The sequence below is a fragment of the Actinoplanes sp. NPDC051470 genome (assembly GCF_040682035.1).
Classification (GTDB): domain Bacteria; phylum Actinomycetota; class Actinomycetes; order Mycobacteriales; family Micromonosporaceae; genus Actinoplanes.
Window position 1 is genome coordinate 1 of record NZ_JBFBAA010000022.1, and the last position, 50,688, is coordinate 50,688.

The 50,688-nt window shown below is 72.4% G+C and carries 44 protein-coding genes and 1 riboswitch; of the genes, 21 read left to right on the forward strand and 23 right to left on the reverse strand.

Features of this window, described 5'->3' with window-relative positions; translation table 11 throughout:
• Positions 1–90: 90 nt before the first annotated feature.
• From paaK to paaI, 3 genes are read right to left on the reverse strand one after another with little or no spacing between them, the layout of a single operon-like run.
• Positions 91–1,389: a phenylacetate--CoA ligase PaaK gene (paaK, locus tag AB0M54_RS31605; protein ID WP_364475337.1), complete on the reverse strand. Its 1,299-nt coding sequence runs from the start codon at positions 1,387–1,389 to the stop codon at positions 91–93.
• Between the two features lie 2 nt (positions 1,390–1,391).
• Positions 1,392–1,994 (reverse strand): TetR/AcrR family transcriptional regulator, encoded by a 603-nt coding sequence (locus tag AB0M54_RS31610; protein WP_364475339.1) that lies wholly within the window; start codon positions 1,992–1,994, stop codon positions 1,392–1,394.
• Entirely contained in the window at positions 1,991–2,359 is a 369-nt protein-coding gene (gene paaI, locus AB0M54_RS31615) for a hydroxyphenylacetyl-CoA thioesterase PaaI (protein ID WP_364323261.1), read from the reverse strand. The genes AB0M54_RS31610 and paaI overlap by 4 nt, the downstream gene beginning before the upstream one ends.
• Before the next feature lie 97 nt (positions 2,360–2,456).
• Between paaI and paaN the strand changes: the two genes are divergently transcribed.
• The 9 genes from paaN (at position 2,457) to AB0M54_RS31660 (ending at position 10,632) form a co-directional block, all read left to right on the forward strand.
• Positions 2,457–4,127 (forward strand): phenylacetic acid degradation protein PaaN, encoded by a 1,671-nt coding sequence (gene paaN / locus AB0M54_RS31620; RefSeq protein ID WP_364475341.1) that lies wholly within the window; start codon positions 2,457–2,459, stop codon positions 4,125–4,127.
• Positions 4,120–5,292, forward strand: coding sequence for a thiolase family protein (locus AB0M54_RS31625; protein ID WP_364475343.1), 1,173 nt, complete (start codon positions 4,120–4,122; stop codon positions 5,290–5,292). Before paaN ends, AB0M54_RS31625 begins: the two co-directional genes overlap by 8 nt.
• Positions 5,289–6,125 carry a 3-hydroxyacyl-CoA dehydrogenase family protein gene (locus AB0M54_RS31630; RefSeq protein ID WP_364475344.1) on the forward strand — a complete coding sequence of 279 codons (837 nt, stop codon included), beginning with the start codon at positions 5,289–5,291 and terminating at the stop codon, positions 6,123–6,125. Before AB0M54_RS31625 ends, AB0M54_RS31630 begins: the two co-directional genes overlap by 4 nt.
• Positions 6,119–7,033 (forward strand): 1,2-phenylacetyl-CoA epoxidase subunit PaaA, encoded by a 915-nt coding sequence (gene paaA / locus AB0M54_RS31635; protein ID WP_364322880.1) that lies wholly within the window; start codon positions 6,119–6,121, stop codon positions 7,031–7,033. Before AB0M54_RS31630 ends, paaA begins: the two co-directional genes overlap by 7 nt.
• A complete protein-coding gene (gene paaB / locus AB0M54_RS31640; RefSeq protein ID WP_364475345.1) occupies positions 7,030–7,314 on the forward strand; it encodes a 1,2-phenylacetyl-CoA epoxidase subunit PaaB in 285 nt (94 codons plus the stop codon). The genes paaA and paaB overlap by 4 nt, the downstream gene beginning before the upstream one ends.
• The gene (gene paaC / locus AB0M54_RS31645) at positions 7,314–8,261 is read left to right on the forward strand and encodes a 1,2-phenylacetyl-CoA epoxidase subunit PaaC (protein WP_364475346.1); all 948 of its coding nucleotides are present in this window, start codon (positions 7,314–7,316) and stop codon (positions 8,259–8,261) included. Before paaB ends, paaC begins: the two co-directional genes overlap by 1 nt.
• On the forward strand, positions 8,258–8,752 hold the full coding sequence (gene paaD / locus AB0M54_RS31650) for a 1,2-phenylacetyl-CoA epoxidase subunit PaaD (RefSeq protein WP_364475347.1): 495 nt from the start codon (positions 8,258–8,260) through the stop codon (positions 8,750–8,752). Before paaC ends, paaD begins: the two co-directional genes overlap by 4 nt.
• Position 8,753: 1 nt before the next feature.
• Positions 8,754–9,812: a 1,2-phenylacetyl-CoA epoxidase subunit PaaE gene (gene paaE / locus AB0M54_RS31655; RefSeq protein WP_364475348.1), complete on the forward strand. Its 1,059-nt coding sequence runs from the start codon at positions 8,754–8,756 to the stop codon at positions 9,810–9,812.
• A gap of 133 nt (positions 9,813–9,945) precedes the next feature.
• Entirely contained in the window at positions 9,946–10,632 is a 687-nt protein-coding gene (locus AB0M54_RS31660; RefSeq protein ID WP_364475349.1) for a cutinase family protein, read from the forward strand.
• 2 nt (positions 10,633–10,634) lie between these two features.
• On the opposite strand, the gene AB0M54_RS31665 is transcribed toward AB0M54_RS31660, so the two are convergent.
• Positions 10,635–10,913: a peptidoglycan-binding domain-containing protein gene (locus tag AB0M54_RS31665; protein ID WP_364322892.1), complete on the reverse strand. Its 279-nt coding sequence runs from the start codon at positions 10,911–10,913 to the stop codon at positions 10,635–10,637.
• A 192-nt stretch (positions 10,914–11,105) separates the two neighbouring features.
• Here AB0M54_RS31665 and AB0M54_RS31670 point away from each other — a divergent pair, with 192 nt between their 5' ends.
• The gene (locus tag AB0M54_RS31670; protein WP_364475350.1) at positions 11,106–11,933 is read left to right on the forward strand and encodes a trypsin-like peptidase domain-containing protein; all 828 of its coding nucleotides are present in this window, start codon (positions 11,106–11,108) and stop codon (positions 11,931–11,933) included.
• Here AB0M54_RS31670 and AB0M54_RS31675 read toward each other — a convergent pair.
• From AB0M54_RS31675 to AB0M54_RS31685, 3 genes are all read right to left on the reverse strand, one after another.
• Positions 11,908–13,332: an FAD-dependent oxidoreductase gene (locus AB0M54_RS31675; RefSeq protein WP_364475351.1), complete on the reverse strand. Its 1,425-nt coding sequence runs from the start codon at positions 13,330–13,332 to the stop codon at positions 11,908–11,910. The two genes, AB0M54_RS31670 and AB0M54_RS31675, sit on opposite strands and share 26 nt — an antisense overlap.
• A gap of 395 nt (positions 13,333–13,727) precedes the next feature.
• Positions 13,728–14,615 (reverse strand): TetR family transcriptional regulator, encoded by an 888-nt coding sequence (locus AB0M54_RS31680; RefSeq protein ID WP_364475352.1) that lies wholly within the window; start codon positions 14,613–14,615, stop codon positions 13,728–13,730.
• Positions 14,616–14,672: 57 nt separating this feature from the next.
• A complete protein-coding gene (locus tag AB0M54_RS31685; RefSeq protein ID WP_364475353.1) occupies positions 14,673–18,152 on the reverse strand; it encodes an ABC transporter ATP-binding protein/permease in 3,480 nt (1,159 codons plus the stop codon).
• Positions 18,153–18,379: 227 nt separating this feature from the next.
• On the opposite strand from AB0M54_RS31685, the gene AB0M54_RS31690 reads away from it, so the two are divergent.
• Complete coding sequence (locus tag AB0M54_RS31690) at positions 18,380–19,297, forward strand: aminoglycoside phosphotransferase family protein (RefSeq protein WP_364475354.1); 918 nt, start codon at positions 18,380–18,382, stop codon at positions 19,295–19,297.
• Between the two features lie 62 nt (positions 19,298–19,359).
• On the opposite strand, the gene AB0M54_RS31695 is transcribed toward AB0M54_RS31690, so the two are convergent.
• From AB0M54_RS31695 to AB0M54_RS31720, 6 genes are all read right to left on the reverse strand, one after another.
• Positions 19,360–20,562: a metallophosphoesterase gene (locus tag AB0M54_RS31695; RefSeq protein WP_364475355.1), complete on the reverse strand. Its 1,203-nt coding sequence runs from the start codon at positions 20,560–20,562 to the stop codon at positions 19,360–19,362.
• Positions 20,546–21,538, reverse strand: a complete 993-nt coding sequence (locus AB0M54_RS31700; protein WP_364322910.1) for a phosphotransferase — start codon at positions 21,536–21,538, stop codon at positions 20,546–20,548. Before AB0M54_RS31700 ends, AB0M54_RS31695 begins: the two co-directional genes overlap by 17 nt.
• 10 nt (positions 21,539–21,548) lie before the next feature.
• Entirely contained in the window at positions 21,549–22,196 is a 648-nt protein-coding gene (locus AB0M54_RS31705) for a nucleoside/nucleotide kinase family protein (RefSeq protein ID WP_364475357.1), read from the reverse strand.
• Positions 22,197–22,205: 9 nt separating this feature from the next.
• Positions 22,206–22,706, reverse strand: coding sequence for a pyridoxamine 5'-phosphate oxidase family protein (locus AB0M54_RS31710; RefSeq protein ID WP_364475359.1), 501 nt, complete (start codon positions 22,704–22,706; stop codon positions 22,206–22,208).
• Positions 22,707–22,843: 137 nt separating this feature from the next.
• Positions 22,844–23,494: a hypothetical protein gene (locus AB0M54_RS31715; RefSeq protein WP_364322915.1), complete on the reverse strand. Its 651-nt coding sequence runs from the start codon at positions 23,492–23,494 to the stop codon at positions 22,844–22,846.
• 66 nt (positions 23,495–23,560) lie between these two features.
• Positions 23,561–23,812 (reverse strand): hypothetical protein, encoded by a 252-nt coding sequence (locus tag AB0M54_RS31720; RefSeq protein ID WP_364322918.1) that lies wholly within the window; start codon positions 23,810–23,812, stop codon positions 23,561–23,563.
• A 258-nt stretch (positions 23,813–24,070) separates the two neighbouring features.
• On the opposite strand from AB0M54_RS31720, the gene AB0M54_RS31725 reads away from it, so the two are divergent.
• Positions 24,071–24,886: a polysaccharide deacetylase family protein gene (locus AB0M54_RS31725; RefSeq protein ID WP_364322920.1), complete on the forward strand. Its 816-nt coding sequence runs from the start codon at positions 24,071–24,073 to the stop codon at positions 24,884–24,886.
• Positions 24,883–25,953, forward strand: coding sequence for a glycosyl hydrolase (locus tag AB0M54_RS31730; RefSeq protein ID WP_364475361.1), 1,071 nt, complete (start codon positions 24,883–24,885; stop codon positions 25,951–25,953). Before AB0M54_RS31725 ends, AB0M54_RS31730 begins: the two co-directional genes overlap by 4 nt.
• On the opposite strand, the gene AB0M54_RS31735 is transcribed toward AB0M54_RS31730, so the two are convergent.
• Positions 25,869–29,018 (reverse strand): BTAD domain-containing putative transcriptional regulator, encoded by a 3,150-nt coding sequence (locus AB0M54_RS31735; protein WP_364475363.1) that lies wholly within the window; start codon positions 29,016–29,018, stop codon positions 25,869–25,871. The two genes, AB0M54_RS31730 and AB0M54_RS31735, sit on opposite strands and share 85 nt — an antisense overlap.
• Positions 29,019–29,090: 72 nt before the next feature.
• Here AB0M54_RS31735 and AB0M54_RS31740 point away from each other — a divergent pair, with 72 nt between their 5' ends.
• The gene (locus AB0M54_RS31740) at positions 29,091–30,212 is read left to right on the forward strand and encodes an SGNH/GDSL hydrolase family protein (RefSeq protein WP_364322928.1); all 1,122 of its coding nucleotides are present in this window, start codon (positions 29,091–29,093) and stop codon (positions 30,210–30,212) included.
• Positions 30,205–31,647 (forward strand): FAD-dependent oxidoreductase, encoded by a 1,443-nt coding sequence (locus AB0M54_RS31745; RefSeq protein WP_364475365.1) that lies wholly within the window; start codon positions 30,205–30,207, stop codon positions 31,645–31,647. Before AB0M54_RS31740 ends, AB0M54_RS31745 begins: the two co-directional genes overlap by 8 nt.
• Here AB0M54_RS31745 and AB0M54_RS31750 read toward each other — a convergent pair.
• From AB0M54_RS31750 to AB0M54_RS31775, 6 genes are all read right to left on the reverse strand, one after another.
• Positions 31,644–32,507, reverse strand: coding sequence for a tetrahydrofolate dehydrogenase/cyclohydrolase catalytic domain-containing protein (locus tag AB0M54_RS31750; protein WP_364322933.1), 864 nt, complete (start codon positions 32,505–32,507; stop codon positions 31,644–31,646). The genes AB0M54_RS31745 and AB0M54_RS31750 overlap by 4 nt on opposite strands.
• An 11-nt stretch (positions 32,508–32,518) precedes the next feature.
• Positions 32,519–32,603: riboswitch (ZMP/ZTP riboswitch) on the reverse strand.
• Between the two features lie 7 nt (positions 32,604–32,610).
• Positions 32,611–33,492: a DUF1616 domain-containing protein gene (locus AB0M54_RS31755; protein ID WP_364475367.1), complete on the reverse strand. Its 882-nt coding sequence runs from the start codon at positions 33,490–33,492 to the stop codon at positions 32,611–32,613.
• Positions 33,492–36,218 (reverse strand): hypothetical protein, encoded by a 2,727-nt coding sequence (locus AB0M54_RS31760; protein WP_364475369.1) that lies wholly within the window; start codon positions 36,216–36,218, stop codon positions 33,492–33,494. The genes AB0M54_RS31755 and AB0M54_RS31760 overlap by 1 nt, the downstream gene beginning before the upstream one ends.
• A gap of 210 nt (positions 36,219–36,428) precedes the next feature.
• A complete protein-coding gene (locus AB0M54_RS31765; RefSeq protein ID WP_364475370.1) occupies positions 36,429–37,805 on the reverse strand; it encodes a glycosyltransferase family 2 protein in 1,377 nt (458 codons plus the stop codon).
• Positions 37,802–38,767 (reverse strand): glycosyltransferase family 2 protein, encoded by a 966-nt coding sequence (locus tag AB0M54_RS31770; RefSeq protein WP_364322943.1) that lies wholly within the window; start codon positions 38,765–38,767, stop codon positions 37,802–37,804. Before AB0M54_RS31770 ends, AB0M54_RS31765 begins: the two co-directional genes overlap by 4 nt.
• Before the next feature lie 71 nt (positions 38,768–38,838).
• Positions 38,839–39,762, reverse strand: coding sequence for a glycosyltransferase family 2 protein (locus AB0M54_RS31775; RefSeq protein WP_364322946.1), 924 nt, complete (start codon positions 39,760–39,762; stop codon positions 38,839–38,841).
• Between the two features lie 901 nt (positions 39,763–40,663).
• On the opposite strand from AB0M54_RS31775, the gene AB0M54_RS31780 reads away from it, so the two are divergent.
• The 3 genes from AB0M54_RS31780 (at position 40,664) to AB0M54_RS31790 (ending at position 43,779) form a co-directional block, all read left to right on the forward strand.
• Complete coding sequence (locus tag AB0M54_RS31780) at positions 40,664–41,617, forward strand: sulfotransferase (RefSeq protein WP_364475372.1); 954 nt, start codon at positions 40,664–40,666, stop codon at positions 41,615–41,617.
• 54 nt (positions 41,618–41,671) lie between these two features.
• Positions 41,672–42,583: a hypothetical protein gene (locus AB0M54_RS31785; protein ID WP_364475374.1), complete on the forward strand. Its 912-nt coding sequence runs from the start codon at positions 41,672–41,674 to the stop codon at positions 42,581–42,583.
• Positions 42,584–42,828: 245 nt separating this feature from the next.
• Complete coding sequence (locus AB0M54_RS31790) at positions 42,829–43,779, forward strand: serine/threonine-protein kinase (RefSeq protein ID WP_364322956.1); 951 nt, start codon at positions 42,829–42,831, stop codon at positions 43,777–43,779.
• A gap of 15 nt (positions 43,780–43,794) precedes the next feature.
• Here AB0M54_RS31790 and AB0M54_RS31795 read toward each other — a convergent pair whose 3' ends face one another.
• Together AB0M54_RS31795 and AB0M54_RS31800 are read right to left on the reverse strand one after the other, a co-directional pair.
• The gene (locus AB0M54_RS31795; RefSeq protein WP_364475376.1) at positions 43,795–44,664 is read right to left on the reverse strand and encodes a universal stress protein; all 870 of its coding nucleotides are present in this window, start codon (positions 44,662–44,664) and stop codon (positions 43,795–43,797) included.
• Positions 44,661–46,076, reverse strand: coding sequence for an amino acid permease (locus AB0M54_RS31800; RefSeq protein ID WP_364475378.1), 1,416 nt, complete (start codon positions 46,074–46,076; stop codon positions 44,661–44,663). Before AB0M54_RS31800 ends, AB0M54_RS31795 begins: the two co-directional genes overlap by 4 nt.
• A 308-nt stretch (positions 46,077–46,384) precedes the next feature.
• On the opposite strand from AB0M54_RS31800, the gene AB0M54_RS31805 reads away from it, so the two are divergent.
• From AB0M54_RS31805 to AB0M54_RS31815, 3 genes are read left to right on the forward strand one after another with little or no spacing between them, the layout of a single operon-like run.
• Complete coding sequence (locus AB0M54_RS31805) at positions 46,385–46,735, forward strand: STAS domain-containing protein (RefSeq protein ID WP_364475380.1); 351 nt, start codon at positions 46,385–46,387, stop codon at positions 46,733–46,735.
• Between the two features lie 40 nt (positions 46,736–46,775).
• A complete protein-coding gene (locus AB0M54_RS31810; RefSeq protein WP_364475381.1) occupies positions 46,776–47,819 on the forward strand; it encodes an alpha/beta hydrolase-fold protein in 1,044 nt (347 codons plus the stop codon).
• 19 nt (positions 47,820–47,838) lie between these two features.
• Positions 47,839–49,074 carry a hypothetical protein gene (locus AB0M54_RS31815; RefSeq protein WP_364322968.1) on the forward strand — a complete coding sequence of 412 codons (1,236 nt, stop codon included), beginning with the start codon at positions 47,839–47,841 and terminating at the stop codon, positions 49,072–49,074.
• Positions 49,075–49,078: 4 nt separating this feature from the next.
• Here the strand turns inward: AB0M54_RS31815 and AB0M54_RS31820 are convergent, their stop codons facing one another.
• On the reverse strand, positions 49,079–50,578 hold the full coding sequence (locus AB0M54_RS31820) for a carboxylesterase family protein (RefSeq protein WP_364475383.1): 1,500 nt from the start codon (positions 50,576–50,578) through the stop codon (positions 49,079–49,081).
• Positions 50,579–50,688 lie beyond the last annotated feature (110 nt).

The window sequence follows — 50,688 nt, forward strand, 5'->3', positions numbered from 1 at the left end:
ACCCACACCCCTGCAACTCGAAATCCTCGACCTGCTCGACGTCAATCCGCTGGAATGGTGCTGACGATCGCCGACCTGCGGAATACGGGCCTAGCGCTGGTCGACGATGCGCTTCATCTTGCCCATCGAGCGCTCCACGCCGTCGGGCTCGATGACCTCGATCGTGACGCTGACGCCGATGGTGTTCTTGATCGAGGTGGCCAGGTCGTGACCGGCCGAAGCGGCATCCGTGGCCGACACGGACGGGCGGCGTTCGACCTTGACCGTGAGCGCGTCCAGGCGCCCGGCTCGGGTCAGGACGCACTGGAAGTGGGGCGCCAGGGCCGGCGTCCGCAGGATCAGTTCCTCGATCTGGGTGGGGAAGAGGTTCACGCCCCGGAGGATGATCATGTCGTCGGTGCGGCCGGTGATCTTCTCCATGCGGCGCATGGGGCGTGCGGTGCCGGGGAGCAGCCGGGTCAGGTCGCGGGTGCGGTAGCGGACGACCGGCATGGCCTCCTTGGTCAGCGACGTGAAGACCAGTTCGCCGTACGAGCCGTCGGGCAGCACCTGGCCCGTGACCGGGTCGACGATCTCGGGGTAGAAGTGGTCCTCCCAGATGTGCGGGCCGTCCTTGGTCTCGACGCACTCGTTGGCCACGCCGGGGCCCATCACCTCGGACAGCCCGTAGACGTCGACCGCGTGCATGTCGAGGGTCTCCTCGATCTCCTGCCGCAGGTCCTGCGTCCACGGCTCGGCCCCGAAGATGCCCACCCGCAGCGACGTGGTCCGCGGGTCGACGCCCTGCCGGCGCATCTCGTCGACGATCGCCAGCATGTACGACGGCGTGACCATGATGATGTCGGGCTGGAAGTCCTGGATCAGCATCACCTGCCGCGGTGTCATGCCGCCGGACACCGGGATCACCGTGCAGCCGAGCTCCTCCGCCCCGTAGTGCGCGCCCAGACCCCCGGTGAAGAGCCCATATCCGTACGCGATGTGCACCCGATCGCCGGGCCGCCCGCCGGACGCCCGGATCGACCGGGCCATCAGGCGAGCCCAGGTGCGTACGTCGGCAAGGGTGTACCCGACGACCGTGGGCCGGCCGGTGGTGCCCGACGAGGCGTGGATCCGGGCGATGGACGTGCGCGGCACCGCGAACATGTCGAACGGGTAGTTCTCCCGCAGCGTCGCCTTGTGCGTGAACGGAAAACGCGCCAGATCCGATAGAGAGCGCAGATCAGAGGGGTGTACGCCGGCCGAGGCGAAGAGAGCGCGGTAGGCCGGCACGTTCTCGTACGCGTGCTGGAGCGACCATCGCAGCCGCGTGAGCTGGAGCGCGCGCAGTTCGTCGACCGACGCGCGTTCGATCGGTTCCAGATCTTCCTTGCGGGGAGTGCGATCTTCCACGGCTAGTCCCTCCTGACGCGCAGTCCTTCGAACGCCATCGTGACCACGGTGTCGGCAAGCGCCGTGGCCCCGCCACGCTTCGGCCGGTACCACTCGGTCAGCGAGTTGACCATGCCGAACAGCAGCTTCGCGGCCGTCGCGGGATCGACGTCGGCCCGCAGGTCACCGTCGGCCTGTGCCTGCTTGACCAGGTCGGTGGCCAGCGCGTCCAGCACCCGGCGGCGGTTCAGCGCTTCCTTCTCGACCCCGTTGTTCCCGCGTACGCGCAGCAGCAGCGTCACGAACTCGAGCCGGTCGGCCAGCACCAGCACACTGCGGCGGATCAACGTCTCGAGCCGCTCGACCGCGGGCGCCTCCATGTCGAGAACGAAGGATGCCGCCTCCTGCAGCCCGTCCAGCGCGTGATCGACGGCCATCCTGAGCAGGTCCTGCTTGCCGGTCACGTGGTGGTAGATGCTCGACTTGGTGATGCCGAGCGCCTCGGCCAGGTCGCCCATGCTGGTGGCTTCGTACCCACGCTCGTTGAACAGCCGCATCGCCGCGGTCAGCACCGCGCCTTGGTCGTGACCGGGGCGTCCGCGGCGGCGGGCCGGCGAATCGGTCATGACGCGATCACCCGGCTGCGGCCCCGGAACTCGGCGATCACATCGTCCCCACGGGTCACCGTGACGTCGTAGAGGCCGCTCCGCCCGCTGACGGCGCGTTCCGTTGCGACGGCGACCAGGACGTCGCCGACCCGCGCCGGCCGCAGGAAGCTGATGTCGGCCCCGGCCGCCACGGTCACCGGCCCATGGCTGTTGCAGGCGCAGGCGAAGGCCGTGTCGGCCAGCAGGAACACGTACCCGCCGTGGGCCAGCCCGTGGCCGTTGACCATGTTCTCCCCGACGGTCATACGAACCGAGGCCTGCCCATTTTCTGAAGAGAGCAGTTCCATGCCCAGCCCCTGCGAAGCCCGGTCGCGGGAGAACATGAGATGGGCCGCAGTCTGTGCCACCAACGCTCCCAGGGGTTGATAACCGAACGAACGGACGGTAGATAATGAGACAGCCAACCGCACAGGAGCGCAGATGACAACCCCCGCCGAGTGGTACGAGACCCATCGCGAATTGCTCGACCGGGCGGTCGCGGCGACGCGGACCCGTGACTACTGGTCCGCCTACCCGGAATCGCCCAGCAAGTCGGTGTACGGCGAGGAGGCCGCCCCGGCGGGGGAGAAGGCGTTCAAGGCCCGGCTCAACGCCGACTTCCCGCTCGGCGGGCCGGCGGCCGAGCGGGTCGCCACCGAGCGCTCGCCGTGGGGCTTCGACCTGGGCATCCGCTATCCGAAGGCGGACGCCGCGGCGCTGATCGCCGCGGCCCGGGCCGCCACACCGGCCTGGCGTGCCGTCGGGCCTCAGGGCCGGGCCGGCGTGGCGGCCGAGATCCTCCGGCGGATCAACGCCCGGTCGTTCGAGTTCGCCCAGGCCGTGCAACACACCACCGGCCAGGCGTTCGTGATGGCGTTCCAGGCCGGCGGCCCGCATGCTCAGGACCGCGGCCTCGAGGCGGTGGCGGCCGCGCTCGACGCGACCACGCGCGGGCCGGCCGAGGCGAGCTGGAGCAAGCCCCAGCGTGGCGGCGAGCCGCTGCGCATGACCAAGACCGCCACCGTGTCCGGCCGGGGCGTGGCCCTGGTGATCGGCTGCAACACGTTCCCCACCTGGAACTCGTACCCCGGCCTCTTCGCCTCTCTGGTCACCGGGAACCCGGTCATCGTCAAGCCCCACCCGGGCGCGGTCCTGCCGCTGGCGCTGACCGTGCTGATCGCCCGTGAGGTGCTGGCCGAGGCGGGTCAGAGCCCCGACCTGGTGTCGCTGGCCGCCGAGGCGCCCGGCGACGGCATCGCGGCCACCCTGGCCACCCACCCCGACGTGCGGATCGTCGACTTCACCGGCTCCAGCGACTTCGGCAACTGGCTCGAGGCGAACGCTCGCCAGGCCGTCGTCTACACCGAGAAGGCCGGGCTGAACACGGTCGTCGTCGACTCCACCGACGACTACAAGGCGCTGCTGCGCAACCTGTCGTTCTCGCTGTCGCTCTACAGCGGCCAGATGTGCACGACGCCGCAGAACATCCTGGTCCCGGCGGCCGGCGTGCGCACCGACGCGGGTGTGAAGTCGCCGGACGAGTTCGCGGCCGACCTGAGCACGGCGATCGACAAGCTGCTCGGCGACCCGGCGCGGGCGGCCGGCACGCTCGGCGCGATCGTCAACGACGGCGTGCTGTCCCGGCTGACCGAGGCCAGTGGCGCGGCCGGCGTGGTGCGGACGACCGGCGAGGTGGCCGACCCGCAGTGGCCGGAGGCGACGATCCGCACGCCGGTCGTGGTCAAGCTGGACGCGGCCGACGACAAGGTCTACACCCGGGAGTGGTTCGGCCCGGTGTCCTTCGTGATCACCACCGAGTCGACCGCGGCCGCCCTCGAGCTGTTCGTCGAGACCGTGCGCCACCACGGCGCCCTGACCGCCTCGGTCTACTCGACGTCGCCCGAGGTGATCGAGGCCGCCCGCGATGCCGCGCTCGACGCCGGCGTGCATCTGTCGGAGAACCTGCTGGGTGGCGTGTTCGTCAACCAGACCGCCGCCTTCAGCGATCTGCACGGCACCGGCGCCAACCCGGCGGCCACCGCCGCCTTGACGGACGATTGGTTCGTCAGTGGCCGGTTCTTCGTCCTCCAGTCAAGGCGGCATGATGCCTGAAGCATTTCTTGTTGGTGGGGTACGCACACCGCAGGGCAAGTACGGCGGGTCGCTCGCCGGCGTCCGCCCCGACGACCTCGCGGCGCTGGTGGTCGGCGAGGCGGTGCGGCGGGCGGGCGTACCCGAGGATGTGATCGACGAGGTGATCCTCGGGGCCGCGAACCAGGCGGGCGAGGACAACCGCAACGTCGCCCGGATGGCCGCGCTGCTGGCCGGGCTGCCCGACACGACGCCCGGCTTCACGGTCAACCGGCTCTGCGCGAGCGGCCTGACCGCGATCCAGGCCGCGGCCAACGCGGTGCGGGTGGGTGACGCCGACATCGTGGTGGCCGGCGGCGTCGAGTCGATGACCCGCGCGCCGTGGGTGATGGCCAAGCCCGGCACCCCGTGGGCGCGGCCGGGCGAGGTGGTCGACTCGGCGCTGGGCTGGCGGTTCACCAACCCGGTGTTCAAGCAGCGGGACAAGACCACGATCAGCATGGGCGAGACGGCTGAGGAGGTGGCCGCGCTCGACGGCATCACCCGGGCCGACAGCGACGCGTTCGCGCTGCGCAGCCACAACCGGGCCATCGCCGCGATCGACGCCGGAAAGTTCGAGTCGGAGATCGTCGCGGTCGGCGAGGTGAGCACCGACGAGATCCCGCGGCGGGGCTCGACCTTGGCGAAGCTGGGCACGCTCAAGCCGGTGTTCCGCAAGGAGGGCATCGTCACGGCCGCCTCGTCATCGCCGCTGTCCGACGGCGCGGCCGCGCTGATCGTGGCCAGCGAGGCCGCGGTCGAGCGGTACGGGCTGACGCCCCGGGCGCGCGTGGTGACCGCCGCCGCGGCCGGCGTTCCGCCGCACATCATGGGCATCGGCCCGGTCCCGGCCACCGAGAAGACCCTGGCCCGGGCCGGCTGGACCACCGGCGACCTCGACGCGATCGAGCTGAACGAGGCGTTCGCGGCCCAGTCGCTGGCCGTGATCCGGCGGCTCAAGCTGGACGACGAGCGGGTCAACGCGGACGGCGGGGCGATCGCGCTCGGCCACCCGCTGGGCTGCTCCGGCGCCCGCATCACGGTCACCCTGCTCGGCCGGATGGAACGCGAGGACGCCCGGCGCGGCCTGGCCACCCTGTGCGTCGGCGTCGGCCAGGGGCTGGCCATGCTGGTGGAGCGGGTATGACGGACCTGCCCGGGACGGTCGGGGTGATCGGTGGCGGCCGGATGGGCGCCGGGATCGCCCAGGTCTTCGCGGCCGGCGGCTCGGTCGTGACCATCGTCGAGCGCGATCCGGCGGCGGCCGCGGCGGCCCGCGACCGGGTGGCGATGGGCCTGCACCGGGCGGCGGCCAAGGAGACGCTCCCCACCACCCCCGGTGAGGTGCTGTCCCGGGTGTCCGTCGTCGACTCGGTGGGCGAGCTCGCACCGTGCGAACTCGTCGTGGAGGCCGTACCCGAGGATCTCGATCTGAAGCGGCAGGTGCTGGCGGCCGTGGGCGAGGCGGCGGTGCTGGCCACCAACACCAGCTCGCTGTCGATCGGCCGGCTGGCCTCGGCGGTGGGCGACCCGTCGCGCGTGATCGGCATGCACTTCTTCAACCCGGTGCCGGTCAGCGACCTGGTCGAGCTCGTGGTCGGCCCGGCGACGGCTCCGGCGGTGGTGGAGGCGGCGACGTCGTGGGTGGGCGCGCTCGGCAAGACCGCGATCTGCGTACGCGACACGCCCGGCTTCGCCACCAGCCGCCTCGGTGTGCTCCTCGGCCTGGAGGCGATCCGCATGGTGTCGGAGGGCGTCGCTTCACCGGCCGACATCGACAAGGCCCTCGAGCTGGGGTACGGGCACCCGATGGGCCCGCTGCGCACCACCGACCTGGTCGGGCTGGACGTGCGGCTCGCCATCGCATCACATCTGCACGCCGAGCTCGGCGATCGTTTCGCCCCGCCGCAGCTGCTGCGGGACAAAGTGGCGCGCGGCGAACTGGGCCGCAAGACCGGACAGGGGTTCTTCACGTGGTGAGCGCTTTCGAGGACACGATCGCTCGTGACCAGCGGATCGAGCCGCGGGACGAGATGCCCGACGCCTACCGGAAGACGATGATCCGGCAGATCGCCCAGCACGCGCACTCCGAGATCATCGGCATGCAGCCCGAGGGCGACTGGATCACCCGGGCGCCCACGCTGCGGCGCAAGGCGATCCTGCTGGCCAAGGTGCAGGACGAGGCCGGGCACGGGCTCTACCTCTACTCCGCCGCCGAGACGCTGGGCGCCGACCGCGGCGACCTGACGACCCGGCTGATCGAGGGCCGGCAGAAGTACTCGTCGATCTTCAACTACCCGACGCTGAGCTTCGCCGACGTCGGCGTGATCGGCTGGCTGGTCGACGGCGCCGCCATCTGCAACCAGGTGCCGTTGTGCCGCAGCTCGTTCGGGCCGTACGGCCGCGCCATGATCCGCATCTGCAAGGAGGAGAGCTTCCATCAGAGGCAGGGGTACGAGCTGCTGATGACCATGATGACGCGCGGCACCGACCGGCAGCGCGAGATGGTGCAGGACGCCACGAACCGCTGGTGGTGGCCGTCGCTGATGATGTTCGGCCCGCCCGACGGCGACTCGCCCAACACCGCGCAGTCGATGGCCTGGAAGATCAAGCGCCACACCAACGACGAGCTGCGCCAGCGCTTCGTCGACATGTCCGTGCCCCAGGCTCTTGCTCTGGGGGTCACGTTGCCCGACCCCGCTCTGAAGTGGAACGAGGAACGCGGCCACCACGACTTCGGTACGCCCGACTGGGACGAGCTGAAGCGCGTCATCTCCGGCGACGGCCCGATGAACGCCACCCGCGTTGCCCGGCGGCGCGCGGCCCACGAGGACGGCGCCTGGGTTCGCGAGGCGGCCGCGGCACACGCACGGAAGAAGGCGTCATGAACCACGAGTGGCCCCTGTACGAGGTGTTCGTACGCGCGAAGCGAGGGTTGAATCATGTGCACGTCGGCTCGCTGCGGGCGGCCGACCACACGATGGCGCTGCACCACGCGCGCGACCTCTACACGCGGCGCAACGAGGGCGTGAGCATCTGGGTGGTGCGTTCCGACGACGTGGCCGCCTCGGGCCCCGACGACAAGGAGCCGTACTTCGCGCCCAGCGGCGACAAGGCGTACCGGCACCCGACCTACTACGCCATCCCCGACTCCGTCCCGCATATCTGATGTCCTTCGACGACGCGTACGGTGCGCTCACCGACCACGACGACGACGCCCGCTGGGCGTACGGCACGGGTTTCGCCGACCCCCTGGCCGGCGTGCCCACTGCCTTCTCCCCGGCCGCCGACCGTCCCGCGCTGGCCTCGTACTGCCTGATGCTCGGCGACGACGCGCTGATCATGTCGCACCGGCTCCAGGAGTGGGTGACCCGCGCGCCCGAGCTCGAGGACGAGGTGGCGATCGCCAACATCGCGCTGGACCTGCTCGGCCAGGCCCGCCTGCTCCTGACCCGGGCCGGCGAGGCCCTGGGCGATGGCAATGAGGACGCGCTGGCCTACGGTCGCGGGCCGGCCGAGTTCCGGAACGTGCAGCTGGCCGAGCGGGCCGATCCCGATTTCGCCCACCTGGTCGCCCGGCTGCTGGCCTTCTCGACGTGGCGGCTGGCCGTGCTCGACCGCCTGCGTGACGCCGACGACCCGGTCCTGGCCGCGGTGGCCGCCAAGGCGGTCAAGGAGCTGACCTACCACCGCGAGTACGCCGCCCAGTGGGTCATCCGCCTCGGCGACGGCACCGACCTGTCCCGCGAACGCATGCAGTCGGCCGTGGACGCGTTGTGGCCGCTGCTCGCCGAGCTCGACCACGAACCGTCCCCGCTGGCCCCGAAGGACTGGCGCCCGGAGTTCGACGCCGTGATGGCTCACGTGTTGTCCACAGCCACCCTGACGGCGCCCGTGCCTGTGGACAACGTGGCCGAACCGTCAGACCCGAGCGCTACATTCTCGCCCACCCAGAGGGGTGGGGGCGGTGGCGGTGCGCGCGAAACCGAACTTGATCTTGAAGCGCCGGCTTCGAGCGCGCCGACCGGGCGGGACGGTGTGCACACGCCCGCGCTGGCCGAGGTGCTCGACGAGATGCAGAGCCTCGCGCGGTCGGTGCCGGGCGGTGTGTGGTGAGCCGGAACGCCGCCGAGGTGGCCGCCACGGTCACCGATCCGGAGATGCCGATGTTGACGCTCGCCGATCTCGGGGTGATCCGGGAGGTGCGCGAGGACGGTGACGGCGTGGTTGTCACGATCACGCCGACCTATTCGGGATGCCCGGCGATGGACGAGATCCGGGCCGATCTGCGGCGGGCGCTGGCGGGGGCGGGCTACCGCGAGGTCGAGGTCCGCACGGTGCTGGCGCCCGCGTGGACCACCGACTGGATCTCCGCGGAAGGCCGGGCCAAGCTCGCCGCCGCCGGGATCTCGCCGCCCGGCCAGGCGCCGCGCCGGCCGGCCGGGCCGGTTCCGCTGATGTTGGGTACGCCACGGCCGGCGATCGCCTGCCCGCAATGCGGGCACCCGGAGTCGGAGCAGATCGCCGCGTTCAGCGCCACCGCCTGCCGTGAGCTGCGGCGCTGCCCGGTGTGCCGGGAGCCGTTCGAGCACGTGAAGGAGATCTGACGTGGTGGTCCGCGAGTTCCACCCGCTGCGGGTCGCCGCGGTCGAGCGGCTCTGTGACGACGCCGTCGCGGTCACCTTCGACGTTCCGGCGGAGCTGGCCGGGCGCTATGCCTTCCGGGCCGGTCAGTCGCTGACCGTGCGCCGCCCGGATGACCCGTCCGACGAGCGCCGCACCTACTCGATCTGCGCCCCGGCCGGCGCCGCGCCCCGGATCGGGGTGCGTGAGGTGCCGGGTGGCATCGTGTCGACGTGGCTGGTGCAGGGCGTGCGCCCGGGTGATCTGGTCGACGTCGCGCCGCCGACCGGCAGCTTCACGCCAGACCTCGGCCGGTCCGGCCGGCACGTGCTGATCGGCGCCGGGTCCGGGATCACCCCGCTGCTCTCCATCGCCTCGTCCCTGCTGGGACAGCAGGCGCCGGAGACGCAGGTGTCGGTGATCTACGGGAACCGGCGGGCCGACACCGTGATGTTCGCCGAGGAACTGGCCGACCTGAAGGACCGCTATCCGTCCCGGCTCGAGCTCGTTCACCTGCTGTCGCGCGAGGCGCGGGAGGTCGACCTCCTCAGTGGGCGACTGGACGCGGCGAAGCTGCGTACCCTGCTGCCGCTCCTGATCGATGTCGAGGCCGTGGATCACTGGTGGCTGTGCGGGCCGTTCGGGATGGTGGTGGACGCCACCGAGGTGCTCGGCGCGGCGGGGGTGCCGGCCGAGCGGATCCACCGGGAGCTGTTCTGGGTCGACGAGATGCCGCCCGATGTGGTCCGGGTGGAGGAGGCCGGCGTCGGCAGCGAGGTGACCGTGCTGCTGGACGGGCGGTCGACGACGGTGACCGTGGGCGACGGCGACACCGTGCTGGAGGGGGCGCAGCGGGCCCGGCCCGACCTGCCGTTCGCGTGCAAGGGCGGGGTGTGCGGGACGTGCCGGGCGCGGGTCGTCGAGGGCGACGTGAAGATGCGGCGGAACTTCGCGCTCGAACCGCACGAGATCACAGCCGGTTACGTCCTCACCTGTCAGGCCACCCCATTGACGGAGGTCGTTGTCGTCGACTACGACGCCTGACGAGGAATACGCACGGCCGATGCAAGTGGTTCATCATGGGCCTGAGCTGTGGTTAAGTCCATAGCGGCCATCTGGCGGCACGGGATCCTGCGTACTCGGTGCAAGAAGTGTGCAACCGAGGAAGGAGTTCCGAATGCGACTACGCAAGGCAATCATGATCGCCGCGGCCGGCGTCGTGGTGGCTGGCGGTCTCGCGGTGGCGCCGTTGACGTTCGCGGCTGAGGCGCCCGGCAACGCATGCGCGGACGTGGAGATCATCGGCGCGCGGGCGTCGACCGAACGTCCCGGCTTCGGGGTGCTGCTCGGGCCGCTGGCCCGCACCCTCACCCAGGACCTGGACGTGACCGTACGGTCGACCGCGGTCGACTATCCGGCCACGCTGGGCAACTACAAAAACAGCGTGCGGCAGGGCGTCGCCGACATGGCGGCCAAGCTGGAGGCCACCGCGGCCCGGTGCGCCGACACCCGGTTCGTCCTGATGGGCTATTCACAAGGGGCGCAGGTCACCGGCGACGTGCTGGCCGGGGCGCGGGGCGGCCGGCCGGCCGTACCCGCCGCGGTCAGTGACCGGGTGGCGGCGGTCGTGCTGTTCGGCGACCCGACGTTCACCGCCGGGGAGTCGTTCAACGTCGCGCAGGGCAACAGGTCCGGCGTCTTCGCCCGGGGACGGGGCGAACTCGACGCGTTCGCGGACCGCACCCAGTCGTTCTGCAACCGGAACGACCGGTTCTGCCAGAGCGGGAACAGCCTCGCCGCGCACCTGAACTACAACGGGTCGCTCGACGAGGCCGCCGGCTTCGTGGCCTCGAAGGTCGGCTAGATCTAGCTGTTCGGGGCGGCCGCCAACGCCCCACCCCAGATACGGAGGTCACGGGCCTCCTCGGCGTAGCGGGCCAGAGCGTGCACGGTCTGCGGGCCGGCCACGCCGTCGGCGGCCAGGCCGACATGAGCCTGGAACGTGCGTACCTCGGCTTCCAGAGCCGCCGCACCCGGCGCGACCGGCACACCCAGGTCGTCGAACAGCGCGCGCAGCGAGGCGGGGTCGGCGCTCGGCGCCGGATCCGCGGTCCAGCCGATCAGGCCGCCGACCGCGTTGCCCATGACTCTCAGAACTCCTCGACCAGTCATGACTCAAGGATTGCCAGGCCGACCTGTGTACCGCCTCGGTCTGCGGTCTGCCGGAACCCGTAAGCACTGCGACTTTCGGCCTAGGGGACCAGCGGGAGAGCGGATTCAGCGGACTCACAGACGGCTCACAACGTGGTGACAACGCCCGGAGCGACTGTTGGTCTCATGACCGAGATGCTCACCCAGCCGCCGCGTTCCCACCGTCGTGACTCGTTGTGGCCGCGCCGGGTAGCCGGGGGCGCCGCCCTCCTCGCCCTGATCGGAGGCGGGGGAGTGGCCGGCGGCGTGATCGCCGACCGCTACACCGCCACCGAAGCCGCGGCCGCCACCCCGACCGCCGCCGGCGGCGCCGCCACCCCGATCGTCAACTCCGGCACCACGTCCAACCTGGCCGCCGTGGCCGCCAAGGTGTCACCGAGCATCGTCACCGTCCTGGTCGACGGCGCCCGCTCGTCGTCCCTGGGCTCGGGCGTGATCCTGAACGCGGACGGCCTGGTGCTCACCAACAACCACGTGATCGCCTCGTCGGCCGGCTCGACGGTCAGCGTCCGGCTCGCCGACGGGCGCACCGTACCCGCGAAGGTCGTCGCCGCCGACGCCACCCACGACCTCGCCCTGGTCCGGGCCACCGACGTGTCCGGCCTGACCCCGGCGACGTTCGCCACCGGCGACCCGGTCGCGGTCGGCGACACCGTGCTGGCCTTCGGCGCCCCGCTCGGCCTGGAGGGCACCGTGACCTCCGGGATCGTGTCGGCCCTGGACCGCAAGGTGGACACCGGCGAGGAGGCCCTGACCGGCCTGATCCAGACCGACGCCGCCATCAACGAGGGCAACAGCGGCGGCGCGCTGGTCGACACCTCCGGCCACGTGATCGGCATCAACGTGGCCATCGCGACCGCCGGCGACGGCTCCACCGGCAGCGTCGGAGTCGGCTTCGCGATCCCCTCGGGCACCGTCACCGAGGTGGTCAAGCGGCTGCAAGCCAGCGTTTGAGAGCCGTCCGCAGCTCGCCGACCGGCCGGGCCGAGCTCCACGCCACCTGACCGTCGGGCCGCAGCAGCACCGACTCGCCCGGGCCGTCATCCGTGACGACCCGGACGTGGTCCCCGGGCACGTCCCCGCCGAAGCCGCCACGGTCGATGAGCAGGAAGCCGCCGTCCCGGGTCAGCGTCGCGAGGCGCCGGCCGTCGGCGAGGGTGGTGTCGTAGGCCTGCGGCCCACCGGCGATCAGCTCGGCGATCCGGCGCAGGGCCGGCTCGTCCTCGAGCAGCTCGCCGAACAGCCGCCGCAGCGCGGTGATCTGCGGCCCCGGCCCGACGAGCACCGACTGCGCCATGGTGTGCATGACGACCCGCTCGGCGTACGGGCGGCGCTCCGCTTCGTACGTGTCGAGCAGTCCTTCCGGAGCCCGGCCCCCCACCTCGGCCGCCAGCTTCCACCCCAGATCGACCGCGTCCTGAAGCCCCAGGTTCAGGCCGGGCCCGCCGATCGCCGCATGCACATGCGCCGCGTCGCCCACCAGCAGCACCCGCCCCCGGCGATAGGTCTCGGCCAGCCGCGTGTTGCCGCCCACCGTGCGGCGCAGCAGATGCGGCCCGTCACCCGGCGGCTCCTCGATCTCGAGCGGCACCCCCAGCACCCGCTCGGCCGCCGCCACGATCTCGGCGATGGTCATCGGCTCGTCCCCCGCCGGCTCCCGATCGGTGACGCTGACCAGCCGCCGCCCGTCCGGGAACGGCGCGTACACGATCAGCCCCCGCTCGGTCCGGGTATGCCGGAACGGCGGCAGCACCCCGTACCCCGGCACCTCCAGCCCACCCTCGCGATGCAGCAGCCGCTCCGGAACGCCGACATGCGCCGCCCGCGACACCGTGTCATCACGCGTCACCCCCGGAAACCCGATCCCCGCCGCCTTCCGCACCACACTGCGCCCGCCGTCCGCCCCCACCAGCCAACGCGCGGCTATGTCTCCGTGGTCGGTCGTCACGACAACGTGATCGCCGTGCTGCACGAACCCCGTGACCCCTTCGCCGCGCCGGATCTCCACACCGAGCTCCCCGGCCCGGGCGGCGAGCATCTCCTCGATCCGCCGCTGCGGCGCCAGAATCGTGTAGACCGGATTGTCGCCGCCGAGCCGATGCAGCGGCAGCGGAAACGCCGCGAACATGTACTGCGGCAACGGTTCGGGCGGCTCGGCACTACCGGTGAGCCGCTCCAGCAGCCCGCGCCGGTCCAGCATCCGCACCACCTGCCCGGCCAGCCCGTTGGCCCGCTGCTCGGTCGTCGGCTCCGCGTTGCGTTCCAACACGAGCACGTTCGCGCCGTGAAGCGCCAGCTCACAGGCGGTCATCAGGCCGTTGGGCCCGGCGCCCGCCACCAGGACGTCGATCATGTTTCTTCCCCCTAGATCAAGGTCGATTTCGATGTACGTGCACAGCGGAGTTCCGTCATCACGGCCCCGGGCCGTAGGTGGTCCGGGCCATACCCGCCGCCGGGTTCTCCCGGTGGGTCACCCCGGTGGCCGCCGACCGTCCATAGGCGACCGCCGCCGGCTGTCCACAGGCAGCCGCCATCGGCTGACCACAAGCGGTCGTCGCCTGTCCACAGGCAGCTCGAATCGGCCGCTGCCTGTGGACAGCGCTCCATTTCGTCGTACTCATCGGCTACGTTCTGACCCACCCAGTGCCGGGGTGGGGGAGGTGGCGGTGCGCGCGCCGCCGCGTTTTTGATCTTGGGACGCCGCCGGTCAGCGCCGGGGCGGGCGGTGCGGGCGCTTGGTGCGCCGGTTCATGGCTGAGGCGTCTGCTCGGGTCGGCGGCCCGGCGGCGGCAGCCCCTCCGACAACAGGGTCAGGGCCGCCACCACCTGGTCGGTGATCGTGGTGGCGGCGTCGGCCCGCGGGTCGGTGGCCTGCGGACCGGCCATCCAGCGGTTCGTGGACGTGTTGATCGTGGCCATGACCGCCGCCGCGGTCAGATGCGGATAGAGGTCCCGGCCGAGTTCGGTCCCGGTGCGTTCGGCGATCACCTCGGCCAGCTTGGCTTCGGCCCGGATGCCGGCGCGCGAGAACTCGGCCTGATGGGCCGGATGTTCGACCATCACCCGCACACCGGCCAGCCAGCGTTCCCGATCCAGTGCGACATCCGGCCCGCGACGGCCGAGCCCGTCGGGCGCGGAAGGCGAGGCGGCTGCGGAAGGCGACCCCGCCGCGGAAGATGAGTCGGGCCCGGAAAGCGAGCCTGCGGCGGAAGTTGAGTCAGGCCCGGAAAGCGACCCGGCGGCGGAAGGTGCCTCAGGCCCGGAAGGCGACCCAAGCCCGGAAGATGAATCAGGCCCGGAAGTTGAGCCAGGCCCGGAAGGCGACCCGTCAACCGGCAGTTCCGGCGCCGGCTGCATGATGCCGACGACGGCCGCCCGCAGCGCGTCCCACAGGGGCTCGGCGGGTGGGCGGTGGCGCAGGTTGTCGGCCAGGAGCAGGTAGCGGTCGAGATGCCGGGCCGCGATCGCCTCGCCCTTGCTGGAGAAGTAGTTGTTGAACGTCCGCGGCGACACCCCGGCGGCGGCCGCGATGTCGTCGACCAGGACGTTGTCCCAGCCGCGCTCGACCGTCAGCCGCACCGCGGCCCAGCTGAGCGCGGCCCGCGTCGCCTGCTTCTTGTCCTCACGCAATCCCACGCGAACCAGGCTAGCAAAAAATGCGTGCCACGCAAAGATGCGTGGCACGCACAATTGCTAGCCGGCCAGATGACCCCAGCGGTCCTCGAGTTCGCGCCACGGGCCCTGCGCCTCGACGCGACCGCCGATCAGGACCACCACATGGTCGGCCTGGACCAGGGCCGCCCGCTTCGACGTCGAGCCGACCACGGTCACCCCGTGTTCGCGGAGCGCCCGCCACAGCTCCAGCTCGGTGGTGACATCCAGGGCGGACGACACGTCGTCGGCGATCAGCAGCTCGGTGCGGGGCGCCAGGGCGCGCGCCAGGGCCAGCCTCTGCAGCTGGCCGCCGGAGAGGCGCGTCCCCTTGTGCCCGATCAGCAGCTGCAGGCCACCGCCGGCGGCGGCCAGGTCGTGTTCGAGCTGGGCCGTGCTCACCGCGTCTTCGGCGTTCACCGAGTGGCCGAGCTGGATGTTGTCGGCCACCGTGCCGGAGAGCACCCGGGGCAGCTGGGCGACGTACCCGACCTGGTTCGGCCGCAGGAACACCTCGGGCTGGTCGACCGGCTGGTCGTTCCAGGCGAGCCGGCCGGTGTGGTGGACGATGCCGGCCAGCGCCCGCAGCAGCGAGGACTTGCCGCTGCCGACCGGGCCGACGACCAGCACCAGCTGTCCGCGGGACACGGTCAGGTCGACGTCCTGCACGCCGACCGTGCCGTTCTCGTGCACCGCGCTGAAGCCGGTGAGGGTCAGCCGGTCGAGCGGGTTGCGGTCGGCCGACGGCGGCGCGGGCGCCGTACCCGTCGCGATGTCGACGCCGGGCACCGCCGATGAGTAGGCCGACTCCCCGGACATCGCCACCGTGCGGCGGGTCCAGACGCGGGCCGACGGGAAGTGGGACACCAGCGACGCCGCGACCCAGGCGAACCAGCGCGCGCTGCCGAGCGTGGCCACCGCGATCAGCGTGGCCGGCGCGGACAGGTCGCCGGCCAGGTAGAGCGCCCACGCCGCGACCGGCAGCAGCCCGCTGAGCACCGACGGCGTCGACCGCGCCCACACCTGGATGGAGATCTCCTTGCGCTGCTTGAGGCTGCGGTCGGCGTCCAGGTCGGCGAGGTGGTCGAGCACCGGTCCGGTGGCGCCGGCCAGTTTGACCGTACGGGCGGCCGACAGCGAACTGACCAGCGAGGTCGCGAACGCCGCGCGGGCCGCCACCGTACGCCGGGCGGCCGACTCGAGCCGGGGACCGAACAGCGTGGCGGTGAGACCGGAGACGAGCAGCGTGCCGATGAAGAACAGCGCCGGCACGTAGCTCCCGGACGCCCAGGTCATCGCCACGATGACCAGCACGCTCATGGTCAGGTCGATGGTGTTGTCGGCCAGCATGACCACGCGTTCGGTGTCGCCGCCGTGCGCGACCACCTCGGCCGGCGTGTACTTGCTGACCCGTCGCGGCCCGATCTGCCCGTGTACCAGGCGCATGCTGATCCGCAGCATCTGCCGCACCCACCACTCGGGGAACCAGGCGCCGGTGTAGAACAGCGTCGGGATCGCCACGATCAGCCCCACCGCGATGCCGATGGCGGGGTAGAGCGGGTCACCGACGCCGTCGACGACGTTGGCCCAGAGCAGCGGCAGGATCGCGCCGTCCAGGCCGAGCAGCACCAGGACGGCGAAGAAGGCCACGGCGGCCAGCCCGTACCGCGGGTCGTTGGTGGCCAGCCGGATGATCTCGCGCAGCGTATGGGCCTGGGGTGGTTCCGGCAGCGGCGGCGGCTCGGCCTTGGGCAGGGTGTTGACCAGCGCGTCGGCGCCCACCTCGGACTCGAGGTCGGCGTCCCAGTCGCGTTCGGCCAGCATCACGCCGCCGCCCGGACCGCCGGCCGGCACGGCCGCGTTGCTGGTGGCGAGCAGGTCGGCGAAGCGGCGGGAGGTTCGCAGCGGCCCGGCCTCGAGCACCTCGCCGTCGGCCAGCACGACGACCTCGTCGCAGCGCTGCACCGAGGACAGCCGGTGTGCCACGATCACGCCGATGCGGCCCTCGAGGAGCCGGTCGGTGGCCCGTTGCACCCACGACTCGGTGACCGGGTCCATCCGGGCGGTCGCCTCGTCGAGGATCACCACGTGTGGATCGCGCACCAGGATCCGCGCGAACGCGACCAGCTGCTCCTGCCCGGCCGACAGCTTGTAGCCGCCCTCGCCGAGCCGGGTCTCGATGCCGTCCGGAAGGCTCGCCACCCACGGGGTGAGCCCGAGCTCGGCCACCGCCGCGCCGGAGCGGTGTTCCAGCTCGCGGTCGAACAGCGCGATGTTCTCGGCCAGCGTCCCGGCCAGGATGTCGGTGCGTTGCGGCACGATCGCGGTGAACCGGCGCAGGCCCTCGATGTCGAGGTCGTTGATGTCGGCGCCGGCCAGGAAGACGGTGCCGCGCGGCACGTCCACGGCCCGGGTCAGAATCTTGGCCAGGGTCGATTTGCCCGATCCGGTGCGGCCGATCAGCGCGTACGAGCGGCCGCGCGCGAAGGTCAGCGAGACGTCGCGGAGCGCCGGCGGGCGACCGGAGTCGGACTCCCCGTACCGGAAGGTCAGGCCTCGCACCTCGATGTCGCCGTCCGGGGGCTGCAGGCCGCCGGTCGGCTCCTGCGGCACCTGGCGCAGCAGCTGCACCCGGCTCCAGGCGCCGAGCGCGTTCTGCAGCTCGGGCACCATCCGGGTGACGTGTTCCAGGGTGCCGCCGAAGCCCAGCGCCAGCAGCCACACGGCGGTCAGCCGGGCCCCGTCGATCAGGCCTGCGACCAGGGCCATCGCACCCCCGACAACGAGGACCGCGATGAGCGTACGGGTGATCGCGCCGGCGCCCATCGTGATGCGCGACGACCGCCGCCACACCCGGCGTCCCCGGGTCAGCACCTCACGGGCCCGCAGCGCGTAGAGCTTGCGGACGTACGGCGCGGCCAGGCTCGTACGCACATCGTCCTGGCCGTGGATCGCCTCCTCCATCACCGCGGCCAGGTCGGACCAGGCCTCCTCCTCGGCGATCCGGGCCGGTCCGATGCGCGCGATGGGCTTGCGCATGGTCCACACGAGCAGCAGCGAGACCAGGACCATGCCGAGGCCGGCCGGCCACCAGACGATGAACGCGGTGACGATCGACATGGTCGCCACCGCGAGGGACTGGATGATCCGGACGCCGCTGCCGCGCATCTCGGAGCCGACCTGGTAGACGTCGCTGTCGATGCGGTCGAGCAGCTCGCCGACCGGGGTGTTGTCGAGCGTCGGCAGGTCTTGGCCGAAGGCGACCCGGTTGAGGCCGCGGCGGGCCCGGGCCGCCCAGTCGGCGGTGAGCCCGGCCGCGATCAGCCCGACCGCGACATCGCCCAGCACGGACACCACGAGAGCGCCGGCGAGCAGCGCGAACATGGTTGTCGACCGAGCGACGAGCACGCCGCCGGCGAGCGCCAGGGCGCCGGCCTGACCGATGGCGCCGAGCAGGACCAGGACCCCGATCATGAGGGTCCGGAGCGCGGACGTGTCCCAGAGGTCACGAAGCAGGCGCATGCGGAGCTCCTCACGAAGAACGGGCGGTGTGTCCATCCTGCGGGGGCGGGGAGAGCGCTTCAACGGAATTACGGGGCGGGCGACTGTCACGCGTGTCACGATCGTCCGTTCGAAGTTGATCTTTTCTCGCGCGCGTCGCCGCCCCCACCCCCACCCCTTTGGGTGGGCGTGGAAGGTATCGCGCGGGTACGACAGTTTCGTGGTGTCATCCACAGGAGGCGCCGGCTGTGGATGACGGGGTGGTGGGTGCGGTGATCGACGTTCCGGCGGCGGTGGTGGCCAAGGCGCGGCTCGCGGACGCGCAGGGCTGGCTCGACGGGCTGCCGGCGCTGGTCGACGAGCTTTCGGCGCGCTGGGGGCTGACGACCGGCCGGGTCTTCGGGGACGGCACCGAGGCGTATGTCGTCGAGGCGACACGGGCGGACGGCACGCCCGCGGTGCTCAAGCTGGTCGTGCCCCGGCTCGGGAACGACGCGCGGGACGAGATCACGGTGCTGCGGCTGGCCGCGGGTGAGGGCTGCGCGAGGTTGCTGGCGGCCGACGAGGGGTGCGGCGCGCTGCTCCTGGAGCGTCTGGGGAGATCGCTGTACGAGCTGGAGCGCCCGCTTCCGGAACGGTTGGTGATCCTGGCCGGCGCCGCCCGGAAGGTGTGGCGGCCGGCCACCGGGCTGCGTTCGGGGGCGGAGAAGGGGCGGTGGCTGATCGAGTTCGTCCGGCGGCGCTGGGTGGAGCTGGACCGGCCGTGTGCCGAACGTACGGTTGAGCACGCGATCGCCGCCGCCGGGAGCCGCGTCCGGGCGCATGACCCCGAGCGGGCCGTGCTGGTTCACGGCGACGTGCACCAGTGGAACGCCCTCGAGGCGGGCGACGGCTTCAAGCTGGTCGACCCGGACGGGCTGATCGCCGAGCCGGAGTACGACCTGGGCGTGCTGATGCGCGAGGACCCGGTCGAGCTGATGTCCGGTGACCCGTGGGACCGCGCGCATCGGCTGGCCGAGCACACCGGCACCGACGCCACGGCGATCTGGGAGTGGGGTGTCGTCGAACGCGTCTCGACGGGGCTGGTCCTCGCCGGTATCGGCCTGCAGCCCCTGGCGAGCGAGATGCTGGGGGCGGCCGACGAGATCAGCCGCCGGGCCGGCTGAGTCTGGGCCGGCCGTCGACCTGGCTACGGCCGCGGGGCCGGTTCGTCTTGCGCGCGGGCGGCCTAGGTGGGGAGCGAGCCCTCCGACCGCAGGGTGAGGACGGTGATCTCGCTGGGGGCGAAGACGCGGAACGGCGGGCCCCAGAAGCCGGTGCCACGGCTGGTGTAGAGCTGGGTGCGCTCGCCGTGCCGGGTCAGGCCCTGCAGGGACGGCTGGTCGGTGCGGACCAGGTAGTGGAACGGCCAGATCTGGCCGCCGTGGGTGTGGCCGGAGATCTGCAGGTCGACGCCGTGCTCGACGGCGCCGCCGATCATCTGGGGCTGGTGTGCCAGCAGCAGGATCGGCAGGGCGGGGTCGGCGCCGGCCAAGGCGGCCGTGTGGTCGGCCTGGTGGCCGGGCAGGCCGGAGCCGCCGGCGGTGCGGTCGTCGACACCGGCGACGATCAGCTGGTCGCCGCCGCGGGACACCACGATGTGCCGGTTGTGCAGCGTCTCCCAGCCGAGGGCCTCCATGTGCTCGACCCAGCCGAGGGCGCCGGAGAAGTACTCGTGGTTGCCGGTGACGTAGACCCGGGCCAGCGAGGCCCGCGCGTCGGCCAGCGGCGCCGCCTGGGAGAGCCGCTGCTGCACGGAACCGTCGGCGATGTCGCCGGTGTGCGCGACAACATCCGCGTCCAGCGTGTTCACCACGTCGATCACGCCGCGGGACCAGCGGGTGCGGTTGATCGGGCCGTAGTGGGTGTCGGTCAGCAGCACCACACGCAGCCCGTCCAGGCCGGGCCCGAGCCGCGGCACCACCACGTCGACCGATCGGACGCGCGAGACGCGTATCGCTTCGGCGTACCCCCAGAGGAGCAGGACCAGCGCGATCACCGCGACCACCACGGTGACGACGCGGGAGCGGACCGGGTCGGCGACGCCGCCGATCGCGAGCGCGGCGCGGAGCAGCAGGCTCAGCACCGACCAGGTGAACAGCACCCAGACCACGCCCAGGCTGGTGTCGGCGGCGATCGCCGCGCCGTCGCGGTGGCCGCCGCCGTGACCGCGCACCATCAGGATCGGGAAGCTCACCGCCCACAGCGCCCACACCACGGTCAGCACCACGAAGACCGGCGCCGGCCAGTCGTTGCCGGCGGCCACCAGCGTCCACCACGAGGTGCCGAACAGCAGCAGGGCCGCCGCCGTGATGATCAGCGAGAAGATCACCGCACGGGAGGACCGGCGCGGGCGCGGCGGTGTCTCGACCGCTTCACTGGGGGTGGTCACCCGCCGAAGCGTACGCGGGATAGACGGCCTGCGAGGCGGGGAGCCCGGGCCAGCGCTCGCGCAGGTCCCGCTCGGTGCGCGCGAAGCGGGCGGCCAGCCGGGGGAGCACCCCGTCGGTCGCGGTCACTCCCAGCCGCAGCGTGTCGAGCAGCTGGCCGCGCCGGGAGTAGCCCATCGGGTGCGGGGCATCGGCGGCGATCAGCTTCGGCAGGCGCCGCAGCCGGATGATCGTCCAGGCGCCGACCGCCGCGGCCACGCCCTCGGCCCACGCGCGGTCGGCCACCCGGCCGGTCACGCGACGATAGGCCGACTCGGCGCGATCGCTGACGAACGCCGGCACCCGCGCCCAGCACGCCCCGCCGTAGAACGGCAGCCGGAAATGCACCACGTCCAGCAGCGGATGATGGGCGGCGGCGTCCTCGAAGTCGAGCAGCCGCGCGCGGCCGCCGGTGATCCGGCAGTTCTGCGGGCCGAGGTCGCCGTTGGACAGCACCATCGGTCCGGACCGCAGGATCTCGCGCACCTCGTCGAGGCCCGGCGTGTCCAGGTACCTCCACGCCGGGAGGGCGCCGGCCTGGTCGAGCGTCGCGACGTGCATCCGGCCGACCGCCTCGGCCAGCGCCACGAAGCCGGCCGTGGCCGCAGCGGCCGAGGAGCCGACCAGCAGGTCCTCCAGCGCCGGTCCGTCGCCGAGATCCTCCAGCACGAGCAGGCCGGCGCTGTCGTCGGTGGCCAGCAGCCGCGGCCCGGCGTCGCAGCCCAGCTCGGCCAGCAGCAGCAGGGCGGTCAGCTCACGGTGGAAACCGTCGCGGCGGCGGGCGTCGCCGGGCGGGCGGCGCATCTTCACGATCACCGTGCGGCCGTCGTCGGCCGTGCAGCGCAGCACCCGGGGGTTGACCGCGATCGCGTTCGACCAGCCCTCGGTCACCGGCCGCGCCGACGCCATGGTGACGCTGGCGCCGCCCGGCAGGTCCATGCCGGTGAGCCTATGCGGGTGGTGTGCCCAGATCGCGGAGCAACGCGGCCGGGACGATCAGGTCGGCGCGCTCGCGGGTGGCCAGGATGATCTGGGCGTTGCGCTCGTCGGTGCCGGTGGCCCACTCGACCGCGTCGGCCTCGTCCTTGCCGAACCGCCGGTGCCGGTCGATCAGCCGGGTGATGCGTTCCTCCTGGTCGAGGTCGGCGTACCAGACCTCGGTGAGCAGCGGCGCCACCTTCGGCCACGGCCCGTCCCCGACCAGCAGGTAGTTGCCCTCGGAGACGATCAGGCGGGCGCTGCGGAAGACCGGGATGGCGCCGGCGATGGGCTGCTCGATGACCCGCTCGAAGCCCGGCGCGTAGATCACGTCGTCCTCGTCGTCGTGCAACCGCTTGAGCAGGGCGGCGTACCCGAGGGCGTCGAACGTGTCCGGGGCACCCTTGGCGTCGCGCCGGCCGAGGCGCGAGAGCTCGACGTCGGCGAGATGAAAACCATCCATGGGTACGTGGGCGGCCCACTCGGAGTCGATCGCCTTCACCAGTTCCTCGGCCAGCGTCGTCTTGCCCGCGGCCGGGGCGCCGGTGATCCCCAGAACCGCCCGGCGCCCGTCCTTGACCAGCGCCTTCGCACGCCGGACGAGGTCGTCGAATGTCATGCCGCCACGCTACATACGAACCGTCTCGTTCTCACCGGCGTCCGGCTGCTTGCCGGTCACGGCGGCCTTGGCATAGCCGATCATGGTCAGCACAGTGCTGCTGTGCGCGGCGTCCCAGTACTCGGCGGTGTCGGCGTGGACCTTGACCAGGGTGAGGCCGGGCGTCTCCAGGCCCTCCGGGAACCACGCCTTGAGGGCCGGGCTCCACAGCTCCTCGGCTTTCTTCGGCGCGTCGGCGCGCATCGCCTCGCCCGAGATCGAGATCCAGGCCTTCTGCTTGCTGTCGCTGAACGATACGTTCACCTGCGGGTTGGCGCCGATCTGGGCGACCAGGTCCGAGTCGCCGTACGCGAAGAACCACAGGTCGCCGTCGAACTCCACGTCCTGCACGGCCATCGGCCGGCTCACGTGCTTCCCGTCCGCGGTCATCGTGGTCAGCATGCAGATGCGGGCGTCCTTGACCAGTTCCTTGACGGTCTCCCGCTTCTCCTGCTCGGTCTTCTCGGCCACGGGATGCTCCCTTGCACTCGGGTGGGTTGTCCCCGGGTGACTTCCCTCAGCCGCGCCACCCAACCATCCCGCGCCGTGCCCCGCCCGGCCGAGCGGCGGCCCGGGAAAAGGTGGCCGGGCGACGGCGCCACCAGTCGTCAGATGCCGAGGCGGAGCGCGGCGACACCGGCCGGGGACAGCGGGCGGGCGGTGGCGCGGAGGAGGTCGCCGTGGACGCAGGCCGGCAGCTGCTCGCCCAGGGTCTTCAGGGCCGGGTAGAGGTCGAGGACGTCGCGGTGGCTGAGGGCGCCCACGCCGATCAGGAGGCCGTTGACCGAGGACGGGTTGCGGGCCAGTTCGGCGCACAGTTCGTGGCGCCAGTCGGGGCTCTCGACGCGGGTGGCGAACTCGCGGGCGATGCGGTTGCTGGCGGTGAACGCGAACTCGGCGGCCGCGTGGCGTCCGGAGCGGGCCAGGACCGGGGCCAGGCGTACGCCGATGCCCAGGCGTAACGCCAGTTCGGGGACGGTCAGCACGTCCAGGCCGAAGCCGCAGGTGTCGCAGAGCCGCTGGAAGGTGCGCGCGTGCACCACGGTCGCGGGGCGCGGGCAGTCGCCGACCGGGCCGCAGACGGTGTCCATGATGATCTCGGCGAGGGTGCCCTCCTCGTCGAAGCGCCCGACGCCGAAGAAGCTGGCCGGGGTGGCCCGGTACCGGGCGAGCGCGGCGCGTTCGGAGGCGTAGCCGTCCGGGTCGACACCGATGCGGGGCACATTGAGGTGGGTGTTCAGCTGAATGAGCCGGAACATGGGCCGCTCCCGAGGGTAGTGCTGTGCTGTGTCTGCCTCGGGGTACGGGCGAGGGACGGTTGCGGTTCAGTCCTTACTTTGAGTAAGCGAAAAACTGCGCTTACTGCGGTGGCCCGTCATCCGGAAGCAGTCGAAGGTTACGGCGTGTAGTGCGTACACGCCAGCCGTCAGGAGTGCCAGCATCACGGTGAGGATCGCTGTGAGTGATCCGTCCAGGACCCGCCAGGCCACCGGCAGCGCGGTGATGCCGAGCACCACCGCCGCCTGGACGGCCGACTCGGCCAGTCGTAGCGGGTCGATCGCACGGTTTCCGGTCATGGTGAGTCACCCTGCCGTCCGGGGCCACCCGGCCGCTTCTGTCCGCCGACCGATCCACGGCTATGACTTTCGGCCGAGTACGGGGGTCGGCCGATGCGGTCGAGCTTGATCGTCCGTTGGTCCGGTGCTTGCCCGAAAACGCCTCAGATGCCTGCTGACCTGCGGTTCGAGCACTAACGTGGGCCGGGCGAATCTCGAAGGTCGGGTAGCCGCCGTCCGATAGGGGTGTGGTCCGGTAGCGAACGAGGAAGGATTGCGGTGACCGACACGGCGACGCCGGCCTGGGAGACCCTGCCGGCCCTGATGTATCACTCGGTGTCCGCCATCGGCGGGCCGCTGGGTGACCTGGCCGTGCCGCCGAGCCGCCTGACCGAACAGCTGAGCGCCCTGACCGCGGCCGGTTACCGCCTGGTCGGGCTGGCCGAGGCGCTCGACCGGCTGGACCAGGGTGAGAGCGCCGACCGGCTGGTCGCGGTCACCTTCGACGACGGCTATCGCAACTTCCTCACCGCCGGCCTGCCGGTGCTGGCCGAGACCGGCGCCCGGGCCACCCTGTACGCCTCGGTCGGCCACCTCGGCGACCGGGCCGGCTGGCTGGGCCGCTGGGCCCCCGACTTCGGCCGCCTGCTGACCTGGGACGAGCTGGCCGAGGTGGCCGACGCCGGCGTCGAGATCGGCAACCACAGCCTGATCCACCACCCGCTCGACGTGCTGCCCGAGGACCAGCTGCGCACCGAGATCGTCCGCAGCCACGACGAGTTGGAGCAGCGGCTGCAGCGCGAGGTCCGCGGCTTCGCCTACCCGCACGGCTACAACGGCCGGCGGGTGCGCGACATGGTGCGGGAGCTCGGGTACGACCACGCGACCGAGGTCGGCCGCCGGTTGCACCGCCCGGCCGAGCACCGGTTCGCCGTGCCGCGCCTGCAGCCGACGCCCGCGCACTCCGGCGCCGACCTGGTGGCGATGGTGGCCGGCGGCGGCTCGCAGCTCGTGCCGCAGATGAAGCGCCTGGCCCAGCCGGCCTGGCGGGTGGCGCGGAAAGTGGCCCAGCGCACCGGACGGAAGCTCACGTGAACGGCGGAGCGCACCGCGCGCCCAGCCGCGTCGGCCGGCGGAAGGCCCTGGCCGGGATCGCCGCGCTGGCCGTCGCGCCCGCCGCCGCGGTCGTCGTGACCCAGGTGCGCGGGAAGACCACGGCCGCCGAGGCGACGACCGGGCCGTCCCACGCGCCGTCGGCCGGCGCCTCCACGCCGGCCAAGGGCTCCAAGCCGTCCGGCGTGGCCGTGGTGGCCAAGGGCGGGGGACCGGTGCCCTACGTCCGGGGCAGGACGATGCTGGGCGCGTACCTGGACCTGGAAGGCTTGTCCGAGACGGAGGCGATCAAGCTGCGCCGCCGGCAGACCGGGCGCGACCCGCGGATCCTGCACCAGTTCTTCGCGTGGCAGGACACCCTGCCGCGGTCGCTGCCGTGGCTGCCGGACGACTCGTACCCGATGATCTCCTGGCGTGGCACCGACCACGGCTCGATCCTGTCCGGGAAGTTCGACGACCTGATCGCGCGGAACGCCAAGCAGCTCAAGCGGCTCGGCCGGCCGGTGCTGCTGCGCTGGGGCTGGGAGATGAACGGCGACTGGTACCGCTGGGGCGGCGCCCAGAACAACAACAACCCGGCCGGCTACGTCCGCAGCTGGAAGCGGATCCGGGAGATCTTCGCCGACCAGAAGGCCGACAACGTCTCCTGGGTGTGGAGCCCCAACTGGAACGACAAGCCGGCCGCGGCCTGGAACGCCAAGCCGAAGTTCTACCCGGGCGACGACATGGTCGACTGGGTCGGCGTCTCCGGCTACAACCTGAACCGCGAGTTGCCCGGCGCGCTCTTCCAGGGCATCTACGACCTCTACGGCGGCAAGAAGCCGCTGATGATCACCGAGGTGGGTTCGGTCGACCGCGGCGGCCGCACCAAGGCGGACTGGACGACAGCCCTGGCCACCTGGGTGAAGCAGCACCCCGCGGTCGGCGCGGTGGTCTGGTTCGACACCGACACGCACTACAACTATCACGAGAAGTGGCGGGTGGACACCGACCCGGAGTCGCTGGCCGCGTTCGTCGCGATGGCCAAGGACCCCCACTTCGCCGCCTGAGCGGGGTCGATCTCGAACGACGTTCCCCGCCGGTACGCCCGATCGAAGCCGTCGTCGCCCAGGGCGGCGCGTCCCCGCCGCACGAGCTCGCGGACCTGCGGGTCGGAGTGGTCGTGGGCGCCGCGCAGCCGGGCGGCGACCCCGAGCAGGACCGCGGCCTCCTCGGTCCGCCCGTGCGCGCCGGCCAGCGCGGCCGAGGCCACCGCGGCCAGCGACAGGACCGGCCGGTCGCCGGTCGCCCGGGCCGCCGCGTACGCCGTCTCCAGCGCCCTCTCCGCGCCGGGCCGGTCGCCCAGCTCGACCAGGACCGACGCCCGGACCCCACCGACCAGCGCCCGCGCGTGGTCACCGGGGAACGCGGTTGCGCCGCGCAGCGCCCGGTCGGCGCGGTCGAGCAGGTCCCGCGCCCGGTCCACCTCGCCGAACCGGGCCCGGAAGCCGGCCTCCCACGCGTCGACCAGGGCCCGCATCTCCCGCGAGCGCGCTCGCAACGCCCGCTCCCGGGCCACGCCGATCATGGCCAGGGCCCGGTCGTTGTCACCCCGCCGCAGGTGCAGGTCGACCCAGCGCAGGTCGACGAACACCTCGTCGCCCAGGCTGAGCGAACCGAACTCGGCGGCCAGCGACCGGGCCTCGCCCAGGTCGGCCAGCGCGCCGTCGAGGTCGCCGTCGTACTGCCGGAGCTGGGCCCGGAGCGGCAGCGCGGTCGCCCGCCCCCACCGGTCGCCGGCCCGGCGGAAGCAGGACAGCGCCGCCTCCACGTCGTCGCGGACGGTGTCGAGCTCACCCGAGTTCTCGGCCAGCTCGGCCCGGAACAGCCGGGCCGGGCCGGCCAGCCGCTCGTCGTCGCCGGCCAGCCGGTCGAGGATCGTCCGCGCGGCCGCCGGGTCGTTCAGCGGGAACGCCAGCGCGACGGCGGTGAGCGCGCCGGTGCTGCCGGGAAGGTCCGGATATCCCCGGAGCCGGTCGGCCAGGTCGGCCGGCCGCGGTCCGGCGTCGCCCTGGTTGAACCGGCGGATCGCCTCGGCGCAGTCCCGTTCCCGCCCCGGCTCGCCGCCGGGCACCGCGAGCGCCTCGCCGAGCCAGAAGGCGGCGTCGGCGCGCCGGCCGAACATGTGCCAGTACCAGGTCAGGCTCAGGGCGAGGCCGATCGCGCCGGCGGCGTCGCCGGTGTCGCACCGCCGGCGCAGGGCGGCCAGCACGTTGTCGTACTCGGCGGTGATCACCCGTACCGCCGCCGCCTGTTCCGGTCCGCGCAGCTGAGGGTCGTGGGTGCTCATCAGTTCGGCACAATGCCGGGCCGCGCGGTCGCCTGCCTCGCCCAGGGCGCCCTGCGCGGCGAGGCGCTCGAGGCCGTACTCGCGCAGGGTTTCGAGCATGCGGTAACGGCCGGGTTCGGGCGCGAGCTGGAGGATCGATCGGTCGACGAGCCCGGCCAGGTCGCCGTTGCCGGGGCTGACCGCGGCGGCCGAGGCGGTGGTGATGCCGCCGGGCAGGATCGCGACGCGGTCGGCCAGGCCGCGTTCCTGATCGGTCAGCAGGTCCCAGCTCCAGGCGATCACCGCGCGGAGCGTGCGGTGCCGGGGCGGCGCGGCCCGGCTGCCGGTGGTGAGCAGCCGGAACCGGTCGGAGAGCCCGGCGTCCAGCTCGGGCAGCGACATCGTCCGGAGCCGGGCGGCGGCCAGCTCGAGGGCCAGCGGCAGGCCGTCCAGGGCGCGGACGACGTTGATGATCCGCGGCAGCGTCGACGGGTCGACGTCGAAGCCGGGGCGGACGGCGGCGGCCCGCTCGGCGAACAGGCGCACCGAGGCCGTCCGGCGGGCCGCGTCCAGGCCGTCGTCCGGGGCGGGCAGCGCCAGCGGGCCGAGGGGCACGAGCGCCTCGCCGCCGATCGCGAGCGGCTCGCGGCTGGTGGCCAGCACCCGCAGCTCGGGGTGGCGGGCGAGCAGGCCGGCGACCAGGATGGCGACGGCCTCGATCAGGTGTTCGCAGTTGTCGATCAGCAGCAGGGCGTCCCGGCCGTCGAGTTCGCCGGAGAGCCCGCCGAGCCGGGATCGGCCGCTCCTCAGCCCGATCCCGGCGAGCACGGCCGCGTCGACCTTGGCCGGCTCGGTGACCGGGGCGAGGTCGATCATCCGGACGCCGTCGCGGTGGTCGTGGCGGCGCCGGCGGGCCGCCTCGACGGCCAGGCGCGTCTTGCCCGCCCCGCCCGGACCGAGCACGGTGACCAGGCGCCCGGCCGCGAACAGCGCGTCGATCCGGGCCAGGTCGTCGTCGCGGCCGATCAGCGCGGTCAGGGGTGCGGGCAGATTGTCCGGCCTGGGCCCATCCGATCCGGGCCCGTCCGATCCGGTACGCAGCAGACGCAGGTGCCGCTCGCGCAGCGCGGCGCCGGGGTCGGCGCCGAGGCGGTCGGCCAGGGCGAGCCGGGTCTGCTCGAAACGGTCCAGGGCCTCGGCCTCCCGGCCCTGGGCGGCGAGCGCATCCATCAGCAGCGCGGCGGCCCGCTCGTCCGCCGGGTGCTCGGCGAGCAGGGCGGTCAGGCGTACCCCCGCTTCGGCCGCCTTTCCCAGCATGAGCTCGGCCTCGCCGAGGTCGGCGACGGCCTCCACCGCCGCGTGGCGCAGCCGGGTCGCGACCGCCGGGGCCACCGCCGCGATCGCCGCCGGATCGCCCCAGAGCTCGAGTGCCTCCCGCAGCAGCACCGATGCGGTGGTCGCGTCGCCCGCGTGGAGGCGGTCCCGGCCGTCGGCGGCGAGCCGCTCGAACCGCAGCGCGTCGACGTCGGCCGCGGTCACGTCCAGGCGGTAACCGCCCGCGGCCTGGGTCACCTCGCCGGCCGCGCCCAGGGTCCGGCGCAGCCGCGAGACGAGGGTCTGCAGGGCGTGGGCGGCGCCGGCCGGCGGGTCGTCGGGCCAGATCGCGTCGACCAGGGCGGCCTGCTCGACCGGGTGACCACCGGCCAGGGCCAGCCGCACGACCAGGCTCTGGAGCCGCGCGCCGGGAACCGGGACGACCGCGTCACCGCGAGCCACCCGCACGGCGCCGAGCAGCGTCACGTCCACCCTCCGATCTTGTCAGGCCCGCGTCAGCGTCGTGTGTGCGCCGTGCGAGCGGCCCCGGCCAGGGTGGGCGGCATGACTGATGACCTGTGGGTTCGTACCTGGGGCGCCTCGCCCCAGGCGCCCGGCGCGGCGGTCGCCGCCCTCGACCCGTTCGCCGACGCCACGCTGCGCCAGGTGGTGCGGATCAGTGGCGGCGGCCGCCGGGCGCGCGTCCGATTCACCAACGAGTACGGGACGGCGCCGCTCCGGATCGGCGCGGCGCGCGTGGGCGACCACGTGCTGACCTTCGGCGGGCGGCCCACGGCCCTCGTCCCGCCGGGCGCGCCGATCGTCAGCGACCCGGTCGACCTCTCCCTGCCCGCGCTGTCCACCGTGACCATCAGCCTCTACCTGCCGGAACGGGTGGAATCCGTCACCGGCCACGGCCGGCCGGTGGAGGCGGTGGCGTGGATGATCCCGGGCGACGGGGCGGCGACCCCCACCGAACTCCCGGCGCGGGCGCTGATCTCGGCGGTGGAGGTGGTTCCGGACGGCCCGGCCACCGTCGTCGCGGTGCTCGGCGACTCGATCACCGACGGCATCGGCTCGGCCCCGGACGCGGCCCACAGCTGGCCGGACCGGCTCGCCGCCCGCGGCGGGGGCGCCCTGTACGTGTCCAACCAGGGGATCAGCGGCAACCGGCTGCTCAACGGCGGCCACGGCGACGCCGGTCTGGCCCGGTTCGACCGGGACGTGCTGGCGACACCGGGCCTCAGCCACGTGGTGGTGGCGCTGGGGCTCGGCGACATCGGCATCTCGTACGCTCCGCGCGACCCCGAGCTGGCCGGCTTCCTGACCATGTTCCCGGGCGGGCCGATCACGCCCGGCGACATCATCGCGGGCTACCACCAGCTGATCGCCCGGGCCCGCGGACGCGGGGTGAAGGTGTACGCCGCCACGCTCACGCCGGCCGGCAACGACCCCATGTACTCACCCGAGGGCGACGACGCCCGGCAGGCGGTCAACGCCTGGATCCGCACCGGCGGCGCGTTCGACGCGGTGCTGGACTTCGACGCCGTGTGGCGCGACCCGGCCGGCCCCACCCGCACCCGGGACGGCTTCCACGCGGGCGACGTGCACGGCAGCGACGCCGGCTATCAGGCCCTGGCCGACTCCATCGACCTCGCACTGTTCAAGGGGATCTCTCGTGCATGACGTCGTGATCGTGGGCGCCGGCCCGGTCGGGCTGTTCCTGGCCGGTGAGCTCGGGCTCGCGGGCTGCTCGGTGCTGGTGCTCGAACGGGACGCGGACGCGAGCTCCCCGTGGAAGGCGATGCCGCTCGGGATGCGGGGCCTGAACGCCGGGTCGGTCGAAGCCTTCTACCGCCGCGGGATGCTGCCGTCGCTGCTGGACGCGTCCGGGCTCGGCGAGCTGCCGCCCCGGAGTGTCAGCCACTTCGCCGGCCTGATGCTCGACCCGGCCGACGTGGCCGTGGACGAGCGGCCCGGCCCGGCGCTGGAAGGCATCATGACCAGCCTCGAAGCGGTCGGTTCGGCGGTGGGCGAGCGGGCGGTCGAGCTCGGCGTCGAGATCCGGCGCGGCGTCACGGTGACCGGCGTCGTCCAGGCCGGCGACCGGGTGGTCGTGCGGGCCGGCGACGACGAGTACCCGGCCCGCTGGGTGGTCGGCTGCGACGGCGGGCGCAGCACGGTGCGCGCGGCGGCCGATTTCGCCTTCACCGGCACCGAGCCCCAGCTCACCGGCTACCTCATGCTCGCCACCATCGCCGAGAAGGAGAAGCTGAGCCCGGGCTTCACCCTGACGCCGACCGGCATGTACATCCGGCCGCCGGGCAACGGCTACGTCGGCCTCATGGACTTCGACGGCGGCGCGTTCGACCGCTCGCGGCCGCCGTCCCGGGACCACCTCCAGGCCGTGCTGCGCCGGGTGTCCGGCACCGGCGTGACGCTGAGCGAGGTCCACCTGGCGTCCAGCTTCACCGACCGGGCCATGCAGGCGACGACCTACCGCCGGGGCCGGGTGCTGCTGGCCGGCGACGCCGCGCACATCCACTCGCCGCTCGGTGGGCAGGGACTCAACCTCGGCCTGGGCGACGCGATGAACCTGGGCTGGAAGCTCGCGGCGACCGTACGCGGAACCGCGCCGGACGGCCTGCTCGACACCTACACCCGCGAGCGTCATCCGGTCGGCGCCCGGGTCCTCGACTGGTCGCGGGCCCAGGTGGCGGTGATGAGGCCCGGCCCGCACGCCGCGGCGCTCCAGGCCCTGATCCGCGACCTGCTCGGCACCCGGGACGGCACGACCTATGTGTACGAGCGGACCGCCGGCACGTCGATCCGCTACGACCTCGGCCAGGATCATCCGCTGGCCGGCCGTACCGCCCCGGACTTCCGGCTCGTGGACGGCACCCGCCTCGGCGACCTGCTCCAGGCCGGCCGGGGCGTCCTGCTCGACTTCGGGCCCGGCCGCCTGCGCGGCGTCGCTGACGACAGGATCCGGTACGCCACCGGGACGGCCGGGGACGGCCTCGGGGCCGGCGCCGTCCTCGTCCGGCCCGACGGCGTCGTGGCCTGGGCCGGCGAGGACGACCCGGACGCCGTCCGGCGCGCCGCCGCTGAGTGGTTCTAGCGGGTCGCCCGCTCGGCCGCCGTGACCGCGTTGCGGAACAGCATGGCCACGGTGGTCGGGCCGACGCCGCCCACCCGCGGGGTGATCGCCCCGGCCACCTCGGCCACCGACTCGTCGACGTCGGGCAGCAGGCGGCGGCCCTCGTAGCGGACGCCGGCGCCGATCACGGTCGCGCCCGGCCGGACGTGCTCGGGCTGGATGATGCCGGGCACGCCGGCCGCGGCGACCAGGATGTCGGCCCGGCGGGTGTAGCGGGCCCAGTCCGGCACGCCGGTGTGGACCACGGTGACCGCGGCGTTGGCGGTCGGCCGCTTCTGCGCGAGCAGCATCGCCAGCGGACGGCCGATCGTCGCGCCGCGGCCCAGGATGACCACCTCGTGGCCGGCCACCGGGATCTCGTAGTGCGCGAGCAGCGCCTCGATGCCGGCCGGGGTGCACGGGACCGGGCCGGGCCGGCCGCTGGAGAGCCGGCCCAGGTTCAGCGGGTGCATCCCGTCGACGTCCATGTCGGGGTCGACGGTCATCAGGGCGGCGTCGTAGTCGAGGTGGCCCGGGATCGGGTACTGGATGAGCAGCCCGTGCACCGCCGGGTCGTCGTTGAACCGGGCGATCACCCGGTTCAGGTCGTCCTGGTTCGCGTCGGCCGGCAGGTGCTCGTGCGGTGACACGAAGCCCAGCTCGGCGGCCTGCTTCTGCTTGATCCGGATGTACCCGGCGCTGGCCGAGTCGTCGCCCACCAGGATCGTCGCCAGGGCCGGCTCGACACCGCGGGCCCGCAGGTCGGCGGCGCGGCGGGCCACGTCGGCGAGCACCGCGCCGGCGACCGGAGCGCCGGGCAGCAGCCTTGCTGTGTCAGTCATGGGTTCTCCCGCGTGGGCACCCAGGCGGACGGCGCCCACGACCACGCTCCCCGATGGTGGTCGCCATCCTCGGTGCCGCCAGTCGCGTGAGGAAACCAACCTACTACTGCGCCGCCGCCACGATCACCGTGCGGTACGCGGCGGTGTCACCCGCGCGGTACAGGCCGATCGTCATCCGGGTCGCCGAGGGCAGCCGGATGGTGGCGCCCCACGCGCCGTCGCCGCCGGGGATGCGCCGCTCGATGATCTTGTTGCCGGTCGGGTCGGTCACCACCACGGTGTACGGCCCGTCCGCCTCGACCAGGCCGGTCGCCCGGATGTCGACGTCCCAGCCGTTGTCCGCGCCCACCGGGCCGGGCAGGTCGGAGTACAGGGTGGTGACGGTGACCTGGTAGCTGTCGTGCGAGTTGGCGTACGACAGCCAGCTCGCGCCACCGATCACGGCCAGCACCAGCAGCATCGGCAGCAGCTGCTTGACCAGCGTGCGCCGCTCGAGCTTCTGCTCCGGCGAGGTCGGCGCGAACGGACCGGGCGGCGGCTTGGGCGCGTCGTCCCGGAAGACCGGGATCAGCTCGGTCTTCGGGCCCTCCTGCTCGTCCTCCTCCTCGCCCTGCCAGACCCGCTCGGGCACCGCCTTGAGGGTGAGCACGGCCAGGGTGATCCCGGCCAGGCCGAGCGCCCACGAGACCCGGTCGAGCTTGAAGCCGGCCACGTAGAGGAGCAGGCCGGAGACGATCATCGTGCCCAGGCTCAGCCCCGGCACCAGCACGGTCCGCTCGACCGCGCTCAGCGTCCGGTACCGGAAGATCAGCGCGATCAGGGCCAGGCCGGGCAGCAGCAGGCCGAGGGCCAGCCCGCCGGGGATGGCCAGCGCCCGCGGCCCGGCCAGCACCGACGCGGCCGCCGCCACGGTGCCCGCCGCGGTGAGGACCGGCGCCGACAGCAGGACGGGGAGCGCGCGCGCCTTCACCGTCGTGGAGTTCATTACTGCACCCCCATGCGGTAGATGCGGACGGTGCCGTTGTCGTACAGCCGGTCCACGTCGGTCAGCGCGTCGAACTTGGTCAGCTGCCGGGTGGTCAGCGGCTCGGTGATCCGGCCGGCGTGCGGGTCGTTCTCGAAGTACGCCTCGCTCTGCGGCAGCTGGGTGCTGAGCCGGCGGTCGACCACCAGGTAGTTCACCCGGATCGAGGCGACCAGCTCGTCCTCGCTCAGGCCCCACTCGTCGGCGTAGTAGAGCGGGCCGACCTCGCGGACCGGGTCCTGCCGCCCGTACGTGGAGGCCAGTGACACCGAGGTGACGTCGCCGCCGACCCGGTTGCCCGGTCCGAGCACCCGCAGCTCCCACTCGGCCGCGTCCACCCCGTACGCGTCCACCGACCGCTCGAACCCGCCGGCCAGGTACGGGCCCGGCAGCAGCGACCCCAGCGGCGGCCAGCCACCGGCCCGGGCGCCGATCATCAGCAGCGTGACCAGGGCCGAGCCGGCCAGCACCCGGACCACCAGGTTCCGGCCGGTCGGCGGCGGCGTGGCCAGCGCCGGCGCCACCCAGTGCCGTCGTCCCGCCGAGTCCCGGGACGGCAAAATCTGCACCGCCCGGACCAGCGCGATCGCCGCGACGATGGAGATCGGGATGTAGGTGAACGTGGACAGCCGCCCGGCGATCTCCGGCCCGTTCTGCCCCAGGAACCGCACCCCGTTGCCGGCGAAGAAGACCAGGCCGCCGATCACCGCCGCCCAGCGCCAGCTGTCCCGGTCCCGCCGGATGACCATGTCCCGGGCCACCGCGATGAACAGCACGAGCAGCCCGAGCAGGCCGGAGCCCTGCAGGATCAGCTGGTAGATCGGGGCCGCCGGCGCCGCGGTGGACGCGTCGCTGGTGCCGCCCATCAGGGTGTCGATCGTGGTGGCGACCTGCTGGATCGGCTCCTCGAGGTACGAGATCACGTCCCGTGCCACCAGCAGGATCCACGCCGTCACCACGCCCAGCGCGATCAGCGGCATGGCCAGCGCCGACCAGCGCCGCGGCTTCTCGGTGAACAGCTCGGTCACGCCGAGCAGCAGCAGGGTGGCGACCAGCGCGAACGCCGTCACGTGGTGGCTGACCGTGGTCATCGCCATCGAGCCGATCGCGATCACCTGGAACGGCTTGCCGCCCTCGGCCCGCCACCGCCGGGTCGCCCAGATGGTCAGCATGAAGAACGGCAGCGCCGCGGTCTGGTAGAGGAACATCGAGCTGAAGAACAGGTAGTGCAGGGCGGTGGCGTACGTCGCGCAGGCCACCCCGGCGACCGCGGGCGAGTTGCTGGCCCGCAGCACGCAGACGAACAGCACGCCGACGAAGACCAGGTGGGCCACGCCGGCCACGATGATCCCGGCCCCGCTGACCGGCAGCCCGGTCATCGACGCCATCGCCGCGCCCATCTCGGCCAGGCCGGGGAAGTGCACCGCGGGCGGCAGCGCCGGGTTGGGCTGGAACAGCTTCCCGGTCTCCATGATCGTGGTGGTGGCCAGCCAGTGCTGGAGCTCGTCCGGGAACCGGAACTGGTCCGGGCTGTACATCCACTTCAGCAGGTACTGGTTGATGGCCAGGCCCATGACCAGCAGGAACGACTCGGCGACGCCGGCCATCCGGCGGCTCAGCAGGCGCAGCACGACCGGCGTGAAGACGACCACCTGGCCGATCCAGTAGGCGATCGGGGCGCTGCCGGCGCCGGACCGGCCGCCGGTGTAGGCCAGCGCCACGAGCAGCACGCCGAGGCTGGACAGCAGCAGCACCCAGGGCGCGCGGCCCAGGTCGTAGGGTCCGCCGCGGGGCGCCTTGCGGCGCTCGACCTCGGGTTGCGCGAGGGGGGCGGCCACCGGGATCTTCTGGGTACGCACGGAGCGCCCCGGAACGACCGTGATGCGGCGGGTCTCCTCCGCCCCGGGGATGATTCGTCTGGTGCGCTCGCCCGGGATGATCTTGACGGTCTCTTCGCCGGGGATGATCCGGACCGTCTCGTCGATGGCCGGCACGACCGGGATGACCTGCGTCGGGTGCTCGCCGGCCGGGGTCTCGACCTGAGCCTGAGGTTCAGTCTCAGCCTCCACCTGAGGTTGAGAGTCGTCCGGTTCGGCGGCTTCCGCGTCTTCCTCGGCCTGCGCGGGCTCGTCGACGTCCGGCGCGACCGTCGCCACGACGGCGTCCGCCTCCACGACCTCGACGGCCTCCGGCTCCGCCGTCTCGACGACGGCCTCCGGCTCGGCGGTCTCGATCTCGGCTTCGGGTTCGGTCGGGGTCTCGTCCGGCTCTGCCTCAACGGTGTCGGTGGCATCCGGCGCCGCGACCTCCGCGTCCGCGGCCACGGGCTCCTCGGACTCGATTTCAGGCGACTCGACTTCGACCTCGGCCTCAGGCGCCTCGACCTGGGCCTCGACCTGGGCCTCGGGCGCGACCTGGGCCTCGGGCGCCGGCGCCGCGCCGACGGCCGCGGCCGCCTGCGCGGGCGGGATCGGCTTGGCCGGCACGCCCTCGGTCGTCTGGATGTCGGCGATCTTGGTGCGGGTGGCCTCGACCGGCCCGGCCGGCCGCACCCGCGCCTTGCCCCGGGCGGGCTCGACCCGGTTCGGCGGCCGTCCGCCCGGCACCTGGGCCGTGCCGCGGGCGCGGTCGTCCGGCTCGGGCGCTTCCTCGGTCGCGGTCCGGTCGCCGGATCGCTGGTCAGACATCTCGCGGGCCTCCGCGGCGTCGGGGGACCCGGCGCCGTTGATCGACGTCACCGGAGCCGGCGGCAAGCCTGGTGGCGTGCGCGGCTCGGGTGTGTCGTCCTTCGGCATGAATGTCCCCGGCGGGCATCTGGTCTCGTGACATCTGTGGTCCCTGTTCCGATGTTGCCCCGGACCAGGTCCACTTTTCCGCTGTTCGGGCGATCGGCACGGTCAGCTGTCGCTCCGGGCCCTGGCCCGGGCGGCGCGGCGGCCCTTGAGGTACGCCCGCGGGCCGGCCAGCATCCCCTTCCGGTTCGCCTTGAGCAGCTCGCGCGGGAAGTCGTCCTGCAGCGTGGAGACGCGCAGGCTGTCCGACCCGGTCAGGTCGCGCAGCGCGGTGGGGGCCAGCTTGATCAGCGGCCACAGCAGCCCCGGCCGGCTCAGCACCAGGCTGGTGTACGCCGCGGTGAGCCCCGCGCCGTACCCGACCATCTGCTTCTCCAGCCCGGCCAGGTCACGCCGGTGGTAGTGGTGGGTGACCGCCGACGGCTGGTAGACGATCGTGCCCCCGCCGACCAGCACCTGGGTGAAGGCCAGGGTGTCCTCCGAGCCCATGGCCGGGGTGCCGGCGCCCAGCGCCACGTCGAAGCCGCCGATCCGCTCGATCACGCCGGGCCGGAAGGTCATGTTGGCCCCGGTGCCGAACGGCGGCAGCGGGTAGAGCGGGCTCTGCTTGTGCGCGGTGGCCGGGCTGAACACGTCCGGCTTGAAGCCGCGGCCCTTGCTGTGCCCGCCGAACTGCTCGAACCACAGCTGGGCCTGGGTCTCCAGCTCGGCCGGCACGATCACGCCGGAGATCACGTCGGCGTCCGGGTGGTCGGCCAGCGCCCGGGCCACCTCGGCCAGCCAGTTCACGTCGGCCCGCTCGTCGTCGTCGATCCAGGCCAGGATCTCGCCGGGCGCCGCCTTGACGGCGGTGTTGCGGGCGAAGGACAGGCCGGGGGCCGGCTCGCAGAGGTAGTCGACGTGCCCGCGTGCGGCCGCGGCCTCGACCACCTCCTTGGTGGCGTCGCTGGTGGGGGCGTTGTCCACGACCAGCACCCGGAAGGCCGGGTAGTTCTGCGCGAGGAGGCTGTCCAGGCAGTTGCGGAGCTCTTCCGGGTGCTCCCGGGTGCAGATCACCACGGTGATGTGCGGGGCGGTGGCCAGCACCTCGCGCCGGCGGGCCAGGAAGGCCGGCTCGGTGTCGGTGGTGATGCCGTCGATCGGCAGCGTGTCCAGGCCGAGCGCGCTGAGCTGCGGCTGCACGGTGGTGCCGAGCTCGTGGTCGATGATCCGGCCCACGTCGGCCGGGCGCAGGCCCTTGAGCGGCACGTCGACCAGCACGGTGCCGATCGGCTCGGTGAACAGCCGGACCAGCATCCAGGCCTGGAGCACCCGGCGGCCGTCGGCGGCGATGCCGGCGATGGTCGGCAGCGGGTCGGACAGGTCGATGTCGTGCACCGCGGCGGGGCGGGTGCCGCCGACCGGCTCGACGCCCGGGCCGAGCAGCAGGTCGTCGTCGCGCTGGGCGGGCGCCCACGCGGCGCCGTTGAGGTCGGTGGTCATCGGCTGGCCTCCAGCTCCGGGCGGTGGGCGGGCTTGGTGCGCTTGGTCGAAAGGGTCTCCACCGCGCCGCCGACGCCGGCCGCGGCGACGCCGGCGAGCACGCTGCCGGCCTTGAGGGCGTGCGCGACGCCCCGGCCCCGCGAGGCGGCGGCGATGTTGCGGACCACGGCGCGGGGCAGCGAGCGCAGGTAGTCGCGCTCGGCGCCGAGCGAGTCGCCCTTGGTGTTCAGGCCGGCCATCTGCACCTTGCCGCGGCCCTCGGCGTAGCAGCGCTTGATGAAGAACGAGAAGGTGGACCGGCTCGCCGGCACCTCGTGGCGGATCACCGCGTCCGGCACGTACATCCAGTGGCCGCCGGTGGCCTGGCTCAACCGGATGCACAGCTCGGTGTCCTCGGGGCGGTTCTGGCCACCGAGCTTGCCGAAGCCGGTACGGAAGCCTCCGACCTGGACGAACGCCTCGCGCCGGACCACCATGCTCGCCGACCAGACGTTGCGGATGGGTGAGATCTCGGTGGGCATGCCGGCGTACGAGCCGCCGACCGCCCAGAGGAACTCCTCGGGCATCCAGCGCGGCTCCGTTCCCTCCCACGCCGGGCTGATCCCGCCGCCGGTGCCGATCACCTTGGGGTCGGCGAACGGCGCGACGAGCCTGCCCAGCCAGTCCGGCTCGGCAGTGATGTCGTCGTCCATGAACGCGATCAGCGCGGTGTGGGTGTGGAAGGCGCCGGTGTTGCGGTTGCCCGACACGCCCTGGGCGTACAGGTTCTCCAGCACCGTCACGCCCTGGAGGTCACGGCGGGCGCGCCGGTAGAGCGCCGGGTTGTGGTCGACCACGACCACGACCTCGGCCGGGGTGTAGATCTGCGACCGTGCGCAGGCGACGGTGCGGACCAGCGATGACCAGCGTTGTTCGGTGTGGGTGGGGATCACGATGCTGATCTCGGGACGGAAGTTCTCCACGTGGGGGGACTCCTTGCGAGGCGGGCGGAACTGGGGAGCGGGTGGGTGGGGAGCGGGGCGACCGGGTGGGGTCAGTCGCCGGCGCGGGCCTCGAGGCGCTTCTTGATGTCGTCGGTACGCCCGGCGCCGACCTCGCGGAACGGGCCTCGGTTGACGTGCGCGCCGGCCGAGCGGGGGTCGGCGGGGTGCGCGGCGGCGGCCGGGGTGTTCCGGTTGACCTGCTCGAGGCGGTTGCCGGCGGGCTGGGCCGGCACCTGGGCGGTGGCGATGGCCGGGAGCCGTCCGGCGCGGCGGTTGCGGCGCATCCGGCCGTACTCGCTGAAGATCGTGCGCAGCACCCGCGCGCCGTCACGGAAGGTGTTGAGGTTCGTCACTCCGTGGATGCGGGCGTGCTCGACGCTGCCGACCTCGCCGACCTCGAGCTGGTCGACCGCGGCCCGGATGTTGATCATCGTCTCGATCTCGAAGCCGTCGCCCCACAGCTTGCTGCCGTCGGCGTTGCGGGGGAGCCGGGTGTCCGGAAGGTCCAGCGACGGGACCACGCGGCGCCAGAACGCGTTGTAGCCGTAGCAGAGATCGGTGAACTTCGTACCGAACAGTACGTTGACCACGACGTTGAGCCCATCGTTGCCCAGCTTGCGCAGCTTGGTGATGTCGTGGCTGTGCCCGCCGTGGCTGAACCGGGATCCCTTGACGAAGTCGTCGCCGGCCACCAGCTTGGCCACGAACAGCGGGATCTCCTTCGGGTCGGTCGACCCGTCGGCGTCGATCATCACGATGATGTCGCTCGTGCACGCGGCGAAGCCGCAGGCCAGGGCGTTGCCCTTGCCGGTGCGGGTCTGCTGCACGACAACCACGTCGGGGCGCAGCTCGCGGGCCACCTCGACGGTCCGGTCCTTCGATCCACCGTCGACCAGGACGACCTCGTCGATGCCGTCCGGCAGGTCGGCGAAAACGTGCGGGAGATTCCGTTCCTCGTTGAGGGTGGGGATCACAACGCTTACCGTCGGTAACGACGTGCCGTTACCCGGCGTGTTGCCGGCTGGCGGGGAGAGCTGCATGTCGGTCCCTTCAGGGGGCGGCGGTTGCGACCCTTTCCGGGGGTTTCGGAGACCGGAACCCGAGTCGCTCGCTTCTGCCCAAGACCCTAGCAACACGCTACGTAGCGTCAACTGACCAAAGGGACAGGTCGCGGATGTCCGTGTGTTGAACCGGCGACATCCGTATGAGCAGGGGTTATTCACTCGGGTAGCAAGATTGTCTTGAAGTCCCGCCAGTCACGCTTGGTAACGGGCATTGGTCATCAAGATCCGCGTAAGGGACGTCCACGCATCGAAGCGTCCAGTCGTGTCGATCAACCATCGGAATGGGGCATTGTCGGTATGTCGGAATGGCAGGTGTGAGTTATGCCACTGGATGCTGCGGTTACAAACCGTGATGGCGTGGTGCAGCTCGGTTATATCGGACGGGTGACGCGGCCGGCCGGCCATCGATGGTTGAATATCACTCATGATTTCCGGCCGGCTTAGACTCGTTGCGTGAGTCAAGCACTACCGTGGGTGAGGCGATGACGGACGACAGTGCGGTGTGTGTTTGTGGTCACCCGCAGGACGCACACGAACACCTTCGCCGCGGCACCGACTGCACCTTCTGCGGTGCCGGGAAGTGCGCGCGGTTCCGTCGCCGGCGCTGGTGGCGCCGAGCCGTCTAGGCCGAGCCGTCCAGGCCGAGCCGTCCAGGCCGGGGCGCGGGCCGGAATCGCCCGGAAGCGGTCACCATCACCCGGATGAGCGGTCACGATGGTGGCGGGCCTGCCGCCCGCATTCGCCAATGCCTATAAAGCCGGTAGGCTAACTCCGTTCTCGCGGCCGGACGGCCGCCCGTGAGGAGGACCCGATGGCGCTTCCGGACTTCCTGATCGCAGGTGTGCCGAAGGCCGGAACCACGGCCCTGCACGCCGCCCTGGCCCCCCATCCCGACCTGTTCCTGTCGCGGGTCAAGGAGCCGAAGTTCTTCCTCAGCTCCGGCCGGCCGCCGGACACCGGTGGTCCGGGCGACGTGCAGACCTATCAGGAGCACGTGTGGCGCCGGGCCGACTACGAGGCCCTCTTCGACGCGGCGCCGCCCGGCGCCCTGACCGGCGAGGCGACGCCGTTCTACCTGGGTGACCTGGCCGCGCACGACCGGATCGCGAGGCTGCTGCCCGACGTACGCCTGATCCTTCTGCTCCGCGACCCGGTCGACCGCGCCCATTCGAACTGGACCCACCTCTGGATCGCGGGCCTGGAGTCCGAGGCCGACTTCCTGGCCGCGTGCGAGTCCGAGGCCGACCGGATCGTGGCCGGCTGGGCCGACTTCTGGCACTACAAGCGGCTCGGGCTCTACGGCGAGCAGATCCAGCACCTGTTCGAGCGGATCAACCGGGACCGGGTGCTGCTGCTGCGCTACCGCGACCTCAAGGACGCGCCGGTCGCCACGCTCGACCGGGTCTGCGAGTTCCTGGGTGTGCGCACCGGGGTGCTGCCGTTAATCCCCAAGGAGAACGTCAACCGGCACGTGGTCGAGGACAACGCGGTCAACGGCGTCCTCCGTGGCCTGCTCCGTGCGGGCGGCGCCGTCGGCCACCGCTTCCCGGTGCCGTTGCGCCTGGCTGCCCGCGGCCCGCTGTTGACCCTGCTGCACCGCAAGAACGGGACGCGGCCGGGCACCACCCCGGCGATGCGCGAGGCGTTGCTGCCATACTTCTCCGACGACATCGCCCTGCTGGAGAAGATCACCGGCGAGCACTATGACGACTGGCTCGAGGTGGACCGACACGCCACCAGGGCAGAATCCCCACCAGTTGTATAGAGAATGCGGGTACCCTTCGCAGCGATCATCATCGCGAGTACGAGGGAGTACGCCGTGACCACCGGGATTTCCACCCTGCCGCTGCCACGCTGGGACGAGTCGGTCGTGGTGGTCGAGCCGCCCGGCAGCGAACCCGGCGCCTGGTCCGGGGCGCCCAGCGCGGTCGTGTCCGACGGGCACGTCTACCTGGCCTACCGGCTGCGGCTGCCGATCGGCGCCGGCCGCGGCATCGCCAACGTGGTCGCCAGGTCGGCCGATGGCCTGACCTTCACCACGCTGGCCGAGGTCAGCAAGGACACGTTCGGCGCCGAGTCGCTGGAGCGCCCGGCCATCGTGCGGACGCCCGACGGGCGGTGGCGGCTCTACGTCAGCGTGGCCACCCCGGGCACCAAGCACTGGCGGGTCGACCTGGTCGAGGCCGACACCCCCGAGGGCCTGGCCACGGCCACCCCGCGCACGGTGCTGGCCGGCGACGAGGCGCGCGGCGTGAAAGACCCGGTGATCCACCACGACGAGTACGGCTGGCACCTGTGGGCCTCGGTGCACCCGCTCGAGTCGTGGGACGACGCCGACCGGATGACCACCGAATACTTCACCAGCCCCGACGGTGTGCTGTGGACGTGGCGGCGGACCGCGCTGACCGGCCGGGCCGGCGAGTGGGACGCGCGCGGCGTACGCGTCTCGTCGGTCGTGGTCGACGGCGACGAGGTGCAGGCGGCGTACGACGGCCGGGCCACGGCGGGGGAGAACTGGGAGGAGCGCACGGGCACGGCCCGGGGCGCCCGCCTCGCCGACGGCAGTTTCGGCCCGCTCACCGCCGCCGACGGGCCGCCGCTGGGCAGCCCGCACGCCCCGAACGGGCTGCGCTACCTGAGCGTGGTCACCATGCCGGACGGCGCCGGCCGGCTGTACTACGAGGCGACCCGCGCCGACGGCGCCCACGACCTGCGGAGCGAGCCGGCCTGAGAGCGGCGTCACGCTGCTCGGGGGCGCGCGCCCGGCCGAGCCCGACCTGGCCTAACGTCGATCTTGAACGCGCGGTGCCGGCGTACCAATCAAGGCATCGATCACGGCGGGGCCGTCCTCACGAAGGGCGGCCCCGCTGTGTCAGCACCCCCGACCACTCGGACGGGTGTACGGATCTTCCGTTTGTCGCGGGCGGCGCGAGGGTAGGCAACGTTCGTGGCCGGGGGGACGGGAGTGTGTTGACGATGCGCGTGGTGGGCGAGCGGTACGAGCTCGTGCGGCGCATCGGCATCGGCGGCATGTCCGAGGTGTGGCACGGCCACGACCAGGTGCTCGACCGTCCCGTCGCGGTGAAGCTGATGTCGACCGCGGCGGCCGGCACGCTCGGCGAGGTCTCCGGCGTCGACGTCGTCCGCACCGAGGCCCGCTCGGCGGCCCGGCTGGCCCATCCCAACGTGGCCGGCGTGCACGACTTCGGCACCTCACGCTCGGGCGGCGAGGACGTGCCGTACATCGTCATGGAGCTGGTCGAGGGGCAGACGCTCAGCGACCACCTGGCCCGTGCGCCGCTGGACTGGCGGATCGCCGTCCGCGTCGCGGCCGAGGTCGCCGCCGCGCTGGCCGCCGCACACGCCGAGCATGTCGTGCACCGCGACATCAAGCCGGCCAACATCATGCTCACCCCGGCCGGCGCCAAGGTGCTCGACTTCGGCATCGCCGCCGCGATCGGATCGCCCGACCCCGATCCGGAGGGCCCGGTGATGGGCACCCCGGCGTACGTCGCCCCGGAGCGCTTCGACGGCCTGCCCGCGACCCCGGCGACCGACATGTTCTCGCTGGGCACGCTGCTCTACCACTGCCTGTCCGGCCGGTTGCCGTGGACCGCCACGACCAACACCGAGCTGGTGCACGCCCAGCGCTTCGACCACCCCGACCCGCTGCCCCCGATCGAGGGGATGGCGAGCGAGGTGCTCGACCTGATGTCCCGCTGCCTCGACAAGGACCCGCTCGAGCGCCCGACCGCCATGGTCGCCGCGCTGCTGCTGGCCGAGGCGGTGGATGCCCGGGTCTACGTGCCGATGGCCGACTTCGAGTCGGCCCGGCCGCTGCCGGCCTTCGACCAGCGGGCGGCCGAGATGCCGACCGCGGCGTCGATGCCGACCGAGCCGCGTTTCGGCCGGCATCGAGCCGACTAGCGCTTGTCCTGCCGATCAGCCGCTGCGAGGTACGACGACCAGAGGGCTGCGCGCGCCCCGGACCAGCTTCGTCGAGACCCCGCCCAGCAGGACCCGGCGGGCCGGGCCGTAGCCCCGCGAGCCGCAGCAGAGGACGTCCACCTCGTCGAGCTCGGTGAGCGCCTCGACCACGTGGCCGGTGAGCAGCTTCCAGTCGACCTCGACGCCGCTGACCGTGGCGGCCGCCCGGCGCAACGACTCCTCGTACGTCTCGCGGGCGGTCTCCAGGAACGCGTGCTCCGCGTCCGCCCCGACCAGGAACGGCAGCGTCCCGTCGGTGTCCGCCACCACCGTGTAGAGCCGCAGCGTGGCGCCGGTCCGGCGGGCGATCTCGGCGCCTTCGGCCAGCGCGGCGCGTCCGTCCGGCGTGTCCACGTAGGCGACGCCGACCCGGCCGTGGGCGCCCGGCGCCGCCCCCATCTCCTGCGGCGCGACCGCGATCGGCCACTGGCTGCCGGCCAGCAGGCGTTCGGCCGTGCTGCCGGCGAGGAGCCGGTTCTTCGGCCCGGTGCTGGAGGAGCCGACCGTGATCACCGAGGCCCGTACCTCCTCGGCCAGGTCGTGCAGCCCGTGCGCGGCCGAGGAGGACGCCACCGAGCGGTACTCCACCTCGCCGGGCACGTCGGCCAGCGCCGCCCGGGCGCCGTCGAGCACGGCCTCCGCGGCCCGGTGCCGGTCGGCGACCCATTCGGCGTCGACCCGGCCCGAGCCGAGCGCGCTGGGCGCCGCGTGCACGACCGCCACGACCAGCGGCACGCCCAGGCTGTCGGCCAGCCAGCGGCCCAGGAACAGGGCGTCGGTGCCGCACGCCTGGCCGTCGACGCCGGTGACGACCGGTCCGGTCATCTCGGCTCACCTCCGTCCGGCGGCGGGGTGGTGCGGCCGGCCAGCGCGTCCTTGCGGACCTTGGAGTGGCGGTAGCCGTACGCGAAGTAGATGACGATGCCGATGACCAGCCAGACCACGAACCGGATCCAGGTGTCGATGGGCAGGTCGCTCATCAGGTAGACGGCGAACAGCACGCCGAGGATCGGCAGCACCGGCGACCACGGCACGCGGTACGGCCGCGGCATCTCCGGCCGGGTCCGGCGCAGGATGATCACGCCGATGTTGACCAGCACGAACGCGAACAGCGTGCCGATGTTCACCAGCTTGACGATCTCGCTCAGCGGCACCAGGGCGGCCAGGATGGCGATCAGCACGCCGAGGCCGATGGTGAGCCGGGCCGGGGTGCCGTACCGCTGGTTGACCTGGGCCAGCTTCTCCGGGAGCAGGCCGTCGCGGCACATGGCGAAGAAGATGCGGGTCTGGCCGTACATGATGACGAGGACCACGCTGGTGATCGCGACGACCGCGCCGAGCGCCAGGATCCCGGCCGCCCAGCTGATGCCCGCGCCCTGGTCGAGCGCGGCGGCCAGCGGCGCGTCGCTCTCCTTCATCTGGTCCGGGCTGGCGATGCCGAGCGCGCCGACCGCGGTCAGCACGTAGAAGATCGTGCAGATGATCAGCGAGCCGATGATCGCCCGCGGCAGGTCCTTGGCCGGGTTGCGGGCCTCCTCGGAGCCGGTCGAGACCGCGTCGAACCCGATGTACGCGAAGAAGATGATCGCCGCGGCCGAGGTCACCCCGTCGACCCCGGTGGGCGCGAAGTTCTGGAAGTTGCCGGTGCCGAAGTTGACGAACGCCACCACGATGAAGAACAGCAGCACGGTCAGCTTGATGACGACCATGACGAAGTTGACCCGTGCGCTCTCGGTGACGCCCCGGACCAGCAGGAGCGTGATCGCCAGGACGATGAACACGGCCGGCAGGTTGAAGACGCCGCCGTCCTCGGGCGACTTCGAGATCGCGTCGGGCAGGGCCACGCCGAAGGCGGAGTCGAGGAACGCGTTCAGGTTGCCGCCCCACCCGACCGCGATCGCGGCCACCGAGACGCCGTACTCCAGGATCAGGTCCCACCCGATGATCCAGGCGACGATCTCGCCGAGGGTGGCGTACGTGTAGGTGTAGGCGCTGCCGGCGACCGGGATGGACGAGGCCAGCTCGGCGTACGACAACGCGGAGAACGCACAGGCCACGGCGGCCAGCACGAACGAGAGGATGACGGCGGGACCGGCCACGCCGGCGCCCTCGCCGATGACCACGAAGATGCCGGTGCCGATGATCGCGCCGACGCCCATCGCGGTGAGCTGACTGGCGCCGACCGCCTTCTTGAGGCCGTGTCCTTCCTCACTGGTCTCGGTGATCAGGGAACGCACATCACGGATCGCGAAGATCCCCGGTTTCTGTCCCGATGCTGTGGCCATAGAACCCACGCCTCCGCCCTGCCGGGTGACGGTTACCGATGCTCACAGTTCCGTTCCCACAGGTGGGCCGCAAGATGGACGGCAAGTGGATCAGCAGAGTCCGGCAATCTTGGTGTCCCCACTTGTGCAATCGCCCGGACGGTGGGTGACCGGGAGCGCACGCGGTGTACGCCGGGGTCGCGGAAGATGCGCCAACCTGCGGGGGATGAGCAGGTCGTTGTACGGTGGGGAAGCAGTCACACGACAAGGAGAGGCCCAGCATGGGTGAGGCCGTGATGACGACCCGGCGCCAGGCCGACGGGGCCATGGTGGTCGACGTGCGCGGCACCCTGGACGCGGCCACCGTCGACGCGTTGCGCGAGGCGTTGCTGTCCACGCTGCACGCGCAACGACCGGTCACGATGATCGTCGACCTGACGTTCGTCACGTTCATGGACTCGATGGGCATCGGCGCGCTGGTCACCGGCTACAACGCCGCGCGCGAGACCGGCACCCGGTTCGTGCTGCGCAACCCCAGCGAGTTCGTGCACCGCCAGCTCCGGGTCACCGGCCTGGCCGAGATGTTCGGGCTCCCGCCGTCGATGGAGTCCCCGCAGCACTACGGCTCGTAGATCTTGTGCCCTTCCCCGGAGGGACCGTTAAGGTTCGTTCATGGAACCGGGGGCCGGGGCGTGGTGTCGTGGCCCCGAGGTCTGCTTCCGCCTGCTTGATCAAGATCAACGGCTGGCCGGGGTACGGCTGGGAAGCGGCGCGTTCCCCCGGGGCGCCGATCTCACGTTCGCCTACGACCCGGCCGACCACGCCTGGGAGCTGCGCCGGCCCCGCCCGCCCGTCCGCCGGCTCGAGTACAAGCTGGAACTGACCCACCCCGAGGGGCGTACCGAATGGGTCTGCGACCCGGACAACCCACTCCGCGTGGGCGGCGGGTTCGGCGACTCCTCCGAGCTGCGCTGCGACGACTACCGCGAACCGGCCTGGCTGACGCTGCCGCAGGTCCACGGCGCCTGGCGCGACGTCTACCTGCCGCTGCCCGCGGTGCGCGGCGAGATGGTCGCGCAGGTGTGGTCGCCGGACGCGTCCACCGGCCGGGTCGTGATCGCCCACGACGGGCCCGACTACCACCGCTTCGGCGAGCTCGGCCGGTACGCCGCCGCAATGATCGGCGCCGGCCAGGTGCCACCGTTCCACCTGGTCCTGCTGCCGCCGGGCGAGCGCTTCGAGTGGTACTCGGCCAGTCCCGCGTACGCTCGCGCCCTGGCCCGCGACGCCCTGCCCAAGCTCGCCGCCGAGCTGGGCGCCGACCGGCCCGTCGTCGGCATCGGCGCCAGCCTCGGCGGGCTGGCCATGCTGCACGCCCAGCGCCGGCACCCGGCCGCCTTCGGCGGGCTCTTCCTGCAGTCGGCCAGCCTGTTCCAGCCGCGCTTCGACCGCCAGGAGTCCGGCTTCGGGCGCTACCTGCGGATCGTCCGGTTCACCGGCCGGGTCCGCCGCCGTCCCGACGGTCCCGCCGTGCCGATCACGCTCACCTGTGGTGCGGTCGAGGAGAACCTGGCCAACAACAAGGACATGGCGGCCGTGCTCAGCGGGCACGGCTACGACGTGTCGTTCGACGAGGTGCCGGACGCGCACACCTGGATCGGCTGGCGCGACGCCCTCGACCCCTACCTCACCACGTTGCTGCAGAAAGTGTTCTAGATCCTGGAGGAAGCGGGCCGTGGCCGACGTCGAACACACCATCGGATTGTTGCTGGGGACCGAGGACGACTGGCCCCGGGCCTACGAGGCCCTGCTGCGGCGGGTCGGTGCGGTCAAGGACGACCACGGGCGTACGCACGACGTACGCAGCGAACGCGTCACCATCGAGCCGTTCAACCTGCGCGACAAGCCGAGGCACAGCCTGGTCATCGACCGGCTCGCGTACTGGTACTACCACCCGCGCGAGTGGCTCAAGAAGATCTCCATGATGGACGACGTGTACCTGCTGAACAGCCCGTTCACCTTCCAGTCGATGGAGAAGCACACGGCCTACTGCGCGATGATCCGGCTCGGGCTCAAGGTGCCCGAGACGGTGCTGGTGCCGTACAAGAACCCGCTGGACAACTCGCGGTGGGCGTACACGTCGGCGCGTTACAACGAGGCGTTCGACCTGGACGAGACCGCGGCGCAGGTGGGCTACCCGCTGTTCATGAAGCCGTACGACGGCGGCGCCTGGGTCGGCGTCTCCAAGATCCGCAACGCCACCGAGCTGCACGACGCCTACGACGCCTCCGGCGAGCGCCTGATGCACCTGCAGGCCGCCGTCGAGGGCTACGACGTGTTCGCCCGCTCGCTGACCATCGGCCCCGAGACCATGGTCATGAAGTTCCGGCCCGACCTGCCGATGTACGACCGGTACGCGGTCGAGCACGACTTCCTCACGCCCGAGACCGGCGACGAGGTCATCACCATCTCCCGGCTGATCAACGCGTTCTTCCGGTGGGAGTTCAACAGCTGCGAGTCGCTCGTCAAGGGCGGCGAGGTGCACCCCATCGACTACGCCAACGCCTGCCCCGACGTGGCCGTCACGTCGCTGCACTACTACTTCCCGTGGGCAATGGCGGCGCTGCTGCGCTGGACGGTGTTCTGCGTGGTCACCGGCCGCAAGCCGCGGCTCGACATGAACAGCGCCGAGTACTTCGCGATCGGTGACCGGGACGACCTGTCGTACGCCGAGAAGCTGGCCGGCTACCGGAAGCTGGCCGACGAGTACTTCGAGGTGGAGAAGTACCAGGACTTCTGTGCCCGGCACCTCTCCCACGTCGACGAGATGGTGTACGACTGGGTCAGCTCGCCCGACTTCACCAGGCTGCTCGACGAGACCGTCCGCAGCACCTACCCGGCGCACGAGCACGAGCGCTTCCTCGGGCACTTCGGCGGCCTGATGGACGCCTGGGTCCGCGACAACTCCTAGGGTTTCAAAGGCTTCGCCAGAACGCGCATCGGTGCCGGGCGTCGATGTCGACCGGCTTGATCGCGTCCGGGGCCAGCTGGAGGCCGGTCGCCCCCGGCCAGGCCGGTGCGCCCGCGTGGTTCGGGTCGCCGGTGCGCGCGAACGCGGACCAGTAGCCGATCATCCGGGCGGCCAGGCGGCGCTGGGCGTCGGTGTAGTACGGGTCGGTGATCGGCTTACGACCGGCCACCTCGAAGAGATTCGGCAGCTCGGAGGCGTGTGAGGCGCCCGCGTCGAAGCCCGGCGGCAGGTCCGCGATCGGCTGGGCGTGCTCGTCGGCGAAGTCGTAGGTGCGGGCGTACCCCGGCACATCCTGCGCGCAGGTGCTGCTGTCGGTGAACGCCGCCGCCCACGCCCGGGCGACGTCCTTGTCCCGGCCGTACCGCTGAACGATCTTCCCGGCCGGTTCCGCGCCGAACGCGTCCGCCATCAGCGTGGCGAAGCCGGCCTTCGACCAGTCGTAGCCGGCCAGCGCCATGATGCCGGCCGTGAGCCGGTGCTCGTCCCGGGTGGCGCCGACGATCATCGGAACGCTCGTGTTCCGGATCGCGAGGCGCGGGTCCTCCGGCAGGCTCGGCGTCCGGTAGGCCGCCGAGCCGAAAGCCGGATACCGCGGGTTGAGCGCGTCGACCGGCAGCTTGCGCAGGCAGTCGACGGTGTCGCAGCCCAGCGCCCGCATCGCGGCGGCCCCGATCGCGTCGATCTCGGCGGCCGGCCGGAAGAAGTGGAACTCCGGGCTGCCGGTCGGTGTCAGGTTCTTCGGGATCGTGCCGTCGCAGAAGCCGCTCTGCATGATCGCCCGGCGCAGCAGCCCCTTGGCCCCTGGCGACGTGACCTGGGCACACGTGGCGATCGCGCCGCCCGACTCGCCGAACAACGTCACGTTGCCCGGGTCGCCGCCGAACTCCCGGATGTTGTCCCGCACCCAGCGCAACGCCGCCTGCTGATCCTGGAACCCGAACGTCCCGCCGCCGTCGAGACCCGGCGCGCCGAAGAAGCCGTACAGGCCGAGCCGGAACTCGACGGTCACCACGACGACGTCACCCCGCGCGACCAGCCGCCGCGGGTCGTAGTCCCGCCCGGCGCCCTCGGCGAACCCGCCACCGTGCAGCCAGACCATGACCGGCTTGTTCCCGCCCGTCGCCGGGGCGGTCACGTCGAGATAGAGACAGTCCTCGGCGGCGTCCTTGCGGTTCGGCCCTTGAGCGCAGGGCGGGCCGGACCTCGTCGTCTCGCGGACGCCGGGCCAGGGCGCCGGCTCGCGCGGGGCGCGCCAGCGCAGGTCGTCGACGGGCGGGGCGGCGTACGGGACGCCCTTGAATCGTTTGACCTCGCCGTCGCTTGCACCGTGGACCAGGCCGGCCCTTGTGCGGGCGGTCAGATGGTCGTTGCTCTGGGCCGCGGCGGTGCAGCCGGCGAGGGCCAGGGCCGCGGACAGGAGGGCGGTGACTGTTCGGTTTCCCATCATGTCTTCCAGCCTTGGGCGTCCGGGCGGGCGGGTGCAGCGCAGATCAGCGAGGCCCTGGTAGCCGATCGGCCATTGACGGCCCCCCGGCGCTTGCTCTGAGCGCGTAT

Coding starts and splice junctions, on each gene's coding strand:
- AB0M54_RS31610 (WP_364475339.1), bottom strand. CDS start 1,994: ATGACCGATTCGCCGGCCCGCCGCCGCGGACGCCCCGGTCACGACCAA.
- paaI (WP_364323261.1), bottom strand. CDS start 2,359: ATGTTCTCCCGCGACCGGGCTTCGCAGGGGCTGGGCATGGAACTGCTC.
- paaN (WP_364475341.1), top strand. CDS start 2,457: ATGACAACCCCCGCCGAGTGGTACGAGACCCATCGCGAATTGCTCGAC.
- AB0M54_RS31625 (WP_364475343.1), top strand. CDS start 4,120: ATGCCTGAAGCATTTCTTGTTGGTGGGGTACGCACACCGCAGGGCAAG.
- AB0M54_RS31630 (WP_364475344.1), top strand. CDS start 5,289: ATGACGGACCTGCCCGGGACGGTCGGGGTGATCGGTGGCGGCCGGATG.
- paaB (WP_364475345.1), top strand. CDS start 7,030: ATGAACCACGAGTGGCCCCTGTACGAGGTGTTCGTACGCGCGAAGCGA.
- paaC (WP_364475346.1), top strand. CDS start 7,314: ATGTCCTTCGACGACGCGTACGGTGCGCTCACCGACCACGACGACGAC.
- AB0M54_RS31660 (WP_364475349.1), top strand. CDS start 9,946: ATGCGACTACGCAAGGCAATCATGATCGCCGCGGCCGGCGTCGTGGTG.
- AB0M54_RS31665 (WP_364322892.1), bottom strand. CDS start 10,913: ATGGGCAACGCGGTCGGCGGCCTGATCGGCTGGACCGCGGATCCGGCG.
- AB0M54_RS31670 (WP_364475350.1), top strand. CDS start 11,106: ATGACCGAGATGCTCACCCAGCCGCCGCGTTCCCACCGTCGTGACTCG.
- AB0M54_RS31675 (WP_364475351.1), bottom strand. CDS start 13,332: ATGATCGACGTCCTGGTGGCGGGCGCCGGGCCCAACGGCCTGATGACC.
- AB0M54_RS31685 (WP_364475353.1), bottom strand. CDS start 18,152: ATGCGCCTGCTTCGTGACCTCTGGGACACGTCCGCGCTCCGGACCCTC.
- AB0M54_RS31700 (WP_364322910.1), bottom strand. CDS start 21,538: ATGGACCTGCCGGGCGGCGCCAGCGTCACCATGGCGTCGGCGCGGCCG.
- AB0M54_RS31705 (WP_364475357.1), bottom strand. CDS start 22,196: ATGACATTCGACGACCTCGTCCGGCGTGCGAAGGCGCTGGTCAAGGAC.
- AB0M54_RS31715 (WP_364322915.1), bottom strand. CDS start 23,494: ATGTTCCGGCTCATTCAGCTGAACACCCACCTCAATGTGCCCCGCATC.
- AB0M54_RS31720 (WP_364322918.1), bottom strand. CDS start 23,812: ATGACCGGAAACCGTGCGATCGACCCGCTACGACTGGCCGAGTCGGCC.
- AB0M54_RS31740 (WP_364322928.1), top strand. CDS start 29,091: ATGACTGATGACCTGTGGGTTCGTACCTGGGGCGCCTCGCCCCAGGCG.
- AB0M54_RS31750 (WP_364322933.1), bottom strand. CDS start 32,507: ATGACTGACACAGCAAGGCTGCTGCCCGGCGCTCCGGTCGCCGGCGCG.
- AB0M54_RS31755 (WP_364475367.1), bottom strand. CDS start 33,492: ATGAACTCCACGACGGTGAAGGCGCGCGCGCTCCCCGTCCTGCTGTCG.
- AB0M54_RS31760 (WP_364475369.1), bottom strand. CDS start 36,218: ATGTCTGACCAGCGATCCGGCGACCGGACCGCGACCGAGGAAGCGCCC.
- AB0M54_RS31765 (WP_364475370.1), bottom strand. CDS start 37,805: ATGACCACCGACCTCAACGGCGCCGCGTGGGCGCCCGCCCAGCGCGAC.
- AB0M54_RS31780 (WP_364475372.1), top strand. CDS start 40,664: ATGGCGCTTCCGGACTTCCTGATCGCAGGTGTGCCGAAGGCCGGAACC.
- AB0M54_RS31790 (WP_364322956.1), top strand. CDS start 42,829: ATGCGCGTGGTGGGCGAGCGGTACGAGCTCGTGCGGCGCATCGGCATC.
- AB0M54_RS31795 (WP_364475376.1), bottom strand. CDS start 44,664: ATGACCGGACCGGTCGTCACCGGCGTCGACGGCCAGGCGTGCGGCACC.
- AB0M54_RS31805 (WP_364475380.1), top strand. CDS start 46,385: ATGGGTGAGGCCGTGATGACGACCCGGCGCCAGGCCGACGGGGCCATG.
- AB0M54_RS31810 (WP_364475381.1), top strand. CDS start 46,776: ATGGAACCGGGGGCCGGGGCGTGGTGTCGTGGCCCCGAGGTCTGCTTC.
- AB0M54_RS31820 (WP_364475383.1), bottom strand. CDS start 50,578: ATGGGAAACCGAACAGTCACCGCCCTCCTGTCCGCGGCCCTGGCCCTC.